The sequence below is a fragment of the Streptomyces sp. NPDC102462 genome, assembly GCF_044765425.1.
Lineage (GTDB): Bacteria > Actinomycetota > Actinomycetes > Streptomycetales > Streptomycetaceae > Streptomyces.
The window spans coordinates 1-55,818 of sequence record NZ_JBIWKB010000037.1 but is presented as its reverse complement, the minus strand read 5'-3'; the positions used below and the strand labels follow the sequence as shown (position 1 = coordinate 55,818).

Below are 55,818 nucleotides of genomic sequence, written 5' to 3'. Positions count from 1 at the left end.
GACGGGCCGCCGTACCGGGCGGGTATCTCCGTGTTCGACGTGATGGCCGGCAACCACGCCGCGATCGGCATCCTCGCCGCGCTGCGGCACCGGGACGCGACCGGCGAGGGCCAGCTCGTCGAGGTGAACCTGCTGTCCTCGGCGCTGACCGGCCTGGTCAACCACAGCTCCGCCTACGTCGCCGGCGGCACCGTGCCGTACCGGATGGGCAACGCCCACCCCAGCGTGTTCCCCTACGAGCCGTTCCCCACCGCCGACCACGACCTCATCGTGACCGCCGCCAACGACGGGCAGTTCCGCAAGCTGTGCGAGGTGCTCGGTGCCCCCGCGCTCGCCGACGATCCGCGCTTCGCCCGCAACGCCGACCGCACCGCACATCGCGACCGGCTCCGGCCGCTGCTCGCCGAGCGACTGCTGACGCGCGGCGCCCACGAGTGGTTCGAACTGCTGGTGGCGGCCGGGGTGCCGAGCGGTCCGATCAACACCGTCGACGGCGGCTTCGCCATGGCCGAACGCTTCGGGCTGGACCCGGTCGTCACCGTGGGGGAGGACGACCGCGCGGTGCCCACCACCCGGCACCCGATCCGGTTCTCCGCCACCCCGGCCGCCTACCGGCTGCCACCCCCCGAACTGGACGAACACGGCGCGCAGTTGCGCGCCTGGCTGGCCGCGCCCGAGGAGAGCGACCATGGCTGACCCGACGACTCCCGCGGGCTACCCCACCGCCCTCGGCGCGTCCGACCCGAGGACCATCACCCTGCTCGGACACGACCTGGCCGAGGACATCATGGGCTCGGTCGGCTTCGGCGAGCTGGCGTTCTGGCTGGCCGCCCAGCGGCGGCCCACCCCCGGCGAGCGACGCGTCTTCGAAGCGGTGCTCGCCGCGCTGGCGGACCACGGATTCACCCCCACCGCCCTCGTCACCCGGCTGACCTATCTGTCCGCGCCGGACTCGATCCAGGGCGCGCTGGCCGCGGGGCTGCTCGGCGGCGGCTCACGCTTCCTCGGCGTCACCGAGGACACCGGCCGCTTTCTGCACGACGTGCTTCAGTCCCTGGCCGGTGCGCTGCCCGCCGACGAGGCGGGCTGGGACGAGGTGGCGCTGCGCGCGGTGCGCGAGCGGCGCGATGCCGGGCAGCTCGTCCCCGGGCTCGGGCACCATGTGCACAAGGAGGGCGATCCCCGCACCGCGCGGCTCATGCGGATCGCCACCGAGGAAGACCGCTTCGGACCGCATCTGCGGCTGTTCGCCGCCATCGGCCGGGTCCATCCCGCCGTACTGGGACGGACGCTCCCGCTCAACGGGGCCGGGGTGTGCGGCGCCGCGCTCGCCGACCTGGACCTGCCCCTGCCGCTGCTGCGCGCCTTCGCGCTGCTGGCGCGCACGGCCGGGCTGATCGGGCAGCTCGCCGAGGAACTGCGCCGACCGGTCGCACGGGAGGTCTTCCTGTCCGTCGACCGCAACAGCACCGCCGCCCCACCGGACCCCTACGCACCGCAACCGCTCACGGAGCGCCGGCGCGGCGGCTGACCGCCGACACCGCGCCGCGGCGCGCACCACCTTCCCGCACCCCGCATCCCGTACCAGGCTCCCGCACCCCATATTCGGCTCCCGCCCCCTCGCACTCGGCGCCCGGCTCTCGCAACCCGCGCCCCCGACCGCAGACCAAGGAGCAGCAACGTGTTCGTCGACGAGGACAACATCACCGAGCTGGCCGTTCAGCGCTGGGCCACCGCGCACTCCCCGCGGCTGGCGGAGCTGATGGGCGCGCTGGTCCGCCATCTGCACGCGTTCGCCCGGGGAGTGCGGCTCACCGAGGACGAGTGGGCGGCCGCGATCCGGTGGCTCACCGCGGCCGGTCAGATCTGCGACGACAAGCGTCAGGAGCTGATCCTCACCTCGGACGTGCTCGGGCTGAGCACGCTCGTGGTCCAGTTGAACAACCGTTTCGGGCCGGGGGCGACGCCCGCCACGGTGCTGGGCCCCTTCCACATCGACGGCTCACCGGCCGCAGCGCGCGGCTTCGACATGTCCGACGGCATCCCGGGAACCCCGCTGTTCGTCACCGGCAAGGTCACCGACACCGGGGGGCAGCCCGTCGCGGGCGCCGTGCTCGACGTCTGGCAGGCCGACGCCGACGGCGCGTACGAGGCGCAGCTCCCCGAGGTCGACGAGGCGCGCCTGCGGGCCAAGTACCGTACCGCGCAGGACGGCAGCTACTGCATCCGCACCATCGCACCGCGCGGGTACGCCATCCCCATGGACGGTCCGGTCGGCGAGCTGATCCGCGCAACCGACATCAGCCGTTTCCGGCCCGCGCACATCCACTTCCTCATCGACGAACCCGGCTACCGGAAGCTGATCACCCATCTGTTCCAGGCGGGCAGCGACTACCTGGACAGCGACGTCGTGTTCGGTACGAAGGACGCCCTGATCGTGCCGTTCACCGCACACCCGGCGGGCGGCGCGCCCGACGGAAGCCGCCTCGACACGCCGTACCTGCACGCCGAGTACGACTTCGTCCTCCAGGCCGGCTGACGACCCGGGCTCAGTCGAGGACCGCGACGGCCTCCACCTCGACCAGGTGCTCGGGTACGTCGAGCGCCGCCACGCCGAGCAGGGTGGCGGGCGGTGCGGGGGTGACGCCGAGGCGCGCCGCCGCCCGTTCGATGCCCGCCAGCAGCTGCGGCATCCTGTCGGCGGTCCAGTCCACGACGTGCACATTCAGCTTGGCCACGTCCTGGAAGGAGGCGCCGACCGCGGCCAGGGCGGTGCCGACGTTGAGATAGCACTGCTCGACCTGGGCGGCGAGGTCGTCCCTGCCGACGGTGACGCCGTCCGCGTCCCAGGCGACCTGACCGGCGATGAAGACCAGCTTCGAGCCGGACGCCACCGACACCTGCCGGTAGACGTCGATCTCGGGCAGTCCGCCGGGGTTGACGAGGGTGATGGCCATGCGTGCGGTCTCCTTGCGTCCTTCGAACCCGAGGCCCGCCGGCCCGGGGCCACAGCGGCTCGTGCTCTCTTGTGGTTACTCGGAAACCGTAGGAGAGTGGTCGCCGACATGGAAGAACGCACTTTTCGGTGACTGGGGAACCTCATGGTGACCAAACAACTCAAGGGCACGCCCGATGACGCGGACCTCACCCGCGCCGACTCCCTGGCGCGCGAGATCTTCTCGGACGTCGCGAACAAGTGGGCGTTCCTGATCATCGAGTCCCTTGGCGAACGCACCCTGCGTTTCAGCGAGTTGCGGGACGAGATCGAGGGCATCAGCCACAAGATGCTCACCCAGAACCTGCGCATGCTGGAGCGCAACGGCCTGGTCGAGCGGACCGTGTACCCCACCGTGCCCCCGCGGGTCGAGTACACCCTCACCGAGCCGGGCCAGGGCCTCAGGGCGACCGTCGACGGCATGTGCGCCTGGACCCACCGCTACTTCCACCACATCGAGACATCCCGAAGCCGCTTCGACTCCTGAGGCCCGAGCATGGATCGCCACGGTACGACCCCCACGACCGTCCCCGCCGGTGCCCCTGACGTGCCGGCCTTCTCCGTTCTGTGCGCACGGGCCCGGGCCCTCGCCGGGTCCGGACGGCGCGCGATGCTGGGCATCGTCGGCGCACCGGGTTCCGGAAAGTCCACGCTGGCCTCGCACCTGGCCGCCGCGCTCGGCCCGGACACGGCCGTCGTGGTGCCCATGGACGGGTTCCACCTGGCCAACGGCGAACTGGAACGGCTCGGCCGCCGGCAGCGCAAGGGCGCACCGGACACCTTCGACGCCGCGGGGTACGTGGCGCTGCTGCGCCGACTGCGCGAACCGACGGGGGAGTGTGTCTACGCCCCGCGGTTCCACCGCGAGTTCGAGGAGGCCGTCGCCGGCGCCGTCCCGGTCCCGGCCGTGACGCCGCTGGTCATCACCGAGGGCAACTATCTGCTGCTCGACGACGGCCCCTGGGCGGGTGTCAAGGCGCTCCTCGACGAGACGTGGTACGTCGCCACCGACGAGGAGACACGGCTGGACCGGCTCATCCAGCGGCATGTCGCCTACGGCAAACCCCTCGCACAGGCCCGGGCGTGGTCGCTGGGCACCGACCAGCGAAACGCCGACCTCATCGCGGCCACGCTGGACCGGGCCGACCTGGTGTTCGCCCCACCGCCCCTCGCACCGGTGCCGCACGGCACGGGTCAGGACGTCCCGTCCGGAGGGTGACCGTCGGGTGGCGGCGGATGCGGTCTTGGCCGCGCACGCGGCACGCGGTACGGTCGCTGCGACATCGACGACGGTACGACGGAAGCCGGTGGGAATCCGGCACGGTCGCGCCACTGTGTGCGAGCGCCCCCAGGCGCTCGTGAGTCAGACCCGTGGCCGTCGTCCTGTGCACCACCGAGAGGGGACGCGAACTCCCCAAGGAGGTCCGCCATGGCGCAGCATGTCGCCCGGCCGTCAGTCACCACCCCCTCCGTTCCCGCCGCACTGCCGCTGAAGGCGATAGCTCCCTGGGCGGTCTTCTTCGGCATCCTGATGCTGATCCTGCTCTACTTCGTCGGCGCCGAGCAGGGCGCCACCTCCGTGTTCAGCGGCACGGGCGTCCATGAATGGGTGCACGACGCCCGCCATCTGCTCGGCTTCCCCTGCCACTGACGCGAGGGGACGAAGCCCGCATGAACTCCGCAACCGTACGCGGCCTTCTCCTGCGGGGCATGCTCGCCGGCCTCGCGGCCGGTGTGCTCGCCCTGATCGTGGCCTACTTCCTCGGCGAGCCGAGCGTCGACAAGGCGATCGGCTTCGAGGACGCCCACGCCCACGAGCACGGCACGGAGGTCGTCTCCCGCTCCGTGCAGTCCACCGCCGGCCTCGCCACCGGTGTCCTCGTCCACGGGGTCGCCTTCGGCGGCATCGCCGCGCTCGCCTTCTGCTTCACCCTCGGGCGCGTCGGCCGGTTCGGGCCGCGGGCGACGGCGCTGCTGCTGTCCGGCGGCGCGCTGCTCGTCGTGTACGTCGTGCCGTTCCTGAAGTACCCGGCCAACCCGCCGTCGGTGGGCGACGCCGGCACCATCGGCAGACGGACCGCCCTGTACTTCCTGATGCTGCTGCTCAGCGTGCTCCTCGCGATCGCCGCCACCCTCCTGGGCAGACGGCTCGCGTCCCGGCTCGGCCCGTGGTACGCCACCGTCGTGGCGGTGACCGCCTTCGTCGTGGTGATCGGCCTGGCGTATGCGTTCCTGCCGGTCGTCGACGAGGTGCCGGCGGGCTTCCCGGCCACCTTGTTGTGGCGGTTCCGGCTGTCCACGCTGGCCGTCCAGGCCGTCCTGTGGGGCGGATTCGGCCTGCTCTTCGCGGAGTCGGCCGAGCGGCTGCTGCACCCGAAGCCCGCAACGGCCGCTACCGCGAAGGCGGTTCCGGCCGCGCACTGAGGCCGCGCCCGAGCCGTGCGCCCGGCCCGCCGACGGCCCCGGAACCGTCCGGGGCCCTCCGGCGGCGGTACCCGGCAACGGCGTCAGGCCGAGGCGCGCAGGTGCCGCCGTGCCCACTCCTCGAAGCCGGTGAGCGGGATGCCGAGGGCACGTGCGTATTCCGGGCGGGCCGGCTGGCCGGTCTCGTTCATCATGTCGTGCCCGGTGCCCATGGCGGGCATCCCGGCGGCGACGGCCTCCTCCAGGGTCATGTCGGGGGCGGTCAACTCCGTTCCGAGGACACGGGAGAGCGTCTTGGCGATGTCGCGCATCGTCAGATAGTCGCTCGCCAGTTCCAGTTCCACGCCGTCGAACCGCTCGGGTGCGGCGACGGCGGCGGCCGCCGCCCTGCCGATGTCGTCGACCGCCACCAGCGACAGCCAGGTGTCCGGCTTCACCAGGCTCACCAGACCGCCCTCGACGCCACGGGGGAACAGGAACGCCTCGGAGAGCAGGAAGTTCTCCATGAAGAAGCCCGGCTTGATGAGCGTCCAGTGCTCGAAGCCCGCCGCACGGACGCGGTCCTGGATCCCGGTCTTCGTGGAGTAGTAGGGCTCCATCGCGGCCCAGCGGCCCTGAGCCCAGCCAGGGCTCTGCGTGTGCTGTCCGGCGCCCGACACCGACGTGTGCACGAACTGCGGCACGCCGGCGGCAAGCGCGCCCTCGATCAGATGGACGGCCTGCGCGAACTCCCCTTCGAAACCACGTCCGTTCAGGTCGGGCATCTGCACCGAGAAGACGGCGCGGGCGCCTTCGGCGGCCCGGATCACGGAGTCGCGGTCGTCCAGGTCGCCGGTGACCAGCTCGGCACCGAGCGCTTCGACGGCCTTCGCCCGGTCGGTCGCCGGGTCGCGGACGAGTGCGCGGACGGGAACGCCCGCCGCGAGCAGGGCACGGGCGGTGGCGCCGCCCTGCCTGCCGGTGGCGCCGGTGACCAGGACGGGTGCGGGATCGGTCGGCACGATGCTTCTCCAATGCTGCCCATGGATTAAACGGCGGGGCCCGCCGCTTCTCCTCCGGTAAGATACGGAGGGCCCCGCCATTTAGCAACCTCCGAGGTGACACCATGCCCGTCCAGCGTGCGGACGCCCGGCGCAACTACGCGCGCATCCTCGCGGTGGCCGAGGAGGAGGTCGCCGCGCACGGCGCCGACGCGTCCCTGGAACAGATCGCCCGCACGGCGGGGGTCGGCTCGGCCACCGTCCGCCGGCACTTCCCCAGCCGCGGCGCCCTCCTGCAAGCGGTGTTCCACGAACGGATCGAGCACCTGTGCGCCCGCGCCCGTGACCTGGCCGGTGCCGCCGACAGCCGGGCCGCGCTGCTGGAGTGGCTGGCCGCCCTCACGGCGTACGCCGCATCCGCCCGGGGGATGGCGGCCGTGCTCACCCAGGAGCCGGCGGGCGACCCGGACGAGGGGCACGTCGACGCCTGCGCGGCCAGGCTCGCCGAGGCCGTCGACCCGCTGCTGCGCCGCGCCGCCCAAGACGGTGCCGTGACACCGGACGTGACGGTCGCCGACCTGGTCACACTGGTCACCGGGATCGCCCTGGCCACGGAGCACCATCCCGATCCCGCAGGCGAGGCGGACCGGCTGCTGGCCCTGACCGTGGCGGGAATCAGCCCACAACGGTGACGAGGGGAGGCGGAGGTCACGACCGACGACACATAGCAGCGCATACCGCGGAGCGCTCAGGTGTCCGGGGCGGCCGGTGAGTGGCCGAGCCGCAGGTTCCAGCGGCCGGACCGGCCGCTCAGTTCGGTCGCCGTCAGCGGGGGAACGTCAAGGCGCCAGAACGCCGTGACGGGCATGTCCAGCGCATGGACGACCGCCGCCCGCACCACCTCAGGCTCGACCACGGCGAGGGTACGGCCGGTGTCCGCGACGCCGGCCAGCCAGCGCGCGATCCGTCCGCACAGGTCCCGCACCGACTCGCCGCCGTGCGGCGCGGCGTCCGGGTCGCCGAGCCAGCGGGCGACCGCCTCCGGATCGGCGGCGCCCACCTCGTCCAGGGTGCGGCCCCGCCAGCGCCCCACGTCGAGACCGGCCAGCTCCGGCGCCGCAAGGGCGTTCAGGCCGAGCGCCGCGGCCGTCTCCCGGCAGCGCAGGCTCGGCGAGGTCAGAACACGGCCCGCAGGGGGCAGCGAACCGGCCGCCGCGCGGGCCCGGCGCGCGCCGCCCTCCTCGATCGGGGCGCCGTCGTCGAAGGCGGCCCGCCGCAGCGACCCGCTCATGGCGGGGGAGACGAGGAACACTCGGCTGGTCACGGCATTCCTCCTGCCGCCGGGAACACCGCGCCCCTGTGGGACGCCGTCGGACTGTGACGCCGGTCAGCCGGCGGCGAGGAGTTCGAGGGTGTCGATCACCCGGTTCGAGAAGCCCCACTCGTTGTCGTACCAGGCGACCACCTTGATGTGCCGGCCGTCGACGCGGGTGAGAGCCGAGTCGAAGACGGACGAGGCCGGGTTGCCCGTGATGTCGGACGAGACGAGCGCGTCGTCCGAGTATTCGAGGATGCCGGCGAGCGGCCCCCGCGCCGCGGCCAGGTACGCCGCGAGCACGTCCTCACGGGTCACCTCGCGGGCGACGGTCGTGTTGAGTTCGACGATCGAGCCCACCGGCACCGGCACCCGGATCGAGTCGCCCGACAGCTTGCCGTCGAGGTTCGGCAGCACGAGACCGATCGCCTTCGCGGCACCCGTCGTGGTCGGCACGATGTTCACGGCCGCGGCGCGGGCACGGCGGGCGTCGCGGTGCGGGCCGTCCTGCAGGTTCTGCTCCTGCGTATAGGCGTGCACCGTCGTCATGAAGCCGTGCTCGATGCCGGCGAGTCCGTCGAGCACCGCGGCGAGCGGAGCGAGCGCGTTGGTCGTGCAGGAGGCGTTCGAGACGATGGTGTGCGCGGCCGGGTCGTACGCGTCGTTGTTCACGCCGAACGCGAGCGTCACGTCGGCGCCGTCCGACGGCGCGCTGACGAGCACCTTCCTCGCGCCCGCGGCGAGGTGGGCGCCGGCGGCCTTGGCCGATGTGAAGCGGCCGGTCGCCTCCAGCACGATGTCCACGCCGAGTTCGGCCCAGGGCAGGCGCTCCGGCTCGCGTTCCGCGAGCACCCTGATGCGCCGCCCGTCGACGACGAGGACGTCCCCGTCGACGGTCACGGGCCGGCCGAGCCGGCCGGCCGTGGTGTCGTAGGCGAGCAGCCGCGCGAGGACCGTGGGTTCCGTGAGGTCGTTGACGGCGACGACATCGAGGTCGCTGTCGCGCTCCAGCAGTGCGCGCAGCACATTGCGTCCGATGCGGCCGAATCCGTTGACGGCGATGCGAGTCATGAATGGTGTCCCTTCCGTTCACCCTCAGCCTCCCGGGCGGCGTCCGCCGCCAAAAGCGGCGCGAGTGCCATGGTTCGAAAGGATCACGCCACGCGGCTTCGGGGACCTATTCGCCCTGGGTGAAGGTGCGCCGGTATTCACTCGGCGTGGTGCCGAGGATGCGCTGGAAGTGCAGCCGCAGATTGGTGCCCGTGCCCAGACCGACGTCGGCGGCGATCTGCTCCACGCTCCGCTGCGAACGTTCGAGCAGTTCACGGGCGAGGTCGATGCGGGCGCGCAGGACCCACTGCATCGGCGTGTACCCGGTGTCCTCCACGAAGCGCCGCGAGAAGGTGCGCGGCGAGACCGCCGCGTGCCGGGCGAGCACTTCGAGGGTGAGGGGATCGCCGAGGCGGTGCAGTGCCCATTCGCGGGTCGCGGCGAACCGCTCGCCGAGCGGCTCGGGCACACTGCGCGGCACGTACTGTGCCTGACCGCCGCTGCGATAGGGCGCCGCGACCAGCCGCCGGGCCGCGTGATGGGACGCGGCCACCCCGAGGTCGCGGCGCAGGATGTGCAGGCACAGGTCGATGCCGGAGGCCGCGCCCGCCGACGTCAGCATGTCACCCTCGTCGACGAACAGCACGTTCTCGTCGACCCGGACCAGCGGATGCCGGGCGGCCAGCGCCCGGGTGTAGTGCCAGTGCGTGGTGGCGCGTTTGCCGTCGAGCAGACCGGTGGCGGCGAGCGCGAAGGCGCCGGTGGAGATCGCGGCGAGCCGCGCCCCCCGGTCGTGGGCGGCGATCAGCGCGTCGACCACGGCCCGCGGCGGGTCGTCCCGGTCCGGGAACCGGTAGCCGGGGACGAACGCGATGTCCGCCCAGGCGAGCGCTTCGAGGCCGTGCGCCACGTGGTACGACAGGCCGTCACCGCCGGTCACGAGCCCGGGCTCGGCGCCGCACACCCGCACCTCGTACGGCATGCTCGCGCGGGTGGTGAACACCTGCGCCGGAATGCCGACATCGAGGGGTTTCGCGCCGTCGAGCACGAGGACGGCGACGCGCTGCGGACGAGAGGGCGGCACACGCACAGGGTACGCGGGCGGCGGCGGCCCCGGCGTGACGGCCGGGCCGCCCGTGCCCGGCCAGGCGCCGGATATTCGGTGGACAGCACGGCGGCCGATCGCGAAGGGTGGCGCCATGCGGGAGACGCAGGAGGAGACCAGCACGGTACAGCAGCGCAAGGTCTGGGACGCCGACGCCGCTCGGCGGTACGACACACCCGGCACCGGCATGTTCACGCCCGAGGTGCTGACACCGGCCGTGGAACGGCTCGCGGAGCTGGCCGGCGGCGGTGCGGCCCTGGAGTTCGCCGTCGGCACCGCCCGGGTGGCGATCCCGCTCGCGGCGCGCGGAGTCCGTGTCACCGGCATCGAACTGTCACCGCCGATGGTGGAGCAACTGCGGACCAAGGCGGACGAAGCGAGCCTCCCGGTGGTCATCGGTGACATGGCGAGCACCGCGGCCCCCGGCGACTACACCCTCGTCTACCTCGTCTTCAACACGATCTCCAATCTGCTCACGCAGGCCGAGCAGGTCGAGTGCTTCCGCAACGCGGCCCGCCATCTCGGGCCCGGTGGCCGGTTCGTGATCGAACTGTGGGTGCCGGAGCTGCGCAAGCTGCCGCCGGGCCAGTCGGCCACCGTGTGGCAGGTGGGGGCCGAATACATCGGTCTGGACACCTACGACGTCCTGCGCCAGCGGGTCGTGTCCCATCACCTCGACTTCGACCAGGCCGGTCAGGCGCGGGTGTTCCGCAGCCCGCACCGGTACATCTGGCCGGCCGAACTGGACCTCATGGCCCAACTTGCCGGGTTCGAGCTGGAGTCCAGGCACGCGGACTGGACCGGCGCCGAGTTCACCGAGGACTCGCGCTCACACGTGTCCGTCTACCGGCTGCCGCCGACGTAGACCACAGCGGAGGCCACGGCGGCGGACATGGCCGGCGCACCCGGTCCGCGAGCCGGGTCGGATCCGTTCGCGAACCGCGACGAACCGGCCCGGCACCACCCGAGTCGACGACCGGCGCGGCCCCGGCCGGTGCACCGATGTGTGACCTCGTCGGGGCCTGCGCCAAAGAGGGATCGAGCAGACGAGGGCGTGGCCTCGGCGGGTCAGGTGGTGGAGCGCAGGCGGCGGACCCGGTGCTGGGTGCGTCCGGACTGGCGGGGCAGCCAGACCCGGTCGGCCGGACCGCCGTCGCCGGGCGGGCGCTCGTCGCGGTACGCGACGTACAGGCGTACCGCGTCGTACAACCGGTAGCGGCTGTGCCCGTTCCTGCCGAACTCGCTGACGTAGGTGATCTGACGGCTCAGCAACTCGTCGAGCAGGTCCACCGCGTGCTGCCGGGACGGCGCCGCGCGCCCCACCACGTCATCGACGCCGAAGTCGCCGCGCACCGCGCCGAGCCGGCGCAGCGACGCCGCGATCGGGGCCGGTAAGACCCGGTGGCAGGCCGCCACGCTCGCCTGCAACGACAGATCCCCGACCCGCAGGAACGGCAGGCGCTCCCGCTCGTCCGCCAGACGGTCGGCCAGGTCGCGCAGCGACCGGTGCGGGCGCGCCGACAGCCACAGCCCGGCGATGTGCAGGGCCAGCGGCAGCCGCCCGCAGGAGCGCACGATGCTCAGCGCGGCCGACGGCTCCGCGCCGGTGCGTGCGGCGCCCGCGAGGTCCGCCAGCATCCGGTGCGCGTCCCGTGGGTCGAGGGTGCCGATCTGGTGTGTCAACTGCCCCGGCAGCGCGGAGAGTTCACGTCGCGCTGCGACCAGGACGGCGCTGCGCGCGTCGTCCACGAGCAGCGGCCGTACCTGCGCCTCGCTGTCCACGTTGTCGAGGACCACGAGGACGTGCCGGCGGCTGAGCGCGTCCCGCAGCCGGGCGCCGGCCTCCTCCGGGCTGCGCACGGCGGGCGCCTCGCCGAGCGAGCGGAGGATGCGGCGCACGAGCATGTCGGGCGTGAACGGGTCGCCGGAGGCCGGATGCAGATCGACGAACACCTGCCCGTCCGGGAACCGGTCGCGCACGCCGTGTGCGACCCGCAGCACCAGGGACGTCTTGCCCGCGCCCGGCGGGCCTACGACGACCGCGGGCCGTGCACGGTCGCGGGCCTGCCGCGACGAGAGGTGGGCGCGCAGGGAGGCGACGATCCGCTCCCGCCCGACGAGGCGGTTGCGGGGCGCCGCGGGCAGTTCCGCGGGCAGCGGCTGCGGGGTCCTTTCGGGGCGTGGCCCGGCGGGGTGCTCGGCGCGGGAGCCGCGCAGCAGCCGCGCCACCTCGGCGGGTGACAGGCCGAGGGCCCCCGCGAGCAGGAGCAGTGACTGCTTCCGGGGCCGTGCGGTGTGACCGGTTTCGAGGTTGCGGATCGCCCGCACGCTGAGCCCCGACTTCTCCGCAAGGTCCTCCTGGGTGAGGCAGGCCGCCTCGCGCGCGTGGACCAGCGCCGCCGCAAGCGCGTCCACCGTGGATGTTTCGCTCACTTCACGCCCATTTCGTGGTTCGGTGCTGCCCCGGCGTCCGGGCGCCGGGGCGGTGGTGAGCCCGCGGGGAGCCGACAGCCGTGGCGCTCGCCGCGCGGGGAGATGCGTCGGGATCTGGGGCCGGGCCGCAGGCGGCCGTCGCCAGAGCGAGGTCGGTGAAAGGGAGGGGACGTCGGCGGCGTCCGCGCGGGGTGCGGGGCCGGGGGAGCCGGGCGCCGCGCGGTGCGGCGGCCGTTGCGGTGGGCGGTGACGGGCCGTTGCCCGGGCGGGGGTTCAGTCCGCCGGGCGCGTCAGCGTCACCGTGAACTTGTAGCGGGAGCCGCGGTACACCGAGCGGACCCACTCGACCGGTGTGCCGTGCGCGTCGCGGGAATGACGGGACAGGAGCAGCATCGGCAGGCCCACCTCGGTGGCGAGCAGCGCGGCCTCGCGGGGAGTGGCCAGCGAGGTCTCGATGGCCTCCTCGGCCTCCGCGAGGCGCACCCCGTACGCCTCGGCGAGCGCCGTGTACAGCGACCGGTGGGCGGCCAGGGACCGGTGCAGTCCGGGAAAGCGCCGGGCGGACAGGTGTGTCGTCTCGATGGCCATGGGCTCGCCGCTGGCCAGCCGCAGCCGCTCGATGCGCAGCACGCCGTCGCCGACGGCGACGCCGAGCAGCGCCGACAGCTTCTCGTCCGCTTCGACCTGACTGATGTCCAGTACCCGTGAGGCGGGTTCGAGGCCCTGGGCATGCATGTCCTCGGTGTGGGAGGTGAGCAGGAGGGTGCGGTAGAGCTTGGGCCGGGCGACGAAGGTCCCCTTGCCCTGGACGCGGTCCAGCCGGCCCTCGCCCACGAGTTCCTGCAACGCCTGCCGGACCGTGGTGCGCGAGGTGGCGAGCCGGACGGCGAGTAATCGCTCGGCCGGCATCCGGGAGCCGGGCGTCAGCGCCTGCGTCATCGCGAGGACCTGCTGCTTGACCTCGTAGTACTTCGGGACGCGTGGCGCGCGGCCGGGCGCGGCCCGGTGCTGCGGGGTGCTGCTGACGTGGGTGGTCATGGCCTGCCTTCCCGGCTCGGTCGCCGGACCCCGTTATAACCCTCAACCGTGCTGTGGTCTAGTCCAGATGAGGAATGCGGTCCGCGGCCGTGTCCGGTGCGACGTTCTTCGCCAATGGGTCGAGATCGACCGTCCGGCGACCTTGACGCTGCACAAAAGTCTAGGCCAAGCTCCCTCGTGCAGGTCTACACCATTAGCGCGTCGGCTCCCGTCGGCGTGCGGTGGCGGCGTGCGCGGAAAGCCGCCGGGCGAGGTCCGGCGGCGGCCTGTTCTCCTTCCCCGTCCCTCCTCTCCTTCTCTTTCCACCTCTGCATCACGCGGCGGCGCGCGGCCTGGCCGACGGTGCCGTGAAGGGATGACGCCTTCGATGACCACTACTGCCACCGGCAACGACACCCTCACCCGCGACGCGCTCGCGGTCCTGCAGCCGGGGTTCGCCGGCACCGTCGCACCGGACTGGGTGCGCCGCCGGGTCGGTGAAGGTCTCGCCTCCGTAGCCCTGTTCGGCCGCAATGTGGTCAGCCAGGAGCAGGTCGCCGCCCTCACCGGCCAGCTGCGGGCCGAACGGGACGATCTTCTGGTGGCCATCGACGAGGAGAGCGGCGACGTCACCCGCCTCGACGTGCACACCGGTTCCGCGTTCCCCGGCAATCACGCGCTCGGCGCCGTCGACGACCCGGACCTGACCCGGCGCGTCGCCCGCGAACTGGGGCGGCGGCTCGCCGACTGCGGCGTCAACCTCAACTGGGCGCCGTCCGCCGACGTCAACGCCGACCCGGACAACCCGGTCATCGGCGTGCGCGCCTTCGGCGCCGACACCGACCTGGTGGCGCGGCACACGGCGGCGTACGTGCGGGGCATGCAGTCCAGCGGCGTCGCCGCGTGCACCAAGCACTTCCCGGGGCACGGTGACACCAACGTGGACTCCCATCACGCCGTGCCGCGCATCGACGTCGACGAGGACACGCTGCGCCGGCGCGAACTCGTCCCGTTCCGCGCCGCCATCGAGGCCGGCACCCAGGCCGTCATGAGCGCGCACATCCTCGTCCCGGCGCTGGATGCGGAACGCCCCGGGACCCTGTCCCGCCGCATCCTCACGGAACTGCTGCGGGGCGAACTCGGCTACGACGGGCTGATCGTCACCGACGGCATGGAGATGCAGGCAATCGCCGGGGCCTACGGCCTGGAACACGGGGTGGTCATGGCGATCACGGCGGGCGCGGACGCGATCTGCGTGGGCGGCGGGCTGTGCGACGAGGACACGGTGCTGAAGCTGCGGGACGCGCTGGTCGCGGCCGTGCACCGCGGTGAACTCCCCGAGGAACGGCTCGCCGACGCCGCGGCCCGGGTGCGGCGGCTTGCCCGCTGGACCGCCACGACGCGGCGTACCGCGCGGGCCGAGGCGACACCGGACGAGGAGGTCGGACTCGTGGCCGCCCGCCGCGCGCTGCGTGTGCGCCGCGAGGCGCAGGCGGCACCGGTCGACGGACCGGTGTACGTGGCGACCTTCAACCCGGTTCCGAACATCGCCGTCGGCGACGTGACCCCGTGGGGGGTCGCCGGCGAACTGGAGCGGCTGCTGCCGGGCACCACGGGCGGCTCCTTCACCGGGGCGGACGCGGGCGCCGATGCCTTGGCGGCGGCGGGGGATCGTCGGATCGTCGCCGTGGTTCGGGATGAGCATCGGCATGGGTGGATGCGGTCGGGGCTGGATGTGTTGCTTGCCGCGCGGCCGGAGACGGTTGTGGTCGAGATGGGGATACCGCAGTCGCCGCCGCGGGGTGCCGTGCACATCGCCACTCACGGAGCGGCCCGCGTCTGCGGCCAGGCCGCGGCAGAAGCCATCGCCGCGCTCTGACCCGAGCATCGCTACATACCTGGGCCGAGGGCCCCGCAGCGCGACCGCGCCGCGGGGCCCTCGGCGTGTCCGCGCCCGGCCCACGGCGCCTCCATCGTGGGCCTCAACCACCGGCAGTTCGCAGGCACTTGGCGGGCAGCTTCGACCGGAGCGCGTTGACACCACAACTGGTCTAGTCCAAGTTGTAGGAACCTCAGTTCGATCATCGTGGCGATCTGGGACTCAGCCACTCGGCCGCTGAAGAACTCGATCCCTGGAGTGATTGCATGCCGACGCATGACCCCTATCTGTACCGCGCCGCCTCGCAGCGCCCCTACTTCAGTGCGGACGGCGAGAGCTACCTCGCACAGACACCGCTGCGCGACCTCGACAAGTCCCGCCCGCTGCGCGTGCTGTCCGAGGACGACTTCGCCTTCTGGCAGACGTACGGCTACGTCGTCGTCCGCAACGCCATCTCGCCCGGCGCCGCGAAGAGCCTGCTCGAATTCGCCTGGGAGTTCCAGGGCCTGGACCCCGACCGGCCCGAAACCTGGTACGAGGAGCGCGAGTTCCGCTCGGACCTGGACCGCGACCTGCATGTCTACGGATTCGTCGAGGCGTACCACCACCAGCTCATCTGGGACAGCCGGCAGACCCAGCGCGTCTACGACGCCTTCGTGGACGTATGGGACTGCGAGGAGCTGTGGGTCACGCTCGACCGGCTCAACCTCAACCCGCCCAACCGGGGCTCCCGTTCACGCTCCCTCATCGCGCCCACCGACGAGGGCTTCGACATCGAGCTGCACTGGGACGTCGACACCACCCTCGGCGTGCTGCCGCAGCGGGTGCAGGGCATCATCGCGCTCAACGACACCCAGCCCGAGCTGGGCGGCTTCCAGTGCGCGCCCGAGCTGTTCCGCCAGTTCGAGCCGTGGCGCATCGAGCAGCCCACAGGCCGCGACCCGATCAGGCCCGCGATCGACCGCTCCGAGTTCCCGGTGGTGCGGCCCGATCTCCAGGCCGGCGACCTGCTGATCTTCAACGGCCTGCTGGCACACGGAGTTGCCCCCAACGTCTCCGACAACGGTGTCCGCGCCGTCCAGTACCTGTCGATGATGCCGGCGATGGAAGAACACGAGGCACTGCGGCACTCCCGCGTCGAGTCGTGGCGGACGCTGAGCACCCCGGACTGGAACGCCACGCTGCTCGGCGACGCGCGACGGCCCGAGGCGCTGCGGTACGGGCCGGCCGCCCTCAGCGACCTGGGCCGCAGGCTGCTGGGACAGGAATCCTGGAGCGGACGGGCGTGCGCCGAGTGAACCACGTCGGACGCCCCGACCGGATCTGCCTGGCCCTGCCCACGAACCGGGCGTGCGCCGCCACCATCGCCGCCATCGGCGAGGAGGCGGCGTACGCGGCCCGCCACTTCGACGTCGAGGTGCGCCTGCTGATCCTGGACTCCTGCGACGACGCCACCCGGGCCGTGCACGCCCGCGCCGTGGCACAGCTCGCGCCCGAGCCCCATGTGGTCGTGCACCACCTCGGCGAGGCGGAGCAGCGGGACTTCCTGCGCGGCGTGATCCAGCGCTCCGGCATCGCCGCACCCGGCGCGATGCTCCGGCTCCTGCTGCCCGCCGACGTCTCCTACGGCGCCTGCACGAACCGTGCCTTCCTCTTCGCCGCCGCGCTCGGCTGCCGCTCCGTGCACCGCAGGGACTCCGACAGCACCTACCAGGCCCTGGACGGCACCCCGGTCTTCCCCATCCACCACGAACTGCGGTCCCTGGGCAGGCCCGCGGCCGAGGCGTCCGCGGACGTGACCGAAACGCTCCTCGACCCGGCCCACGCCGCGCGGACGGTGTCCATGGTGGGTTCCTCGTTCATCGGCGAACTCTCCGTGGACATCGGCGAGATCGCCCGCCTCGACCCGGGCGTCTACCACGACGTCGTGAGCCTGTGGGCGCCCGTCGACTGGCCGGAGAAGGACAAACGGCAGCTGGTCGAGGAGTCGTTCACCGGCGCCGGCTCCGCCCCCTTCACCGAGGACCACTCGACGCTCACCGTCGTCGACCCCATGCGGGTGGACATGTGCAACATCAGCTTCGACCACGCGGTCTACGAGCGCGTACCGCTGCCCCCGGCGACCAGCACCATCGGCAGCGACTACTTCCTCATCCACCTGGTCCACGACGCCGCGCTCCCCGGCGTGCTGCACAACCGCACCATCGAGAACTTCTACACTCCGGAACGCCGGACCGACGCCGGGTTCGTCGCCTACCAGACGCGGTTCGTGAAGTTCCTGCTGTCCATGCTCTACTTCAACCACGTCTACGCACGGATGGCCGAGGCGGGCGACGCGCTGCTCGACCCCCGCGGGCACGTCCGGGCCGACACCGTCGTCGAGTTCCTGCGCGAGAGCACCGGCCTCGACCGCTCCGAGAACGTATGGCGGCTGGACCGCGTCGACACCTCGTACCGCAAACTCGGCGGCCGGTACGAGGCGTTCGCCGAGCTGCTGGCCACACGCCGGCAACGACTCCTCGACGAGGCCGAACGGGACATCGAGGACTTCGCCCTGCTGACCGGCGCCTGGGCGCGGCTCGTCGACGCGGCCCGGGACCAGGGACTCGGGAGCACGGGCGGGTGAGCATGGACCTGTCCCCGCGGCTGTCGGCCGCCCTCGCCCGCGCCACGTCGGACCGCATCGTCTACGACCTCACCGGGATCGAGCACCACTACGATCAGCTGCTGCGTGAACTGCCGCAGGTCGCCGTGCGCTTCGCGCTGAAGGCGTGCCCCGTCGACGAGGTGCTGGCCTGCCTCGCGGACCGGGGCGCCGGCTTCGACGCGGCGAGCCCCGCCGAGATCGCCCAGGCGCTGCGCACCGGCGTGCCCGCCGACCGGATCCACTACGGCAACACCGTGAAGTCCGACGCGGACATCGCCGAGGCACACCGGCTCGGGGTGCGCACCTTCGCCACCGACAGCGTGCAGGACGTCGCGGCGATCGCCGCCCACGCCCCGGGCTCCCGGGTGTTCTGCCGGCTGGCCACCAGCGGCGACGGCGCGCTGTGGGGCCTGAGCCGCAAGTTCGGCTGCACACGGGACGACGCGGTGCGGGTGCTGTCCGCGGCGGCGGCGGCCGGCCTGACACCGGCGGGACTGTCGGTGCACGTCGGCTCGCAGCAGATGACCGCCGACGCCTGGCGGCAGGCGTTCGACTCGCTCGGCGACGCGATCACCGCACTGGACGGGCGGGGCATCGCCCTCGACCTCGTCAACCTCGGCGGCGGCCTGCCCGCGCTCGGCTACCTCGACCGGCAGGGACGCCCGCTCGAACCGCCGCTGGACAAGATGTTCGCCGTCATCCGCGACGGCATGGAACAGCTGCGGCACCTCAGCCCCGCACCCCTCGACTTCGTCATGGAGCCGGGCCGCCACCTGGTGGCCGACCACGGCGCCGTCCGGGCGCACGTGTACCGGCTGACCAGCCGTGAGCAGCCCGGCGGTGAGACGGCGCACTGGCTGTACCTGAGCTGCGGCAAGTTCAACGGACTGTACGAGATGGACCAGCTGCGCCACCGGCTCGTCTTCCCCGGCCACCGCGGCGGGGACCGGGTGCCCGCGGTGATCGCCGGACCGACCTGCGACAGCGACGACGCCTACGCGAGCGGCCCCCGCGCCACGCGCGTGCCGGCCGCCGCCGCCTCGGGCGACCCCGTCTGGATCCTGTCCGCCGGCGCCTACGCCACCAGCTACACGACCCGGGGATTCAACGGATTCAGTCCGCTGCCGTACACCTGCGTACGCGACGGACACACCGGTCCCGTCCCGACCGCGGAGAGGACGCACTGATGGGCCACCCGCCGCGCGTCCGTGCCATCGCCGACGCCGACTGGCCGCACGTCGCCACCCTGGAGGCCGACACCTACGCGGGCAGTGCGCTCATCGAGGGCCTGGACGCCCTGGAGTCCCGGGGGCGGGCCTCGCCCGGCACCTGCTTCGTCCTCGACCTGGACGGCCGGATCGCGGGCTATGCGCTCGCCCTGCCCTACCCGATGTTCCGCTATCCCGACCTGACCCGGCCGGAGCGGCTGACCCACCACTCACGCAACCTCCATCTGCACGACCTCGTCGTCGCCGAGCCGCTGCGCGGCAGGGGCCTGGGGCGCCGGCTGCTGCGCCGTCTCACCTCCGTCGCCGCCGCCCGCAGATACGAACGGATCTCGCTCGTCGCGATCGACGGGATGGAGGGCTTCTGGCGGGCCCAGGGCTACCGGACCCATCACGAGGTCCGCGTCCCGCCCGGCTACGGCGAAGACGCCGTCTACATGTCGACAGGGGTGCCCGCGAGCCGGCCCCTCGAAGAGGAGGAAGCGGGTTGACGAACACTGTCCACGTCCACGACGCGTCGCGCCGCGCCAAGTGGGCCATCGCCGCGCTGTTCTGCTTCCTCGGATTCCAGTACGCCACCTGGGCCGCGCGGCTGCCCACGCTCAGAAGCGAACTCGGTCTGTCCGAGACGGAACTGGGGCTGCTGCTGATGGCCTGCGGTGCCGGGGCCGCCGCCTCCTTCCCGCTGGTCGCGTTCCTCATGCGGCGGCTCGGCTCCCGGCGCCTCGCCCTCGCGTCGGCACTCCTCCTCGCGGCGCTGCTCCCGCTGCTGTCCGTGGCGCCGAACTACCCGGTCGCCCTCCTGATCATCTGCTGTGACGGCGTCGGCGTCGGCGCGCTGAACGTCGCCATGAACGCGCAGGGCGCCGAGCTGGAGACGAGGTTCCGGCGCACCGCCATGTCCCAGCTGCACGCCACGTTCAGCGCCGGGCTGCTCGGCGCCGCGCTCCTGGCCTCCGCGGTGAACCTGGTGACCTCGAACGTCACCGCGCACTTCGCCGTGGCCGTCGTCCTGCTGATGCTGCTGCTCGGCTACGCCCGGCCCGGGCTGCTCACCGAGGCGGCGCGGCAGCCGGCCGAGACCGCCCCGAACGACACCGGCGCGCAGGCACCCGAGGGAGCGAGGAAACGCCGTCGGGCGCTGACCGTGCCCTCGCGCACGACGCTGTGGATGGGCTGCGCCATGGCGTTCGGCACCGTGACCGAGGGCGCCATGAACGACTGGTCCGCGCTCTACATGAAGGACGTCGCCAAGGCGTCGGAGACGGTGGCGCCGATGGGCATCGCCGTTGTCTCGGTGATGATGCTGGTGGCCCGGGTCTTCGCCGACCGCTGGCGCACCCGCTGGGGCGACGGACGCGTGGTGCGCGTCGGCAGCGCGGTGGCCGGCATCGGTCTTGCGCTCGCCCTCCTGGCCGGCGGGGTGGTGCCCACGCTGGCCGGCTTCGCCTGCGTGGGTCTCGGCGCGGCGGCCATCACACCGTGCGTGTACGTGGCCGCGGCGGCGAAGGGGTCCGACGCCCTGGCGCTGGTGGCCGCGATGGGCACCACCGGGCTGCTGGTGGGTCCCGCCCTGATCGGCTTCATCGCGGGCGCGGCCGGCCTGGTCCCGGGCATGGCCGCGGTGGCGGCCTCGGCGCTGATCGTCTGCCTGTCCGCGCCGCGGATCCGCTGGGGCTCCCTCGTCCCGGCGGCCGCCGAGTGACCGCCGGCGGGGCGCACCGGGACACGGCGGTCCCGCGCCCGGCGGTGTCCGATTCGTTCAAGGCGGGGTTTGACGACAGGGCCTAGGGTTGCCGCCATGGACACCCTCCGCGCGTCACGTCACCTCAGCATCCACATCGACCGCTCCGTGGCGGACGTCTACGCCTATGCCTCCGACCCGGCCAACCTGCCGGCGTGGGCGCTCGGGCTTGGCGGCTCCATCGAGCGGATCGACGGTCAGTGGGTCGCCGAGTCCGCACCGATGGGCCGGGTCGTGGTGACGTTCGTGGCCGCGAATGACCTGGGCGTCCTCGACCACGACGTCACGCTGCCCTCGGGAGAGACGGTCCACAACCCGCTCCGTGTGATCGCGGACGGCACGGGCAGCGAAGTGGTGTTCACCCTGCGCCGCAGTCCGGGAATGACCGACACCGAGTTCCAGCGGGACGCCGACATGGTCGCCGCCGACCTGCGCCGCCTCAAGCAACTCCTGGAATCCACGACCACGGACTGACCGACCGGCCGGGGCACGGCGCGCAGCCGGGAAGCCGTCCTCGGCTCCGGCGATGTCGAAGCCGACGACGCGCGTCGCGGTGGGCCATGGACGGGCGGCGTTCTTCCGGGTGCGGGCGAGCGTCCGCATGCCGCACAGCAGGGCGCCGACCCGGGCCGGGTTCCGGCGGCCGCCCGGACCATCGGCTCGGGGCCCCGCAGCCGCGGCCCGGTGCGGCACCCGGGCGGGCGGGGCGCGGCGCCGGGCTATGCGGCCAGTAGGCGTCCGACGGTCTTCTCCAGGCGGGGCAGGGCGCGCTGTCCCATCAGGGCCAGCGCGATCGACGCCGCCACACCGAGCCAGGCGACGGGGCCGAGCGGGGTGCAGCCGAAGAAGCGGCTGACGCCCGGGGTCTGCACCAGCGCCGCGAGCACCACGGCCGAGCCGAGCGAGGTGAACCGGACCAGGCGGCTGTCGCGGCGGTCCAGCAGGGTCTGGGCGAGCTGCGCGCCGACGACGCCGCACAGGGCCATCGTGCTGGAGCGGCGGGCCGTGCCGGGCGTCCAGCGGCCGATCAGCCAGGCCGTGACGGCGCCCAGACACGTGGTGAGCGCCCGGTGGCGGATCTGCGTGAGCAGCGGGGCGCCGAGCACGGCCGACGCCGCTTCCGGGGAGTCCACGGCCCGCGCCTGCGACGGCTCTTCGGGCTCCTTGCGCGTGACCGCGACCGCCATCGCCGGGAACAGGTCGGTGAACAGGTTCACCAGCAGCATCTGGCGGGTGGACAGCGGCGCCCTGCCCGACAGCAGCGTGCCGACCAGCCCGAATCCGATCTCCCCCGCGTTGCCGCCGATCAGGATGGCGATCGCGTCGGCGACGCTGCGCCACAGGGCGCGGCCCTCGCGCACCGCGTCGATCAGGACCGTCAGGTCGTCGTCCGTGAGGACCAGGTCGGCGGCGTTGCGCGCCGCCGACGACCCCCGGGCGTTGATGCCGACACCGACGTCGGCCGCGCGGATCGCCGCCGCGTCGTTCGCGCCGTCCCCGACCATGCCCACCACGCGGCCGGCGTCCCGCAGCGCCTCGACGACCTTGAGTTTCTGCTCCGGGGCCACCCGCGCCACCACGGTGGTGTCGCGCAGCATGCGGGCCCTGGCCGAACGGTCGGCCGCCGCCAGCTCGCTGCCGGTGATGACGGCGGTGTCCTCGGGCCAGCCCAGCGCGAGCGCGATCGACTGCGCGGTCTGCGGATGGTCGCCGGTGAGCATCACCGGTCGTACGCCGGCCTCGCGCAGGCCGCGCACGAGCGTCTGGGACGTGTCGCGCGGGGTGTCCGCAAGCCCCAGCAGACCGGTGAACTCCAGGTCGCCGAGGTCCTGTTCCAGCACGTCCTCGGGGTCCTCGTCCGCGCTCAGCCGGCGCCTGGCCACCGCCAGGATCCGCAGTCCGTCCCCGGCGAGGGTCCGCGCCGCCTCGGAGATGCGCTCGGGCAGCCCGGCGCAGGCGGGCAGGACGGTCTCCGGGGCGCCCTTGACCACCAGCAGGAGCGGGCCCTGACCGGCCCGGCCGACCGCGGCGGCGTATCCGCGGGCGGCCTCGAACTGCCTCCCCTCCGACTGCGTCCAGTGCGGGTCGGGTCCGGTGGCGTCGAGCACCGCCTCGTCCGTGGCGTGCACCGGCCGGTCCGAGCCGCCGTTGAGGCGGGGACAGGCCCGGGCGGCGACGCGCAGCGTGTCGGCCGCGGCCGGGTCGCCCACCGGGTGCACCGTGCCGTCGTGGTCGGTCGCCTTCGCCAGCCGCAGCCGGTTCTCGGTGAGGGTGCCGGTCTTGTCGAAGCAGATGGTGTCCATGCGGCCGAGCGCTTCCAGGGCCCGTGTCGTGCGTACCAGCACACCGCCGCGGCTCAGCCGCCGGGCCGCCGCCAACTGTGCCACCGTGGCCACCAGCGGCAGACCCTCGGGCACGGCCGCCACCGCGACGGCGACCCCGCCGCTGACCGCCTCCCGGATGGACGTGCCCCTCAGCAGCGCGAGGCCGGTGATCGCGGCTCCGCCCGCGAACGTCAACGGCAGCGCCCCGGCGGTCAGCTCGCGCAGCCTGCCCTGTACACCGGCGGCCGGCGGGGTGCGGGCGGCGAGCCGCACCGCACGGGATGCCTCGGTGCGTTCGCCGGTGTCCACCACCACGGCACGGGCGTGCCCGACCGTCACGGTCGTGCCCTCGAACACCATGGAGCGCCGGTCGGCGACCGCGGCGTGCGGGGTCGGCTCGGTCTGCTTCTCCACCGGCAGTGACTCCCCGGTCAGCGCCGACTCGTCGACCTCCAGGCCGTCCTCCCACAGCAGCCGGGCGTCGGCGGGCACGACGTCGTCGGTCTGCAACTCGATGACGTCTCCCGGTTCCAGGTCGGCGGCGTCCACGGTGTGCGGCTTGGCCCGCACGCTCGGGGCGAGCCGCGCGGTCCGCTTCTGCTGGGCGAGCAGCCCGGACACGGCGCGTTCGGCGCGCAGCCGCTCGATGCCGCCGACGAGCGCGTTCAGGTCCAGGGCGCCGAGGACGAGCAGGGCGTCCACGACCGAACCGAGGATCGCGGAGGCGGCCGAACCGACGGCCAGCACGGGGGTGAGGGGGTCGTTCAGTTCGTCGCGTACGGCCTTGGCGAGACGCACCGTCCACCAGGCGGGGGTGAGAAGGGCGGTGTGCGACGCGGCCTGTGCCGCCCGGTGGGCCTGGGCGGACGCCTGGTCCAACGGGCCGTGTTCCGCGGCCGGCCGGTGCTCCAGCCGGTCCAGGGCCTCGTCCGCCTCCATCTCGTGCCAGTGCACCCGCGGTCGTGGGACGGGCGGGCGGGCCGCGGCGACGCCGAGCGCCGCGCGGGCGGCGGTCAGCAGGGCGGTGGCCGCCGCGAGGTCGACGGGGGCGTGCCGCAGTCCCGGCAGCGCGGACCGCCGTCCCCGGCCGCCCTTCGACCCGCCGACGGCCACCAGCAGTCCGGACAGCGCGGCGCCCGAGCGGGCCAGGGTCTGCGCCCGGCCGCCGACGCGCCGGGCCGCCGGTATCGCGGTCAACACCCGCCACACGTCGGACAGTCCGTGCAGGGCGAGCAGGTCCGCACCCCATACGACGGCGCCGCCCGCGTCGGTGAGGGCGCAGGCGATGTCCCCGGCGAGCAGTCCGTCCAGCACGACGTGGCTGTCGCGGGAGCGGATCCGGGCGACGGTGATGACGGCGCCCGCGTCGTCGCCGAGCCCGTGCACCACGTCGTCCAGCGGTCGCCGTGCGTCCACGACCTGGTCGGCGAGGCCGGTGAAGTCCTCCAGCGCGGGGTCGTCCACGAGGACGACATGCAGTTTGGCCCGGCGTGCCGCGTCCAGCACGGGTTCCGCCCACGGGTCGGCCTCTCCCCGTTCGGTGCGCAGCGCGCTCGGATGCAGCACGAGCGTGCCCGCCATCTCCAGCTCCCGCAGCCGCTCCGGCTCGCGGGCGAGGATTCCCGACCGGGCGAGCGCGGCGCCGAGCAGGGCGTGGAAGGCGGCGGGACCGTAGCGTGCGGCCTTCGGCGATCCCGAGAGCACCGCCTCGGCCGCCTCGGCGACATCATGCTTGACCAGCAGGGTCGCCGCCGCTCCGAGCACGCTGCCGAGCGAGGCGTGGGTGGCGTAGTGCTGGGCCGGGGAGCCGCGCAGGGCGGGGCGCGGGGAGCCGCGGTCGGCGATGCTGATGCGGTCGGGTCCGCTGAGCTTGTCGTGGTGCGTGTCGAAGAAGGCCGCCCGGGAGACGGTGTCCGCGAGCTGGCAGGCGCGCAGCGCTCCGTCGAGCAGCAGCGAGGCGGGGGTCTGCCCGGCCCCGTGCGCGATGGCGTTCGCACAGGTCAGCGTCATGTCCATGCCGAAGTGGCCGATCCGGGACCGCAGCAGGGCGCGAAAGCGCGGATTCTCCCGCAGCAGCGTCACGACGGCGGTGACCACGCGGGGCGACGGCGGCAGCCGCAGGAAGTACGCCGTGATCGCCGCGCTCGTACCCAGTGCGTCGGCCGCGAGCAGGGCCGCCGCCGCGCGCACCCCGGCCGGGTCGGCCGGATGCGTGGTGTCCTCGGGGCCGCCGTCGGCCGGGACGAGCCCGCAGCGGTCCGCCAGCCGCAGCGCGTGCTCGACGACGTCGTCGCCGACCGCCTCCTCGGTGCCCGCCACCACCAGGCGGCCCAGACCGTCGTCCCAGTAGGCGACGAGCACATCCGGGTGCCGGCTCACCTCCTCGGCCAGCCGGCGGGCGAGCCGGCGGGTCCGCTCGGCCGACTGGCGCGGGTCCGCGGGCCGCAGCGCGAGATGGGCCCGCGCGCCGGCGCGCCACTGGGCAGCCGACCCGGGCAGGGCGCTGCGCGCGACCCGGGCGACCCGCACCGCGCCGTCCATGCCCCGCACCCCGGCCCGGGCCGTGCCGGCGATCGCCCCGGCGGCGATTCCGGCCGCGGGCACGGCAGCCCGTGCCAGCAGCCGCGGCGCCGTGGGCAGTGCCCGGACGGCGGCCGACGGGACGGTCAGCAACCCCAGAACCATCGCGCATCACTCCCTGGGTGCGGCTCAGCGGGTGGTGCGTCCTCGCTTCGCCGTCGTCGTACGGCCGCTCGAACCGCTCGTCGTCGTACGCGTGCTCGTGCCGCTCTTGGCGGTCGTGCCCCGCGGGGCCGCGGGCGCGGTCTTCTTCTGTGCCGGTGCCGACTTCTTCGGTGCCGGTGTCGGTGCCGGTGCCCGGCGGCCGGTGCTCGCTCGCTGCGGAGCGGCGGCGGCCGTCGTCGGCGCCGCCGAGCCCGTGACGGCGCCGGTCGTCGCCCTGCCCGCGGCTTCCTTGGGGCGCGCCTGGGTGAGCCAGACGACCGCCGCGCCGGTGAGGGCGACGGGCCACTCGACCGCGCCGACCGCCCCGAGCACCCCGGCGCCGGTGTAGACGACCAGCCGCCGTCCACGGGGCGAGACGGATTCGACCTTGTCCAGTATGCCTTCGCCGGCCCTGGTCAGCGCCTCGGCGCCGGGCACCTTGCGCACCGCCGAGGCCGCTGAGCGCAGGGGCGCCACCGCGCCCGAAGGCGACTTCTGCTCGGCCATGACCGCTCCTTGCCTGCGCTGGTATCACTTGCGTCTGTCCGAGTGCCCCGAAACACGCACCCCTCCCACCTCGCGCGAAGGTCGTTTCCACCGGGTGCCGCCGTGGATACTGGCCGAGTGATCCCTCAGCTCGAACAGTCGCCGGCCGTCCCCGCCGAGGTGCACGACTACCTGGAGGAACTGGTCCGCCGCACCAGCGCGGTGTGCGGGCCCGCCCTGGTGAGCGTCGTCGGCGTCGGCTCCCTGGCGCTCGGCGACTACCGGCACGGGCGCAGCGACATCGACGTCACCGTCGTGGTCGACCCGGCGCCGCCGCGGCCCGTGCTGCGCGACCTGGCCCGCACCCTGTCCCACCCGGGACTGCGCTGCCCCGCGGCCGGGCTCGAACTGGTCGTCTACGCGGCGGACTTCGCCGCCCGGCCGTCCGGCGCGGCCGGGTATCTGCTGGACCTCAACACCGGCGCGCTGCTGCCGGACCGGGCAGGCTTCGACGCCCGCTCCCCGTCGTTCTGGTACGTCATCGACCGTTCCGTCGCCCACCAGTGCGGTGTCCCGCTGTACGGCCGGCCCCCGCGGGAGGCGATCGCCGCGCCGCGCCCTCGCGAACTGCTCACCGCGATCCGCGCCTCCCTGCGCGAGCACAGCGACGGCGAGGGACACCTCGCGGACAACCGCGTCCTCAACGGCTGCCGCTCGGTGGTGTTCTGCCGCACCGGCCGCTGGCGGGCCAAGCGTGCCGCGGCACGCGAGATCGCCGCGGCCGAGCCGGACTTCCGGCCGCTCGTCGAGGCCGCGGTACGCAGTTTCGAGCGCCCGCGCGCAGCCGCCGAGCCCCTTCACGGCGCAGCGGTGCGGGCCTTCTTGGCCTGGGCGCGCGACCGCGTCGACGAGAGCGCACGGGCGGCCGGGAGCTGAGGGACCCCGCGTCAGCGGGCCGGCGGGCGTTCCCGGTCGCCCGCCGGCCACGGGGTGCGGCGCCGGGCCCAGTCGGGCGTCCAGACGTCGACTCCCGTGTACTCAGGGCGCAGCGCGGCGAAGTGGTCGCGCAGCGTGCCGAGTGCGGGGTGCGGGTTGCCGGTGTGCCACAGCAGGGAGTGCGGGTAGACCGGCGTGGGCCGGTGCAGCGGGATGCGCCGCAGGTCGTGGCCGACGGGCCAGACCAGCGGGGTCCGCTCGCTGAGGAAGGTCGCCAGCGTCGAGGACGCGGCGATGGTGTCGAGCAGGGCCTCGACGCCGAAGTTGGGTCCGACCGTGTCGATGGTGCAGCCGAAGGCGGCGGCCAGTTCGTCGTAGTAGGCGGTCCACTCGGTTCCCGGGGCGTTGCCGGGCATCCACACACGCTGCCCCGCCAGTTGCGCGGGGGTCACGGCGCCGGCGGTCGCGAACACGTGGTCGGGGCCGGTGAACAGCTGGAGCGGTTCGTCGTAGACGGGTACGGCCTCGATGCCGTCGGGCAGTTTGAGCCCCGGCATGGCGACGGCGCGGAAGGTGGCGTCCACGGCGCCGGAGCGCAGGGCCGCGACGGCGGTGTCCGCGTCGAAGAGGGTCACCACGTCGAGGGCGATCTCGGGGTGCGCCCGGTGGAAGTCGCGCAGATGGCCCGCGAGCGAGAGCCGGCGCCCGATGACGTCGACGCGCAGCGCCCGCCGGCCGGGACACACGGCGGCGACGGCCCGGTCCCGGGCCGTCAGGAGATCGCGGGCGTGCGGCAGGAAGACCTGCCCGTCGATGGTCAGCCGGGCACCCTGCGCCGTGCGGGTGAACAGCCGCACACCGAGGTCCTTCTCCAGCGCGGCGACACGCTTGGAGACGGCCTGTTGCGTCAGGGACAGGTCGACGGCCGCCCGCTGGAACTGCCCTGACTCCGCGACCGCGACAAAGGTGCGTACGGCGTTGAGATCCACGCGGCCACCCTAACCGCACAACATCCGGTTGTGCGGCGCCGGTCCGATGGTCCACGACTCTCGACGGAGCCGACGGATCACCGCGCGATCACACAACTCCTCGTTGTCACCCGTCAGGGGCGGCGCGGCACAACCTGCCCTACTGGTCGCGGAGTTCGGGCGGCAGGGCGGGGGCGGGCACGTTCTGGTAGGCCACAGGGCGCCGGAACCGGTCGATCGCCGCCGTACCGACGGACGTCGTGGTCGGCGCGGTCGAGGCCGGCCAAGGGCCGCCGTGCTGCTGGGCGTCGCTGACGGTGACCCCGGTCGGCCACTCGTTCCAGATGACGCGTCCGGCGTGCTCGGCGAGCAGGTCCAGCATCCGCCGCCCGTCGTCGTCCAGGGCGGCGCCGCCCTGGACCGTGCCGGTCAGGGTGCCCTCGAAGCCGGCGAGCGCGGCCTCGACGTCGGCCAGGGCGCCGTACTCGACGAGGAGCGAGGCGGGCCCGAACACCTCCGTGGCGATGAGCGAGGGGTCGGCCAGGACGGCGTCGGTGGTGGTGCGCAGCAAGGCGACGTCCGGGTTCCCGTCGGCTCCGGGCGCGCGCAGCGCCACGGTGACCCCCTCGCGTGCGGCGAGGCCGTCGAGCGCGGCCGTGTAGCCGGCGCCGATGTGCTCGTTCAGCATCGGTCCCGCGCCGAGCGACGGCAGCGCCGCGACGAAGGCGTCGGCGTCGGGGACGAACACGACACCCGGCTGTGTGCAGAACTGGCCGGAGCCGAGGGTGCAGGACGCGGCGAACCCGGCGGCGATGTCCGCGGGCCGTTCGGCCCAGCCCGCCGGGGTGACGACGACCGGGTTGGTGGAGCCGAGTTCGCCGTAGAAGGGGATCGGGTCGGGCCGGCCGGCCGCCAGGTCGAACAGGTGCCGTCCGCCGCGCGTGGAACCGGTGAAGCCGACCGCCTTGATCCGGCGGTCCCGTACGGCGTCGGCGCCCGTCCGTTCGCCCTCGACGAGCTGGAGCAGGTGGTCCGGGGCGCCCGCGGACCCGAGCGCGTCGGCGGCGACGGCCGCGGTGAGCCGGGACAGCTCCGGATGTCCGGGATGCGCCTTGACGACGACGGGGCAGCCCGCCGCGAGGGCGCTGACGGTGTCCCCGCCCATGACGCTGAAGGCGAAGGGGAAGTTGCTCGAGGCGAAGACCAGGACGGGGCCCAGCGGGACCATGGTGCGCCGCAGGTCGGGGCGGGCGCCCATCGGCCAGTCGGCGTCCGCGTGGTCGACGCGTACGTCGTCCAGGGCGCCGGCGGTCAGCCGCTCGGCGAACAGGCGGCACTGGAAGGTGGTGCGGCGCAGCTCTCCCGACAGCCGGGCCTCGGGCAGGTGCGACTCGCGGCGCGCGACGGGGACCAGACGTTCCGCGGCGGCGTCGAGCGCGTCGGCGGCGGCGGTCAGCCAGCGCGCGCGGTCGGCGGGCCGGGACCTGCGGGCCGCCTTCGCGGCGGACGCGGCCCCGGCCAGCACGGCATCGAGCGGTTCGGCGGGGGACAGGGCGGGGGTGGTACGGGGTGCGGTGGTGCTCACGATGGGCCTCGGAAGGGTCAGGTGACGATGTCGTGGGAGGCCATGTCGGCCAGCGTCCACTCCTCGACTTCGGTCAGGTGGATCGCGGCGGCCTCCTGGGCGGCGGCGATGTCACGGGCGGCCATGGCGTCCAGGATCTCCAGGTGCCGCCGGGTCGATCCGGCGAGGCGGTGCGGGCCGGTGGCACCGAGGACGCGCAGCCAGTACACGAAGGGTTCGACCGACTCGCGGGCCGCGATCAGCCGGCTGTTGCCGGTGCTGGCGATGATCTCGCGGTGGATGCGGGTGTCGCTGGCGAAGAACGGCTCGTAGTCGCCCCGCTCGGCCGCCCGGATGGCGGCGACGGCCTCGTCGCGCAGGTCGGCGATCTGCTCCAGCGGCATGGCCTCGGCGGCCACTCCGGTGGCCAGCCACTCGAGACCCTTGCGCAGTTGGCACACCTCGTGCACGTCGTTGCGGGTCGGCCGGGTGACGAAGGTGCCCGAGCGCGGCCGGGTCTCGACGAGCCGGTCGTGCTCCAGGCGTTGCAGGGTGTCGCGCACCGGGGTGCGGGAGACGCCGAACTCGGTCGCGACGGCCTGCGGGTCGAGCCGGGAGCCCGGGGCGTAGACGCCGGTGGTGATCCGCTCGCACAGGATCGAGTAGAGCTGCTCGGAGATCGACTCCACGACGAGCGGGGTGGTGCCGCGGCGGCTGTGGACGGACGGGGTGGCCATGATCGCCCTTCTTCTCCGACGGTCGCTGCGGCGCCGGTTTCCCGGTGGGGTCCCGGCGCCGTGGATACAGCATCTAATCGATCAGGTTAGCCGCTTGCAGGGCGGTCCTGATGCGCTCGCGTTCGGCCTCGGTGGCGGGCCGGAACGGGCGGCGCGGCAGACCGGGGTTGCGGCCCTGCAGTTCGAGCGCGGCCTTGAGCGTGGCGGGCAGGTTGGGCGCGTCGATGGCCCGCCAGACGGTGAGGATGCGCTCGTGCAGTTCGAGGGCCCTGGCGTGGTCGCCCGCCTGCACCGCGTCCCACAGTTCGACGCTCAGCCGGGGGGTGACGGTGGGGATCGCGGCGAGGGCACCGTGGGCGCCCATGACGAACGCGGGGTAGTGCAGGTCGTCCAGCGCGGCGAGCACGGTGAACCGGTCGCGCAAGCGGTGCAGGAGATCGGCGAGCAGATGGATGTCGCCGCCCGACTGCTTGACGGCCACGACCTGCGGGACGTCGCGCAGCATCTCGATGGTGTCCACGGGCACCAGCGCCCACGGCACGACGTTGTAGAGGACGATCGGCAGGTCGGTGGCCTCGCCGATCTCGCGGTAGTGCGCGACCGTCTCCTCGGGGGACGGGGCGAACACATAGTGCACGGGGGTGACCTGGAGGGCGTCGACCCCGGCCGCCTTCAGCGCGAGCGAGTAGCGCTTGGCCTGTGCCGTGCTGTTCTGGATGACGCCGCCGATGACCGGAACACGCCCTGCGACCTCGTCGACGACGGTGGCGCAGATCGCCGCGCTCTCCTCCAGGGACAGCGTCTGGCCCTCGCCGGTGCTGCCGCAGGCGCAGATCGCGGTGACGCCCTGGTCCAGGAGGTACTTCACCTCGCCGCGCAGCAGGTCGAGGTCGACCTCGTCGTTCGCGTCGAACGGCGTGACGACGGTCGAGATCATGCCGCCGAGCCGGATGTCCTTCACGTTGGTCTCCCGGGTATTGCCGCGCCCTCAGCGCGGATGTAATGTCTGATGCATCAGATGTTAACACGCGGTCCCTCGTCAGGAGAACCGTCGCTTTCAGGACACGGCCGGTGCCCGTGCAGCATGAAGGGACCGAACCGACCGTGTCGTCCGAGCCGCCATCGCAATGGAGCGAGCATGCCCCAACCGCCCGCCACGCCCGACGCCCGGGCGTCCCTGCGTAAAGTCGTCACCGCCAGCGCCCTCGGCACCACCGTCGAGTACTACGACTTCACCCTCTACGCGACCACCGCGGCACTGGTCTTCGACAAGGTGTTCTTCCCCGACGCCTCGCCCCTGGTGGGCACCCTCGCCGCCTTCGCCACCTACTTCGTCGGCTACGCCGCCCGCCCGCTCGGCGGCATCCTCTTCGGCCACTTCGGCGACCGCCTCGGACGCAAGAACGTCCTCATCATCACCATGCTCATGATGGGGCTGGGCACCTTCGCGATCGGCCTGCTGCCCTCCTACGACAGCATCGGCATCGCCGCCCCGATCCTGCTCGTCGCCATCCGGCTGCTCCAGGGCCTCGGCATGGGCGGCGAGTACGGCGGCGGAGTGCTCATGGCGCTGGAGTACAGCCCGCGCTCCCGCCAGGGCTTCTTCACCTCACTGGTGCACATCGGCACCCCCGCGGGCGTGCTCATACCGGTGGGCCTGGTCACCGTCCTCGACAACGCGTTGCCGTCCGGCTCGTACGACTCCTGGGCCTGGCGGCTGCCCTTCCTCGCCAGCATCCTGCTGGTCGGCGTCGGCATCTGGATGCGCCTGAACGTCACCGAGAGCCCCGAGTTCGTCAAGATGCGCGAGGACCGCGAGGTGCAGAGCCTGCCCGTGCGCCAGGTGCTGACCCGGCGGCCCGCGACGGTCCTGTTCTCCGTCCTCGCCAAGGTCGCCGAAAGCGGCCTGTTCAACATCTACTACGTGGTGGCCATCACCTACGTCACCACGGAACTCGACCTGCCGAAGAGCCCCGTGCTGCTCGCCGTGCTGATCGCCTGCGCCGTCGAGTGCTGCACCCTGCCGTACTTCGGCGCGCTCTCGGACCGCATCGGCCGGCGCAAGGTGTACATCGCCGGTGCCCTCTTCCAGGCGATCCTGGCCGTGCCGTTCTTCCTGCTGCTGCAGACCGGCCAGTTCTGGGCCTACGTGTTGGGTATGACCCTCGGACTCGGCTTCGGGCACGGCGCCATGTACGGCGCTCAAGGTGCCCTCTTCTCCAACCTCTATCCGGTCAACGTCCGCTACACGGGGCTGTCGGTCACCCAGCAGATCGGCGCCACCCTCGGCGGCGGGCTCTCCCCGCTCATCGGCACCGCCCTGCTGTCCGCGGCCGGCGGACACTGGGCCTGGCTGATCGTCTACTGCGTGGGCGTCGCCGTCGTCTCCGCGCTGGCCACCACCCGGCTGGGGGCCGGCGAGGCGCCCGCCCCCACGTCCGGCGCACCGGCCCCGCACCTCCCCGAAAGGACCCAGGTCTCGTGAACAGCCTGTTCCTGCCCGAGCAGCACCCCGTGGAGCAGGCCCTGCGCGGCCTGACCCTGGCCCACCCCGACCTGCTGCACCTCACCGAGGACCCGCTGTACGTCACCACCCGCGACCGCCATCCCGGGCGGCGCGTGGGCATCGTCTCCGGCGGCGGCTCCGGCCACGAGCCCCTGCACACCGGATTCGTCGGCCGCGGCATGCTGGACGCCGCCGCCCCCGGCCGGATCTTCGCCTCGCCGCACAACCGGCAGGTGTACGAGGCGTCCCGGGCCGTCGCCGGCCCGGACGGTGTGCTGCACGTCGTGAAGAACTACACCGGCGACCGCATCAACTTCGGCATCGCCGCCGAACGGCTGCGCGCCGACGGCATCCCCGTGCGCCGCGTCCTCGTCGACGACGACCTCGCCACCGACAGCGCCGAGACCGCCACCGGCCGCCGCGGCACCGGCGCCACCGTCATCGTGGAAAAGCTCCTCGGCGGTGCCGCCGACCGCGGCCTCGGCCTCGACGAACTCGCCGGTCTCGGCGCCGAGTTCGCCGCGGCCTCGCGCAGCCTCGCGGTCGCCGCGCGCGCCCAGACCTCCCCGTCCCGCGGCGGCGAGGCGTTCGCACTGCCCGACGGCACGCTGGAATACGGCGTCGGCATCCACGGCGAACGCGCCGCCGCCACCCTGGAACACCCCGGCTTCGAAGAACTCGTCGACCGCATGACCCAGCAGGTACTCGACGCGCTGCCGACGGCCACCGGCCGGGTCCTGCTGCTGGTCAACGGGCTCGGCGCGACCACGCTGCTGGAGTTGCACGCCGTCCACGCACGGGTGGCCGAACTGCTGGACAAACGCGGCCTGAGCGTGGCCGGCCGGCTCGTCGGGACCTTCGTCCCGGCCCTGGACATGAGCGGCTTCTCCGTCACGGTGACCGCCCTGCGCGAGGACTGGACCGCCTTCTGGCACGCACCGGCCCGCACGCCCGCCTTCCCCGCACTGGAGACGATCCGTTGACCATCGACCGGCATCTCGTCCTGCGCACCTACGCGCAGGCGGCCCACACCGCGCACGACACCCTCACCGCCCTCGACCAGCTCTCCGGCGACGGCGACTTCGGCGACAACCTCCGCGAAGGGCTCGACCGGGTCGTCTCGGCCCTGGCGGCCCGGCCCGCCGAACCGCCGTTCGCGGTGGCCGCCGAGGTCTTCCTGAACGAGGTCGGCGGCACCAGCGGCCCCCTGCTCGGGCTGCTGTTCCAGGAGATCGCGGGCGCCCTCGCCGCCGGGGACGACCGCGCGGCCTGGGCCCGCGGGGTACGCGAGGGACTCGCCGCGATCCAGCGGGTCGGGGAGGCGGAGCCCGGGGACCGCACCATGGTGGACGCCCTGGTCCCGGCGCGGGACGCCCTGGAGGCGGGCAAGGACCTGCGGGACGTCGCCCTCGCCGCGCTCGCGGGCGCCCGGGCCACGGCCGCGCTGCGGGCCCGGCGCGGACGCGCCTCCTACGTCGGTGAACGCGCCGTCGGCTCGGCCGACCCCGGCGCCATGGGGGTCGCCCTGCTGTTCTGGTCCCTGGCCCGGGCACAGGACCGGTCACCGGGCGAACTGACGGACTTCCTCGGGACCACGCACGAGCCGGGCCAGGACCCGGCGCCCGACCGTAAGACCCCCGCACACCAGGGCTGACCCCGGGCGCCGGGGCTGCCCCGCGCCAAGGCGCGGGGCGGCCCCGGCCCCCACTCCACGAGCAACACCCTGAGCGCCGACTCCGAGTGACGTCCGATCACGGCAGACGTGGCCCGGGCGTCCCCCGCGACGAGCACGTCCACGACGCCGCGGCGCTTGGCGCCGGTGCCGGCATCGAGCGCAAGGGCCGGCCGACCGCGCACCGCACCCACCCAGGGGCGCGGGGAACTGCGCGCTCAACCCCTACGTACCCGCACATACCCACCCTCCGCACCCACCCAGGGGCGCGGGGAACCGCGCGCCCAGCCGCAACGCACCAGCACATACCCATGAACTCCCCGCCTCCGCCGCCCTGTTGCCCTCCAGGCTGATCATCCTGGTACCGCCGGGCGTGCCACCGGCCCCCGCGCGGCCCGCGTAACGGCTTGGTTTCCGAGGTTAATTTTCCCGCCCGACGGGTTGGCCGGGCGGCCCCCCGCTCATTATCGTTCGGCAACCTCACTCAATCGTTCCGCTGAACGAATAGTCGAAAAGGGGCGGTCGGTCCATGCCCGACATCCATGACCCACGACGGCGCTCCGTCCTCGCCGGCGCCGCCGCGCTCGGCACGTCGTGGCTGCTGTCCGGCTGCACGGGAGCCTCGGCCGCCCCGGTGCCGCCCGCCGGCGACCGGCAGGACGCCCCCGACAGCGGCGGCACCCTGCGCATCGCACGGCCCCCCGCCTCCGACGCCGAGACGCTGGACCCGGCCGGCGCCCTGTCGGCGTACGAATACCTGGGCGCGCTGTACAACCGGCTGATCAGGGTCGGCGCCGACGGGGCGCTCGCCGCCGACCTCGCCGAGTCGTGGGAGCCCGACGCCAAGGCCCGCACCTGGACGTTCCGGCTGCGCAAGGGCGTCACCTTCCACGACGGGCGCGCCTTCACCTCGGCCGACGCCGCCTACACCCTGCGGCACATCCTGGACGAGGCGACCGCGTCCCCGCAGGCGGCCGTCCTCGCCCCGCTCATCGACCCGGCCGCGCTGCGCACGCCCGACGCGCACACCCTCGTGGCACCGCTGAAGACCCCCAACGCCGAGTTCCCGAGCCTGCTCACGCACTACAACTGCTACGTCATCCCGGACGGCGGCGCCCGCGCCGCCGGGCGCACCGGCATCGGCACCGGCCCGTTCAAGCTGGAGTCGTTCACCCCCGCGGGACCCGGGCGCGTCGTCGCCTTCGAGGACCACTGGGCGGGCCGCCCCGTCCTCGACGCCATCGCCTTCTACTCCGTCGCCGACATGTCGGCCCGCTCCAACGCGCTGCTGGCCGGCCAGGTCGACCTGCTGTCCCAGACCAACCTGGACTTCGCCACGGCGCGCGTCGTCGCCGCCTCCGACCGGGCCACCGTCGCCCGCGTCAAGGACGCCCAGTGGTACGTGCTGCCGATGCTCACCACCGAGAAACCGTTCACCGACGTCCGTGTCCGGCAGGCGATGAAACTGGCCTACGACCCCGACCACGTCGTCAAGGTGGCGCTGCAGGGCGCGGGCACGGCGGGCTGGGACAACCCGGTGCCGCCCAGCGACCCCGCCCACCGTGCCGAGCACCCCGCGCACGACCCGGAACAGGCCCGCCACCTGCTGAAGAAGGCCGGGCACGAAGGGCTCGCCGTCGAGCTGTACACCTCCGCGTACGACCCGCTCTTCACCCCCATGGCCCTCGCCTACCAGGACTCGGCCAGACGAGCCGGCATCCGGGTCAAGGTGAAGACGGCGGCGGCGGACTCGTACTACACGCAGATCTGGATGAAGAAGCCGCTGATGGCCACCTACTGGTTCACCGGCCGGCCCGTCGACCAGCTCTTCACCCAGATCTTCCGCGGCGGCTCCGCCTACAACGAGACCGCGTGGTCCGACGCCGCCTTCGACGCCCTGCTCGACCGGGCCCGCGCCGAGACCGACGACGCCAGGCGCCGCGACCTGTACGGCGAGGCGCAGACCATGGTGATCGACCGGGGCGGGGCGATCACCCCGATGTTCGCCGACCGGCTCGTCGGCATCTCCCGCGCGGTGCGCGGCTACGCCGAACACGGCTTCGAGTTCGACTACCTGGGCATCGGCCTGAAGGGAGCCTGAACATGCTCGCGTTCCTCGCCCGGCGCGTCTTCGCCGCCGTGGGCACCCTGTTCCTCTCCTCCGTGCTCGTCTTCCTCGCCGTGCAGGCCCTGCCCGGCGATGTCGCCGGGCAGATCCTCGGCAAGGACGCCACCCCCGACGCGGTGGCCGCCCTGCGCACCGGACTCGGCCTGGACCGGCCCGCCTGGGAACGCTACCTCGACTGGATGGGGGGCGCCCTGCACGGCGACTTCGGCACCTCGCTCGTCTCCCAGCGGCCCGTCGGCGGCGAGGTCGCCGCCCACCTCGGCAACTCCGCGCTGATCGCGGGCGTCACCGTCCTCTTCGCGGTGACCGGCTCCCTCGTGCTCGGCGTCGTCGCGGGCCTGTACCGGGACCGCTGGCCCGACCACCTCATCTCCACCGTCAGCCTGGTCGGCATGAGCGTGCCCGAATTCGTCGTCGCCACCGTGCTGGTGCTGTGCTTCTCCATCGCCCTGCCCTGGTTCCCGGCCGTGGTGCTCTACGGCCCCGACGCGAGCGTCGGCCAACTCCTGCCCGCGGTGTGGCTGCCCGCCCTCGCGCTCGCCGTGGTGATGGCCGCGTACATCGTCCGGATGGCCCGCACCTCCGTGATCGACGTGATGGCGAGCGAGTACGTGACCACGGCCCGCCTCAAGGGCCTGTCCTCCTGGCGGGTGGTCACCCGGCACGCGCTGCCCAGCGCCCTGCTGCCCACCCTGCACGTCATCGCGCTCAACGTGGCCTGGCTGGTCGGCGGCGTCGCCGTCGTCGAGAACGTCTTCAACTACCCCGGCATCGGCAAGCTGATGCTGTCCTCCGTGCAGAACCGCGACCTGCCCGTCATCCAGGCCGTCGCCCTCGTCAGCGCCGTCGTCTACACCCTGTGCAACCTCGCCGCCGACCTCGGCGCCATGGCCCTCGACCCCAAGCTGCGCACCCGTGGGAGGACCCGATGACCACCCTCGACACACCGGCGCCCGCCGCACCCGCGACCGCCGCCGCCCGCGCGGTCCGCGCCTGGCACACCCTGCGCTCCTCACGCACCGCCGTCATCGGCCTCGCCGTCGTCGCCGTCCACGTCCTGATCGCCCTGCTCGCCCCGCTCCTGACCTCCTACGACCCGGTAGCGAGCGACGCGGGGCAGGCGCTGCTCGGCCCGGGCGGGCACCACTGGGCGGGCACCGACCAGTACGGGCGCGACGTGCTGACCCGGGTGCTGCACGGCGGCCGCTACGCGCTCGGCGTGTCGGCCGCCGCGACCGTGCTCACCGTCGCCCTCGGCACGGTCATCGGCTGTGCGGCGGCCCTGCGCGGCGGCTGGTTCGACGACCTGCTCGGCCGGGTGCTGGACGCCGTCCTGTCGGTGCCGTCGATCCTCGCCCTGCTCGTCGTCGTCACCGCGCTGGGCACCGGCCCCGCGGTCATCGTCCTCGCCGTCGCCGTCGTCTACGTCCCCCAGGTCGTCCGCGTGATCCGCGGCGCCGCGCTCGCCGTCGTACCCGCCGACTACGTCACCGCGGCCCGCGCCCGCGGCGAGGGAACCTGGTCGATCCTGCGCCGCGAGGTCCTGCCGAACATCGTCGACGTGGTCTGCGTGGAGTTCGCCATGCGGGCCTCCTGGGTGGTGCTGCTGATCTCCTCGCTGTCCTTCCTCGGCTTCGGCGCCGCGCCGCCGACCCCCGACTGGGGGCTCATGGTCGCCGAGAACCGCACCGCCATCACCGTCGTCCCGCTGGCGAGCCTGGCGCCGATCATCGCCCTGGCCACCCTCGTCGTCGGGCTCAACCTCGCCGCCGACGGCCTGTCCAAGGCATGGGGCGTCGACCGGATCAGAAAGGGCACCCGATGACCTCGACCGTCTCCGCCGCGCCGCCCGCCGACCGGGCCACCGCCCCCGTCGTCCGCGTCCGCGCCCTCTCGGTCGCCTACCGCGCGGACGGCCGGGACATACCCGTCGCCCACGAGGTGTCCTTCGAGGTCGCCCCCGGGCGTACCCTCGCCCTGGTCGGCGAGTCCGGCAGCGGCAAGTCGACCGTGGCCGCCACCCTGCTGGGGCATCTGCGGCACGGCTCACGGATCACCGGCGGCTCGGTGACCGTGGCCGGATCGGACGTCTTCGCCCTGCCCGCCCGGCAGTTGCGGCGGCTGCGCGCCGGCACCGTCGCCCTGGTCGCACAGAACGCCGGCCACGCCCTGACCCCGACCATGCGCATCGGCCGGCAGATCGCCGAGGCCGGCGGCGACGTGCCCGTGACCGAACTGCTCGACCAGGTGCGGCTGCCCCGCCCCGCCGAACTCGCCCGCCGCTACCCGCACGAACTCTCCGGCGGCCAGCAGCAACGCGTCGCCATCGCCATGGCCATCGCCGCCCGCCCCAAGGTCCTCGTCCTGGACGAACCCACCACCGGCCTGGACGTCGTCACCCAGCGCGGCGTCCTCGACCTGATCGGCGCCCTGCGCGACGAACTCGGCCTGGCCGCCGTACTGGTCAGCCACGACCTCGGCGTCGTCGCCCACACCGCCGACGAGGTGACCGTGCTGCGCTCCGGCCGCGTCGTCGAGTCGGCACCCACCCGCCGGCTGTTCGCCGCGCCCCGCGATCCCTACACCCGCCGTCTGCTGGCCAGCGTGCCGCGCCTCGACGACACCGGGCTCGCGCGGGCCGGCGAGGACGGCGAACGGGAGGTGCGGCAGAGGAGCGCCGTGCCCGCCGACGCCCCGGTCGCCGTCACCGCACGGGACGTCACCATCGACTACGGCACGACCCGCGCCGTGCACGGCGTCTCCTTCGACGTGCGGCGCGGCGAAGTCCTCGCCCTGGTCGGCGAGTCCGGCAGCGGCAAGTCCACCCTCGCCTGGGCGCTCGCCGGACTGCGCACCCCGTCCGGCGGCACCATGACCCACCCGGCCGGCGACCTCGCCCGCCCCGCCCGCGACCGACCGCGCGAACTGCGCCGCCGGGTCCAGCTCGTCTTCCAGAACGCCGACACCTCCCTCAACCCGCGCCGCTCGGTCGGCGACGCGATCCGCCACCCGCTGCGCCTGTTCGGCACGGCCGCCCACCGCGCCGAGGCCGCGGACCGCGCCAGGACCCTCATCGCCGACGTACGCCTCGACCCGGCCCTGGCCGACCGGCTGCCCGCCCAGCTCTCCGGCGGCCAGCGCCAGCGCATCGGCATCGCCCGCGCCCTCGCCGGCCGCCCCGACGTGCTGATCGCCGACGAGATCACCACCGCCCTCGACGTCTCCGTACAGGCCGACGTGCTGCGCCTGCTGGACGACCTGCGCCGAGAACACGAGCTGGCCTGCCTGTTCATCAGCCACGACCTGGCCGTCGTACGGGGCATCGCCGACCGGGTCCTCGTACTGCGGCACGGCGTGGTGGTCGAGGAAGGGCCCACCGAGGCCGTGTTCGCCGCCCCCGGCCACCCCTACACGCGTCAGCTGATGGCCGCAGCCCTCGAACCCGACCCGGACGCCCGGCCGCGCGCCGGCCGCACACCGGACGCGGCCCCGGACTGGAAGGACGCCGCCGCACCGGACGACGCGTGGACGGACCTGGGCGACTGGCACCGGGTGCGCCCCTGGCACCCGGTGACCCCAGAACCCCACGAAGCGGCCGCCGCCGCGGCCGAGGAAACGGAAGGAGCCGCGTGAAGTACCGCGCACACTTCGAGCGCCGGGTCGTGAGCGAGGACCTGTGGATCCCCACCCGGGAAGGCACCCGGCTGCACGCCCGCGTCTGGCGGCCCGCCGACGCCGAACGCGACCCCGTGCCCGCGCTCCTGGAATACCTGCCCTACCGCAAGAGCGACTGGACCGCGCCCCGCGACGCCCAGCGCCACCCCTGGTACGCGGGTCACGGCTACGCCTCCGTACGCGTCGACATCCGCGGCCACGGCGACAGCGAGGGCACGCCGGGCGACGAGTACGACGCCCGGGAACTCGCCGACGGCGTGGACGTCGTGGAATGGCTGGCCGCCCAGCCCTGGTGCACCGGCCGCGTCGGCATGTTCGGCATCTCCTGGGGCGGCTTCAACGCCCTGCAGATCGCGGCCCTGGCCCCCGAGCCGCTGAAGGCGATCGTCACCGTCTGCTCCACCGACGACCGCTACGACAACGACGTGCACTACACCGGCGGCGCCGTCCTCGGCATCGACATGGCCGCCTGGGCCGGCACCATGCTCGCCTTCGCGTCCCGGCCGCCGGACCCGGCCGTGGTCGGCGCCGAGAGGTGGCTGCCGATGTGGCGCGAACGCCTCGACGCCCTCGAACCGCTGCTGCACACCTGGCTCGCCCACCAGGAACGCGACGCCTACTGGCGGCACGGCAGCGTCTGCGAGGACTACGGCGCCATCGACGCCGCGGTCCTCGCCGTCGGCGGCTGGCACGACCCCTACCGGGACACGGTGCTGCGGCTGGTGGAGCACCTGCCGCACGACCGGGTCCGCGGCCTGATCGGCCCCTGGTCGCACCAGTACCCGGACCGGGAACTGCCGCCCGGCCCCGCCATCGGCTTCCTCCAGGAGACCCTGCGCTGGTGGGACCAGCACCTGAAGGACCGGGACACCGGGGTGATGGCCGAACCGCTGCTGCGGACCTGGATCAACGACCCGGTACCGCCCGCCACGACCTACGACGTGATGCCGGGCCGCTGGGTCGGCGACGACGCCTGGCCGTCGCCGAGGGTCACCTGGCACGCCCGCCCGCTCGGAGCGGACACCGCGCCCGTCACCGTCCGCTCCCCGCTGCACACCGGCGTGGACGCCGGCCGGTTCTTCCCGTTCGGCAACGCGGGCGATCTGCCGCCCGACCAGCGCGAGGAGGACGGGCGTTCGGTCTGCTTCGACACGGCGCCGCTGGACGAACGCGTGGAGATCCTGGGCCGCCCGCGGGTCCGGCTCCGCCTCGACAGCGCCATGCCGCGCGCCCATGTCGTCGTCCGGCTGTGCGACGTCGCCCCCGACGGCTCCTCCACCCTCGTCACCCGCGGCGTGCTCAACCTGCTCAGCCGCAACGGCCGGGACCGCGCCGACGACTGGAATCCGGGAACGCACGAGGACGTCGAGATCGAACTCACCGGCATCGGCTACGCGTTCCCGCCCGGCCACTGTATCCGGGTCGCCGTCAGCGACGCGTACTGGCCCTGGGTATGGCCGCACGGCGAACGCGGCGAGCTGACCGTGCTCCCCGCCCGCAGCAGCCTGCTGCTGCCGGTGCGCGCCGTGGGGCAGGAGCCGCCGATCCGGTTCGAGGAACCCGAGCAGGCACCGCCGCTGCCCGTGACCCACGACCGGCCGGCCGTACGGCGCCCCGAACGCCTCGTCACCCGGGACGTGGCGGCGGGGGAGTGGACCCTCCAGGTCGATCCGGACTACGGCGGCTCGCGGACCTATCCGGACGGCCTGAAGTACGAGGAGAGCGCCCGCGAGACCTACCGGATCCGCGAGACGGACCCGCTGTCCGCCCGTGCCGTCTCCGAGTGGACGATCCGGCTCACCCGCGGCGAGGATTGGCGGGCCGAGGTGGTCGCCCGGACCGGACTGCGGGCCACGGCCACCGAGTTCATCATGGACAGCCACATCGAGGCACGGGCGAACGGAGAGACAGTGGCCAAGCGCGCCTGGCACCACACCACCTTGCGGACGTCCGGATGACGGCGGCCAGGACCCCGCGCCGTGCCGTGGCCGCCGCCGACCGCACCCGGCAGCCCACCGAGGTGCGCCGCCGCCTCATCGTCGAGGCGGCCGTCCCGCTGATCGCCGAACGCGGCTACGGGTCGGTGGGTGTCCGGGACGTGGCGGCCGCGGCCGGGGTGTCCGTCGGCACCGTCACCTACCACTTCGGCAGCGTCCAGGAAATCCTCTCCGAGGCGATGGTCCTGCACATCGAGGGCTACTACGCGGCTCTCAGCCGGGCCGCCGAGGCCGCGACCAGCGGAGCGGAGGCGCTGCGGCTGCTGGTGGACGCCCTGTTCACCGAGGACACCGACCGCCACTGGCGGATGTGGTTCGAGTACTGGAACGCCGGCGAGCAGGACCGCGACCAGCCGTTCGCCCGCGGGCAGGCGGACCGCTACCGGGACTGGCACGAGCAGATCCGGGCCCTGGCCGCACGCGCCGTCGCCGACGGCGACGCGGACTGCGCCGACATCGACGGTTTCACGGTTCGCTTCGCCGCCCTCGCCGACGGGCTCGCCCTCCAACGGCTGCGGCAGGCACCGCCGTTGACCACTCAGGACGCCCGCCGCCATCTGAACCGGCTGATCGAGACGGAGCTGGCACCGCGCCACCCGCGCCCGGCCGTGCCCGGCGACTGACCGCGCCCACGCCGGAGTAGGCGGAGCCGGATCCCGGTGGCGGGCGCGCGTCCGCCACCGGGATCCGGCTCCTTCGGGATGCCGTGGCGGGGGTCCGGCGAGTACACTATTCACTGCGTGATGAATTACTGGTGGCCAACCGCTGCTCTCCGGAAAGGCAGGGCCGTGATGGAACGGACCACATGTTGTGTCGTCGGCGGCGGTCCCGCGGGCATGGTGCTCGCCCTGCTGCTGGCCCGGGCCGGCGTCGAGGTGACGGTCCTGGAGAAGCACGACGACTTCCTGCGTGACTTCCGCGGCGACACCGTGCACCCCTCGACGCTCGCCCTGCTGGACGACCTGGGCCTGGCCGAGAGGTTCGCCCGGCTCCCGCAGCGCCGGGTGCACACCGTCCAGATGCCCGTCGGGGCCGGCCGGTCCCAGGTCACGGTCGCCGACCTCGCGGTGCTGCGCGGCCCGTACAACTACGTGGCCATGGTGCCCCAGTGGGACCTCCTGGACCTGCTCGCCGACGAGGCCCGGCGCGAACCCGCCTTCCGGCTGCGGATGGGCACCGAGGCCGAGTCCTTCCTGGTCGAGCGCGGCCGGGTGACCGGCGTCCGCTACCGCACCCGGGACGGCCGCCACGGAGAGCTGCGCGCCCTGCTCACCGTCGCCTGCGACGGCCGCGGCTCCCTGGCCCGCTCCCGGCCGGAGCTAGGGCTGCGCCGCTACCGCTGCCCGATGGACGCCTGGTGGTTCCGGCTGCCCCGGCATGAGGGCGATCCGCGCGGACTCGTCGGTGCCGCGGGCGACCGCTTCCTGACCGCGATGATCGACCGCGGGGACTACTGGCAGTGCGCCGCCCTCATCCCCAAGGGCTCCGACGCCCGCCGCCGCGCCGCCGGACTCGACCGCTTCCGCGCCGAGTACGCCGCCGCCGCCCCCTGGATGACGGACCGCGTCGGCCGGCTGCGCTCCTGGGACGAGGTCAGGCTCCTCGACGTCCGCCTGGACCGGCTGCGCCGCTGGCACCGGCCCGGTCTGCTGTGCATCGGCGATGCCGCCCACGCGATGTCCCCGGTCTTCGGCATCGGCATCAACCTCGCCGTCGAGGACGCCGTGGCCGCCGCGCGTCATCTGGTCGGGCCGCTGCGCCGCGGCACCGTGGGCCTGCACGACGTGCGCGCCGTCCAGCGCCGCCGCCGTCCCACCACCGTCGCCACCCAGGGGCTGCAACGCCTGGCCCACGCACGCCTCATCGCCCCCGTCCTGGAGGGCCGCCCGCCCCTCGGCGATGTGCGCAGGGCCCGGCGTGTGGCCGGTCTGCTCGCCGACTCCCGGCTGCTGCGCCGGCTGCCCGCGTACTTCATCGGATACGGCGCACTGCGCGAGCGCCCCCCGAAAAGCACCGTCCGATAGCCGAGCGATCCTCGCGAGAGGGGTGTCCTCGCGGGCCCGGCTGTGCTGCGGCGCCCCCAAAGGGGCGCGGGGAACTGCGCGCCCAGCCACAACGCTCGGGCAGCCGAACGACCGTCGCACCACGGTGAGTAGAGTGCCGGTATGCGGCGGATTCTGGTGGTGGGTGTCACCGGTGCGGGAAAATCCACGCTCGCCCGGGCGGTGAGCGACCGACTGGGGCTGCCCTACCACGAGATGGACGCGCTGTACTTCGACGGCCCCGGCTGGTCCGTGAACGCCGCACTGGCCGAGGACGTGGCGGCGCTCACCGCCGAGCCCCGCTGGGTCTTCGACTCGCTCGGCTACCCGGAGGTCCGCGACCTGATGTGGGAGCGGGCGGACACCGTCCTCTGGCTGGACTACCCGAGAAGGATCGTGATGCCCCGCATCCTGCGCCGGTCCCTGCGGCGCACGGTGATGCGCGAGGTGGTCTACGCCGGCAACAGGGAGACCTGGCGGGACTGGCTGACGCGGCAGCACCCCGCCTGGTGGGCCTGGTCCCAGCACCGGGCCCGTCACCGTGAGATCGAACGACGGGTCCATGACCCGAGGTTCGCCCCGCTCAAGACTCACCGGTTCGGCCGGCCCGCCGCTGCGGCGCGCTGGCTGGCGGCCCTGTGAACCGGCGGTAGCCGAACACCCCGGCCACCCCGCCGGCGAGACCGCTGCCCGAACGCTCCCTTCTTCCACGGCGGTTGACCGGCGACCGGGAACAGCTCCGCTCACGGCCCGGCGAGCACCGGGGTGCGGGGCAGCCGGTGCCCCGCACGCCGGTGCTCACATGACGCGGCGAGTCGCCGGTCAGGCGGTCACCCGCTGCGGCTGCCGTACGGTCAGCCGCCCGGTACGGGCGAGCGCGGCGATCGAGGCGGCGCACCCGAGGCCCGTCGCGGCCAGGGCGCCCCAGGTGAGCCAGAGGGCGTCGTGCCGTACGGCGAAGTCCCACAGCGCCCCCGTGGCGAGGTTGCCGAGGGTGATGCCCAGGCCGGAGACGGTGTTGTAGAGGCCGTAGTGGGTGGCGACCAGCCGGTCGCCGGCGAGCGAGACGACGGTGTCCATCTCGAAGGGGTAGACGACCGCGCCGCCCGCCGCCAGCAGCACGACCGCGGTCAGCAGGGCGGCGACCACCGCCGCCGCGGCGCGGTGCGGCACGAGCGCCAGCGGCACGAACGCCAGCCCCATCGCCGTGAGCCCGCGCACCAGTGCCTCATGGCCGCTCCAGCGTTTCCTCGCCCAGCCGGTGAGCCGGAGCTGGCCCAGCACGGCGACGGCCGCCGACACCACGAACAGGCCGCTGGTGACGGCCGTGCCGTCCGCGCCCAGGGCGTCGGCGGCGGCCAGCGGGAGGGCCAGATAGACCTGGAACGTCAGGACGTACGAGCCGATCATGGCGGTGGCGAAGAGCAGGAACGGCCGGTTGGCCACCACGCCGCGCCACTGCGCCAGCACCCCCTCGCGCCCCGCGCCGGTGCCGGCCGCCGCGTCGCGCCGGGCCGGCAACGCGCGCCACTGCAGCAGGGTCAGCGCGCCGAAGACGCCCGCCGCCGCCGTGCCGACCAGCCTGAAGTCGGTGGCCAGCAGGCCGAGTCCGACCAGCGGACCGAGCAACATGCCCGCCTGGTAGTGCACGTTGAACACGGCGAACGCGTCCACCCGGCGCTCACCCGCCTCCACGGCGAGATAGGCGCGCACGGCCGGATTGAACAGCGCGCCCGCGAACCCCGTCGCCGCGGAGGCGACGACCAGTGCGGGCAGGTTGTCGACCCAGCCGAGCAGTCCGAAACCGACCGTGCGCAGCAGACAGCCCGCCATGATCGGGGCCTTGTAGCCGTAGCGGTCCGCGAGGGTGCCGCCGATGAGGAACATGCCCTGCTGGGAGAAGTTCCGCACGCCCAGCACCAGTCCCACCGCCCAGGCGGCGAGACCGAGCGCACCGGAGAGATGGACGGCCAGATAGGGCATGAGCATGTAGAAGGCGAGGTTGATGGCGAACTGATTGGCCATCAGCAGCCTCACGGCGGGCGGGAAGGAGCGGGTCTGCCGCCACAGGTTCCTCATCGCGCGGCCCCCGAGAGCCGGGGGAGGCCGCCGCCCGCGAGCGGGTCGGTGACATGGGTGCAGCGCGTCCAGCGGGTGACGGCCCGCTCGCCCGCCTCGCCGATCTCGTCCGGTTCGTCGGCGGGCGGGTGCCCGAGCAGACCGTGCCGCCGGCAGTAGGCGTCGTCGAAGACGGTGCCGACGTAGCGCTGCGGTCCGTCGGGGAAGACGGCGGCGATGCGGTCCTCGGCGGGCAGGGTGCGGGCCAGCCAGCGGGCGACCAGGGCCACCGCACCCACGCTCCAGCCGCCGGTGGCGTAGTGGTGCCGGGCCAGCCGGCGCGCGGCCCACACCGCCTCGGGCGCGGCCACCCAGTGCACCTCGTCGAAGAGGCCGTAGGCGACGTTGCGCGGGTAGATGCTGCTGCCCAGGCCGCGCATCAGACGCGGCGCCGCGGGCTGGCCGAAGATGGTGGAGCCGGTGGTGTCCACGCCGACCACGCGCAGCCCAGGGAAGAAGCCGCGCAGCACGGAGGCGATGCCCGCGGAGTGGCCACCGGTGCCCACGGACACCACCAGGGCGTCGATACGGCCGAGTTGGGCGACGAGTTCGTGGGCGAGCGGGGCGTAGGCGGCCACGTTGTCCGGGTTGTGGTACTGGTCCGGGCACCAGGCGTCGGGGTCGGCGGCGAGCAGTTCGGTGACGCGGTCGCGGCGGGCCTGCTGCCAGCCGCCTTCCGGATGCGGGTCGCCGACCAGGTCGACCTCGGCGCCGTAGGCGGTGAGCAGGCCCGTCATCAGGGGCTCCATGCCAGGGTCGGAGACCACGGTGACCGGGTGGCCGTACGCCGCGCCGGCCAGGGCCAGACCGAGGCCGAGGGTGCCGGACGTCGACTCGACGATGCGGGCGCCCGGCAGCAGCCGGCCGCGCTCACGGGCGGCGCGGACCATGTACAGGGCGGTGCGGTCCTTGATGCCACCGGGGTTGTGCCCTTCGAGCTTGGCCCAGAAGCCGCGCCCTGCGGCCGTGAAGGGGTCCCCGATCCACAGGACGGGGGTGTCGCCGACGAGACCTGCGGGGGTGTGCAGCGGATGCTTGGCGTCGGCGAGCAGCCCCGCGGGGCAATGCGGCGCGGACGCGTACGGGACGGGTGAGTGCTGGACGGGGCGGTGCTGGACGGGTGAGTGCTGGGCGGGGGACTGCGGCACCGGTGTGCCGTCGTGCTGCTGCATGGCGTGCTTCTCCCGCGGCCGGTGAACACGCTCAGGTGCCGGCCGCCTGGTTCGAAGGAGCGGGGGTCCGGTCGGTCGGAGCGCGGCGCGGCGGCAGGCACGGGGCCATGGCACGTCGCGCGGCTCGCGGTCCGGTCAGGACCTCCACACGCCCAGGCGGGCTCTCGACCGGCCGGCCGTGGCCGGTCCGGGCGCCGGACCGGCGGGCGGGCCCGTCCTCGCGGCGGGGAGTGCTTCGTCACCGCCGGTGGTCGCCTCGGCCTCGTCCACGGCGGGGACGGGCGAGGCGATGTCCCGGGGCGGCTGGACCGTGGGCTCGTCGGTGTCCCAGCACTGCGCCAGGTCGTCCCCCGAGGGCGGCGCGGGACGCGTGACCGGTACGGCGAAGGGCGGCGACGCCTGGCCGCAGGCGGCCCCGGCCGGCAGGGGGGTGTCGGCCCGTACGGATCCCGCCGGGACCGGGCCGTGGGCGCAGCCGAGCACGTGGACCAGCGCGGCGAGCAGCACCACCAGTGCCGCTCCGGCCCGTGTCACGGGCCGGTGCTCGCGACGTACCGACCAAGCCACCATGGGCACACAACGTAGTCGATCATGTGCATAAAGTTCCGGTGAGGCATGCCGGGCGCGGCCCCCGCGCCGTCCGGGACACCGCGCCGGCGCCGGTGACCGGCCCGGAAGCCCGCCGGGGCGGCGGGCCCGCGGCGCGGGGACGGCGACATGTGTGCGATCACCGCATCGGGTGAACGCAGAGCGGTGTGCGCCCGTATCTCCCCTCGACAGTCCGTCCGCCGCGCGGACGACGCCGGCCCCCAACGGAGCGAGCGACGTGCCCCAGCAGCAGCGATCACACCCCGGCCGCACCCCTTCCCTCGCCCGTCTGGTCCGCGCAGCCGCCTACGCCGCAGGCGTGGCCCTGCTGCCCCTGTCCGCGGCCTGCGGCGGGGGCGAGGACGACGCGGCGCGTCCGCCAGGGGCGTCGGGTACCCCCGCGATCTCCGCGGTGCAGGCCCAGGTCGTGGCGCCGGCGAAGGTCGAGGTCATCGCGCGCCTGACCGACTGCACGGCCAAGATCCGGATCGAGGCGGACGAGCTGCGGCAGGGCGTCTGCCACACCGAGCGCGCCGACTACCTCATCACCACCTTCCCCGAGGAGCGGTTCCAGCGGACCTGGCTGGACACCGCGGCCATGTACCAGGGGGACTTCCTGGTGGGATCCCGCTGGGTGATCAGTGCCGAGCGGGAGTCGCTGGAACGGTTCCGGACCAGGACCGGCGGCACGATCGTCCACATGTCCGGGACGGGCCCGAGCCCGGCGCCGACGCCCTCCTGACACCTGGCGTCCTGCCGATACGGCCGCCTCCTGGGACCGCCGTCCTCTGTGGTGCGGTCAAGGACGGCCGGGACGGAAGTCGCCGATGACGTACAGGGCCTCGTCGTCGACCGCGTTCTTCTCCCGGTCCAGCGCGATACGCGTCGGGTGTCCGTCGGCCGCGAAGTCCGCCTCGGCCGTCGCGGCCCCCTCGCGCCGTGCCCCGTCGAGTTCGGCGAGCAGGTCCTGAAGGGTGGGTACGACGGCGGGTGACCGCTTCACCACGCGGCGGGCGCTCTCGTCGAGTCCGACCGCGTCCACCACCTCGCCGTCGCGGACGGTCACCCGGAAGGTGCCGATCAGCGCCCGTTCCCCCGCGGTCGACGTCAGCGTGTACGTGTACGCGGAGGGCTCCTTCCAGCCGGTCACGGGTGCGACGGCGGGCTTTGTCCCCACCGGGACGGTCTGCCCGCCGCACGCGGTCGCCGCCCCCAGCACCGCCGCGGTGAGCACGAGCCGGGACAGTGGGCAACGGGTGGCACGGGGTACGGCGTACATGGGGGTGCTCCCTTCGGAGGACGGCCGGTCGTCCCTGTGACGCCCCGGCCCCCATGACGGTTCGACCGCCGCGGCGGCCTCCTGGAGCGCCCCGGGCCAGGCCGGGTGTTTGCGCAGGTCAGCGGGCCATTAACGGAGATGACAACGGTCACCGGTGCAGTCTTTGGCGTTTGTCCCGCGCATGCGTTTCACTGCGAGTCGGGCATCCGTCGCGAACGGGGAGGCACACGAGATGAGCGAGCACGACCACGGCGTGGGGCTCGACCACGGCGCGGGCGGCCACGCGGGGCATGCGCACGGGGTGGCCGCGGACGCCGACCGCCGCTGGCTGGCCATCGCGCTCACGCTGATCACGGTGTTCATGGCCGCCGAGGTCGCCGTCGGCATCGTCGCGCGTTCCCTGGCGCTGATCTCGGACGCGGCGCACATGCTCACCGACGCCGTCTCCATCGTGCTCGCACTCGTCGCGATGCGGCTCGCCGCCCGCCCGGCGCGCGGCGGCTACACCTACGGCCTGAAGCGGGCCGAGATCCTGTCCGCCCAGGCCAACGGGCTGACCCTGCTGCTGCTCGGTGCCTGGCTCGCCTACGAGGCGGTGCGCCGGCTGATCGCGCCACCGCAGGTGCAGGGCGGTGCGATGCTGGTCACCGCGCTCGCCGGGATCGCCGTGAACATCGCCGCGACCTGGTGCATCTCCAAGGCCAACCGGGCCTCCCTCAATGTCGAGGGCGCCTACCAGCACATCCTCAACGACCTGTTCGCCTTCATCGGCACGGCGGTCGCCGCCCTGATCGTGGTGCTCACCGGCTTCGCGCGGGCCGACGCGCTTGCCACGCTCGTCGTCGTCGCCCTGATGGCGAGGGCCGGGTACGGGCTGCTGCGCGATTCCGGCCGGATCTTCCTGGAGGCCGCCCCCGCCGACGTCGACCCGGACCTGCTGGGCGACACCCTCGCCGGCCGGCCGTCCGTCACCGAGGTCCACGACCTGCACGTCTGGCAGATCACCTCGGGCCAGCCGGCCCTGTCCGCGCACGTCCTGGTCGACCCGGACGGCGACTGCCACGCCGTCCGCCGGGACCTGGAGGCACTGCTGCGGTGCGACTACGGCATCACCCACACCACCCTCCAGGTCGACCATGCCGCCGCATCCGTCCTGCACGTCACCCGCCCCGGCGAACGGACCGACGGCCCCGGCCACTGCGAGGCACCCCACGGCCCCGCCCACCGCGACGAACCCCACCCGCACTGAGACCGCACCGCCCGGCCGGGCGGTGCGGCCCGGGGCGTCCGTCAGGCCGCTGTGCCTCCGGTGCAGGCGGCACCCGGTTCCGGGGTCTGCTCGCCCTGCACGTACTTCGTGAAGAACCGCTCCACCCGCGGATCCGACGCGGAGTCCACGGACAGCTGCCGCCCCCAGGCCGACAGCATGATCGGAGCGGACTGGCCGGCGTACGGGCTCATCAGCGTGTACGGGGTCCGCCGCACCTTCTCGGCCAGGTCGCCGACGTCGCCGTCCGCCGCCTTGTCGTTGTACGTGACCCAGACCGCGCCGTGTTCGAGCGAGTGGACGGCGTTGGTCTCGTCGATCTCCCGGTCGTAGACGTCGCCGTTGCAGTTCATCCAGACCTGGTCGTGGTCCCCGCCGACGGCCGGCGACATCTTGTAGTCGACCGGCGTGCTGACGTGGTTCCGGCTCAGGTCATCGAAGGTCTTCTCGCCGTCGACCGGCGCGGCGGCGGCGGCCTTCGCCGCCTCGTTCCGCGCCTGGTCGCGGTCCACGAGGTACCAGCCGCCGGCCGCCACGCCGACGACGACGGCTGCGCCGCAGGCCCAGGCGACGATGCGGTTGCGGCGCTCCCGCGCCGCCTGGGCACGGCGTATCTCCGCTATCTTCGCGCGGCGTTCGGCGCGCTGTGCTTTGGCTCGGGACGATCCCATGGCATGTCCTTGTCCCCGCCGTGCCATGGGGGCACGGCGGTGCGGTTCGAGTGGCGGGCGGCCGCGCGAGCTGCGGGGCCGCGGCAGGCATGGCGGGCGCGCACGCGCGCCGGACCGGGGGTCCGGCGGGGTGCGGTGCGCCGCTGCTACGTCCGCTGAACCTGGAGTTGGTGGATGCCGGGTGTGTGCGTGAGGCCGGCCGCGGGGACGGGGCCCGGCGGCGCGTCGGGCGCCCGCGCGGCGCACACGTCCACCGTCCGCGGGCGCGGCACCGGCACGGGGGAAGCGGAGTTCGGGACGGCCCCGGTCGCCAGCCGGCAGTGCGCGACGCCAGGCCGGTGCCGCGCGTCCGGGCAGACGTGGCCCGCCTCCTCGGCCGCTGCCGCCGCGCCGGCGACCGCCGTGACGGCCTGACCGGAGGCGGCGGCCACCGCGTGGGACCCGCCGGGCGAGGCGTCGGTGCACACCGGGAGCACCCACATCAGCACGGCGAGCAGCGCCGCACAGCGCAGCGCCCACAACGGGACCGCGTGTCCCGCCGTGCCCCGCAATCCCTCGTGCCGGCTGTTCATCGGGGCTGATCGTAGCCAAGCCGTGCCACGGCCGGGCAGGGAGGACGGCGGTGTGCCCGTGCGGGCCAACTGCCGCAGGTGCCGGCGCGGCCGTCGCCGCCGGTGTCAGGGGTCCGTCAGCGTTGGACCGCCGCCCGTCAGCGTCGCGTCATGGGATGCAGCAGGCCGCGACGGCCGGGCATAACGTCGACGCAGAACCCCGGCCTCCCCACGGCCGGGGCGGCCGAGCAGACCCACACGAACACGGATCCCGTCGGAGGCATCCCATGACAGAACTCCTGGACGACGACCCCGAGCCCGCCGATCGGCACCCGGCCGGACGCCTGTACGTCCCGGTCCGGCCGGGACCACGGGGAGACACGCTCTGTGTCTTCCGGATCTTCCGCACTCCCTTGGGCAGCCGCACGGCTGTGGGCTTCACCTCGCCGCGGCGCCTGACCGCGACCCTCGGCCGTGAGCAGGCGTGGATCGAACTGGCCGAACCCGCGCTGCGTGCGCTGCTCGCCCCGCTCGGCATCACCCTCGTCACGGTGGACCCGCAGCTCTCCGCGCCGGCCCCCGCGCCCGCCTTGCTCGCCCCCGCGACGCCGGCGCCCCTGACCGCGGCGCTGACGGCCGGCGCACAGGCGGTGCCCCGATGAGCGTCGTCGACGAGCCCGTACCCACCGCCCCGGCGGCCGCCGGCCTTGCGGTGTGGCCCGCGTCGAGCACCGAGCCGCACCGCGGAGACATCGCCGTGTGCGGGGTGCCGCTGGCCGAGATGGCCGAACGCTTCGGCACGCCCGTCTACGTGCTCGACGAGAGCGAGGTGCGCGAACGCTGCCGCACGTACCGGAACGTCTTCCCCGACGCCGAAGTCCTCTACGCGGCCAAGGCGTTCCTGTGCCGCGCCATGATCCACTGGGTGGACGAGGAGGACCTGGGCCTCGACGTGTGCTCGGCGGGCGAGCTGGAACTCGCGGTCACCACGGGCTTCCCGCCCGAACGCATCGTGCTGCACGGCAACGCCAAGTCCCCGGCGGACCTGCGGGCCGCGCTGCGCCTCGGGGTCGGCCGCGTCGTCATCGACGGCCCCTCGGAGATCGCCCGGCTGGCCGCCGCCGTCGGACCCGGCGGCCGGCAGCGGGTGATGGTGCGGGTCGTGCCCGGCATCAGCGCCGGCGGCCACGAGAAGATCCGTACCGGGACCGACGACCAGAAGTTCGGGCTGTCCATGGCGGACGGCGGCGCCGAACGGGCGATCGCCCGGATCCTCGACCAGCCGCAGCTCGAACTGACCGGCCTGCACTGCCACCTCGGATCGCAGATCACCGACGTCGAACCCTACGCGCGGGCGGTGCGCCGCCTGGTGGCGCTGATGGCGCGGCTCAACGAGCGGCACGGTCTGGTGCTGCCCGAACTCGACCTGGGCGGCGGGCACGGCATCGCCTACCGGCCCGGGGACCGGGCCCTCGACCTGACCGCGCTGGCCCGCACGATCCGTACCGAACTGGCGGCGGCGTGCGAGGCCGCGGGGCTGGCCGTGCCCCGCCTGATCATCGAGCCGGGCCGGGCGGTCGTGGGCCCGGCGGGCGTCGCCGTGTACCGGGTGCTGTCCGTCAAACACACGGCCGGGCACACGTTCGCCGCCGTCGACGGCGGCATGGGGGACAACCCACGACCCGCTCTGTACGGTGCCCGGTACGCGCCCCGGCTGATCGGCCGGCGCACGACGCGGGCGACGGCCCGGGTGACCGTGGTGGGCCGGCACTGCGAGGCCGGTGACGTCCTGGCCGCCGACGTCCCGCTGCCCGACGACCTGCGGGCCGGGGACCTGCTCGCCGTCCCGGTGGCGGGCGCCTACCACCTGTCCATGGCCTCCGGCTACAACATGGTCGGCCGCCCGCCGGTGGTCGCCGTGCGCGCGGGCCGCGCACGGCTCCTGGTCCGGCGCGAGAACCTGGACGACCTCCGCGGGCGTGACGTGGGCCTGTGACGCCCGCTCCCGTGGCGGGGGTGACGCGGGGGACGGCCATGTGGTGTGGTGGAGTGGCACTAAGCAGGTCGAGTGAAGTCCGCTGCGGTTCGGCAGCGCCCCGAAGGGGCGCGGGGAACTGCGCGACCGGCCACGACGGCGCCGCAGATGAACCGACGGCATATCGTGGCATTCCCAGCGGAGCGCTTACGCAGGGGAGTACGCCCATGAGCGCCGAGACCATCTGCACGACGGCGGACGGGGCCCTTCGGTCCCAGGACCGGACGGCGGTGGTCTCCTGGTGGCTGCTCGGCCCCGCGCTGGTGATCCTGGCCATCCCGGTGGCCGACGCGTTCCTGCCGCCCGACGTCCACATCGCGCATCTGCTGGTCGTCGCCTGCGCGGTCACCGCCATCGGCGCGGGTCCGCTCGCCACGGCCCTGATCTGCGGGCTGGCCGTGCTGGCCCTCGTCGTCGCCGGTCTGGAACGGCACACCCTGGCCACCGAAAGCGTCCTCGTCGAACTCGCGGCCCTCGCCGGACTCTGCGTCCTCCTCATCGTCCTCACCCGGCTGCGGGCGCGGCGCGAGCGGGAACTGCTCCGGGTGCGCTCGGTGTCGGAGGCGGCACAGCGCGTCGTGCTGCGCCCGCTCCCCAAGCGGGCAGGACCCGTCTCGCTGGCCTCGGAGTACCGCAGCGCCGAGGCCGACGCCCGCGTCGGCGGCGACCTGTACGCCGCGGCCCGCCGCGCCGGTTCCACCCGGCTGCTGATCGGGGACGTCCGCGGCAAGGGACTGGCCTCGATCAGCGACACGGCGATCGTGCTGGGAGCCTTCCGGGCCGCGGCCCACCGCGCGACCTCACTGCCGGACCTGGTCTCCTACATGGAAGACGCGGTCTCCTGGGGGCTCGCCGAGTTCTCCCAGGCCGAGGAGGACGTCGTCGAGCGCTTCGTGACCGCCGTGATCGTGGAGATCCCGGACGACGAACCGGTCGTCCGGCTGATCAGCTGCGGGCATCCGCCGCCGGTCCTGCTGCACGGCGCCACCGCGCGGCATCTGACGGTGCCCGAGCCCGCTCCGCCGCTCGGCCTCGGCGACCTGTCCGCGGCGGCGTACGTTGCGGTCACCCATCCCTTCCAGCACGGCGACCGGCTGGTGCTGTACACGGACGGAGTCAGCGAGGCCCGTGACGAGCACGGGGTCTTCTACCCGCTCTGCGCCCGCCTCGCCGCCTGGGCGGACGAGGCGCCCGTGCCGCTGGTCCGGCGCATCTCCGCGGATCTCAGGGAACACGCGGGAGGCCGGCTCGACGACGACATGGCCCTGATCGTCGCGCACCGGGACGGCACCCGCCTGTGAGCACCCGAAGAAGCCCGGTCCACAGGCCGCACCCCGGCGCCCTTCGCTCGTCGGACCGCGGGCCGCCGCGGGCGGTGGTCTTCGGAACAACGGGAGCTGCGCGCTGACTTGGTGCTTTACCGGGTTCCTTGCAGAAAGCCCCGGCGTTCACGCCGGGGATGAATGCGTCTCAAGACTGCTCTGACGTGCACTTTTAGAGCGGACGTTTTTGCTGCTCGATGTACCGGCGGACGATCGCCAACGGTGCTCCGCCGCACGATGC

At 73.7% G+C, this 55,818-nt stretch carries 52 protein-coding genes and 1 riboswitch (1 of these 53 only partly in view); of the genes, 33 read left to right on the top strand and 19 right to left on the bottom strand.

Annotation, left to right across the window (positions count from 1 at the left end):
* The 3 genes from ACIRFL_RS28045 to ACIRFL_RS28035 all read left to right on the top strand — a co-directional run.
* Window positions 1-696, top strand: the 3' portion of a protein-coding gene (locus ACIRFL_RS28045; protein WP_404033760.1) for a CaiB/BaiF CoA transferase family protein. Its footprint begins 531 nt before the window's first position; the window shows 696 of its 1,227 coding nt (coding positions 532-1,227); its start codon lies off the left edge, out of view; it ends in the stop codon at window positions 694-696.
* Window positions 689-1,531, top strand: coding sequence for a citryl-CoA lyase (locus ACIRFL_RS28040; protein ID WP_404033758.1), 843 nt, complete (start codon window positions 689-691; stop codon window positions 1,529-1,531). The genes ACIRFL_RS28045 and ACIRFL_RS28040 overlap by 8 nt, the downstream gene beginning before the upstream one ends.
* 150 nt (window positions 1,532-1,681) lie before the next feature.
* Entirely contained in the window at window positions 1,682-2,539 is an 858-nt protein-coding gene (locus ACIRFL_RS28035; protein WP_404033756.1) for a dioxygenase, read from the top strand.
* Window positions 2,540-2,549: 10 nt separating this feature from the next.
* Here ACIRFL_RS28035 and ACIRFL_RS28030 read toward each other — a convergent pair whose 3' ends face one another.
* Entirely contained in the window at window positions 2,550-2,957 is a 408-nt protein-coding gene (locus ACIRFL_RS28030) for a RidA family protein (RefSeq protein ID WP_404033754.1), read from the bottom strand.
* 144 nt (window positions 2,958-3,101) lie between these two features.
* On the opposite strand from ACIRFL_RS28030, the gene ACIRFL_RS28025 reads away from it, so the two are divergent.
* The 4 genes from ACIRFL_RS28025 (at window position 3,102) to ACIRFL_RS28010 (ending at window position 5,419) form a co-directional block, all read left to right on the top strand.
* The gene (locus ACIRFL_RS28025; RefSeq protein ID WP_404033752.1) at window positions 3,102-3,482 is read left to right on the top strand and encodes a winged helix-turn-helix transcriptional regulator; all 381 of its coding nucleotides are present in this window, start codon (window positions 3,102-3,104) and stop codon (window positions 3,480-3,482) included.
* Window positions 3,483-3,491: 9 nt separating this feature from the next.
* Window positions 3,492-4,214: a nucleoside/nucleotide kinase family protein gene (locus ACIRFL_RS28020; protein WP_404033750.1), complete on the top strand. Its 723-nt coding sequence runs from the start codon at window positions 3,492-3,494 to the stop codon at window positions 4,212-4,214.
* A gap of 34 nt (window positions 4,215-4,248) precedes the next feature.
* Window positions 4,249-4,389: riboswitch (cobalamin riboswitch) on the top strand.
* A 35-nt stretch (window positions 4,390-4,424) separates the two neighbouring features.
* The gene (locus tag ACIRFL_RS28015; RefSeq protein ID WP_404033748.1) at window positions 4,425-4,646 is read left to right on the top strand and encodes a CbtB-domain containing protein; all 222 of its coding nucleotides are present in this window, start codon (window positions 4,425-4,427) and stop codon (window positions 4,644-4,646) included.
* A gap of 20 nt (window positions 4,647-4,666) precedes the next feature.
* Complete coding sequence (locus ACIRFL_RS28010) at window positions 4,667-5,419, top strand: CbtA family protein (protein ID WP_404033747.1); 753 nt, start codon at window positions 4,667-4,669, stop codon at window positions 5,417-5,419.
* Window positions 5,420-5,502: 83 nt separating this feature from the next.
* Here ACIRFL_RS28010 and ACIRFL_RS28005 read toward each other — a convergent pair whose 3' ends face one another.
* The gene (locus ACIRFL_RS28005; RefSeq protein WP_404033746.1) at window positions 5,503-6,420 is read right to left on the bottom strand and encodes an NmrA/HSCARG family protein; all 918 of its coding nucleotides are present in this window, start codon (window positions 6,418-6,420) and stop codon (window positions 5,503-5,505) included.
* 104 nt (window positions 6,421-6,524) lie between these two features.
* Between ACIRFL_RS28005 and ACIRFL_RS28000 the strand changes: the two genes are divergently transcribed.
* Window positions 6,525-7,091 (top strand): TetR/AcrR family transcriptional regulator, encoded by a 567-nt coding sequence (locus tag ACIRFL_RS28000; RefSeq protein ID WP_404033745.1) that lies wholly within the window; start codon window positions 6,525-6,527, stop codon window positions 7,089-7,091.
* Window positions 7,092-7,147: 56 nt separating this feature from the next.
* Here the strand turns inward: ACIRFL_RS28000 and ACIRFL_RS27995 are convergent, their stop codons facing one another.
* From ACIRFL_RS27995 to ACIRFL_RS27985, 3 genes are all read right to left on the bottom strand, one after another.
* Entirely contained in the window at window positions 7,148-7,723 is a 576-nt protein-coding gene (locus ACIRFL_RS27995; protein ID WP_404033744.1) for a histidine phosphatase family protein, read from the bottom strand.
* Window positions 7,724-7,786: 63 nt separating this feature from the next.
* Window positions 7,787-8,785 carry a type I glyceraldehyde-3-phosphate dehydrogenase gene (gap, locus tag ACIRFL_RS27990; protein ID WP_404033743.1) on the bottom strand — a complete coding sequence of 333 codons (999 nt, stop codon included), beginning with the start codon at window positions 8,783-8,785 and terminating at the stop codon, window positions 7,787-7,789.
* A 106-nt stretch (window positions 8,786-8,891) separates the two neighbouring features.
* A complete protein-coding gene (locus ACIRFL_RS27985) occupies window positions 8,892-9,848 on the bottom strand; it encodes a GlxA family transcriptional regulator (protein WP_404033742.1) in 957 nt (318 codons plus the stop codon).
* Between the two features lie 115 nt (window positions 9,849-9,963).
* On the opposite strand from ACIRFL_RS27985, the gene ACIRFL_RS27980 reads away from it, so the two are divergent.
* Entirely contained in the window at window positions 9,964-10,734 is a 771-nt protein-coding gene (locus tag ACIRFL_RS27980) for a class I SAM-dependent DNA methyltransferase (RefSeq protein ID WP_404033741.1), read from the top strand.
* A 203-nt stretch (window positions 10,735-10,937) separates the two neighbouring features.
* On the opposite strand, the gene ACIRFL_RS27975 is transcribed toward ACIRFL_RS27980, so the two are convergent.
* Both ACIRFL_RS27975 and ACIRFL_RS27970 read right to left on the bottom strand, forming a co-directional pair.
* Window positions 10,938-12,302, bottom strand: coding sequence for an NB-ARC domain-containing protein (locus ACIRFL_RS27975; protein ID WP_404033740.1), 1,365 nt, complete (start codon window positions 12,300-12,302; stop codon window positions 10,938-10,940).
* Window positions 12,303-12,575: 273 nt separating this feature from the next.
* Window positions 12,576-13,340, bottom strand: coding sequence for a GntR family transcriptional regulator (locus ACIRFL_RS27970; protein WP_404033739.1), 765 nt, complete (start codon window positions 13,338-13,340; stop codon window positions 12,576-12,578).
* A 367-nt stretch (window positions 13,341-13,707) separates the two neighbouring features.
* Between ACIRFL_RS27970 and ACIRFL_RS27965 the strand changes: the two genes are divergently transcribed.
* The 7 genes from ACIRFL_RS27965 (at window position 13,708) to ACIRFL_RS27935 (ending at window position 21,289) form a co-directional block, all read left to right on the top strand.
* A complete protein-coding gene (locus ACIRFL_RS27965; RefSeq protein ID WP_404033738.1) occupies window positions 13,708-15,198 on the top strand; it encodes a glycoside hydrolase family 3 protein in 1,491 nt (496 codons plus the stop codon).
* A gap of 266 nt (window positions 15,199-15,464) precedes the next feature.
* On the top strand, window positions 15,465-16,496 hold the full coding sequence (locus ACIRFL_RS27960) for a phytanoyl-CoA dioxygenase family protein (protein WP_404033736.1): 1,032 nt from the start codon (window positions 15,465-15,467) through the stop codon (window positions 16,494-16,496).
* Complete coding sequence (locus ACIRFL_RS27955) at window positions 16,493-17,824, top strand: DUF6271 family protein (RefSeq protein ID WP_404033820.1); 1,332 nt, start codon at window positions 16,493-16,495, stop codon at window positions 17,822-17,824. Before ACIRFL_RS27960 ends, ACIRFL_RS27955 begins: the two co-directional genes overlap by 4 nt.
* Window positions 17,825-17,826: 2 nt before the next feature.
* Window positions 17,827-19,032: a type III PLP-dependent enzyme gene (locus tag ACIRFL_RS27950; RefSeq protein WP_404033818.1), complete on the top strand. Its 1,206-nt coding sequence runs from the start codon at window positions 17,827-17,829 to the stop codon at window positions 19,030-19,032.
* Window positions 19,032-19,562 (top strand): GNAT family N-acetyltransferase, encoded by a 531-nt coding sequence (locus ACIRFL_RS27945; RefSeq protein WP_404033734.1) that lies wholly within the window; start codon window positions 19,032-19,034, stop codon window positions 19,560-19,562. Before ACIRFL_RS27950 ends, ACIRFL_RS27945 begins: the two co-directional genes overlap by 1 nt.
* Entirely contained in the window at window positions 19,559-20,776 is a 1,218-nt protein-coding gene (locus ACIRFL_RS27940) for an MFS transporter (RefSeq protein WP_404033732.1), read from the top strand. Before ACIRFL_RS27945 ends, ACIRFL_RS27940 begins: the two co-directional genes overlap by 4 nt.
* Window positions 20,777-20,872: 96 nt before the next feature.
* Entirely contained in the window at window positions 20,873-21,289 is a 417-nt protein-coding gene (locus ACIRFL_RS27935) for an SRPBCC family protein (RefSeq protein WP_404033730.1), read from the top strand.
* 245 nt (window positions 21,290-21,534) lie between these two features.
* On the opposite strand, the gene ACIRFL_RS27930 is transcribed toward ACIRFL_RS27935, so the two are convergent.
* Together ACIRFL_RS27930 and ACIRFL_RS27925 are read right to left on the bottom strand one after the other, a co-directional pair.
* Window positions 21,535-25,824, bottom strand: a complete 4,290-nt coding sequence (locus ACIRFL_RS27930; RefSeq protein WP_404033728.1) for an HAD-IC family P-type ATPase — start codon at window positions 25,822-25,824, stop codon at window positions 21,535-21,537.
* 24 nt (window positions 25,825-25,848) lie between these two features.
* Window positions 25,849-26,370, bottom strand: a complete 522-nt coding sequence (locus ACIRFL_RS27925; RefSeq protein WP_404033726.1) for a hypothetical protein — start codon at window positions 26,368-26,370, stop codon at window positions 25,849-25,851.
* Between the two features lie 117 nt (window positions 26,371-26,487).
* On the opposite strand from ACIRFL_RS27925, the gene ACIRFL_RS27920 reads away from it, so the two are divergent.
* Complete coding sequence (locus ACIRFL_RS27920) at window positions 26,488-27,285, top strand: nucleotidyltransferase domain-containing protein (protein ID WP_404033724.1); 798 nt, start codon at window positions 26,488-26,490, stop codon at window positions 27,283-27,285.
* A gap of 11 nt (window positions 27,286-27,296) precedes the next feature.
* Here the strand turns inward: ACIRFL_RS27920 and ACIRFL_RS27915 are convergent, their stop codons facing one another.
* The 4 genes from ACIRFL_RS27915 to ACIRFL_RS27900 all read right to left on the bottom strand — a co-directional run bounded on the left by ACIRFL_RS27915 (window position 27,297) and on the right by ACIRFL_RS27900 (window position 31,515).
* A complete protein-coding gene (locus ACIRFL_RS27915; RefSeq protein WP_404033722.1) occupies window positions 27,297-28,274 on the bottom strand; it encodes a LysR family transcriptional regulator in 978 nt (325 codons plus the stop codon).
* A 139-nt stretch (window positions 28,275-28,413) separates the two neighbouring features.
* Window positions 28,414-29,838 carry an aldehyde dehydrogenase (NADP(+)) gene (locus ACIRFL_RS27910; protein ID WP_404033720.1) on the bottom strand — a complete coding sequence of 475 codons (1,425 nt, stop codon included), beginning with the start codon at window positions 29,836-29,838 and terminating at the stop codon, window positions 28,414-28,416.
* Window positions 29,839-29,855: 17 nt separating this feature from the next.
* The gene (locus tag ACIRFL_RS27905; RefSeq protein ID WP_404033718.1) at window positions 29,856-30,554 is read right to left on the bottom strand and encodes a GntR family transcriptional regulator; all 699 of its coding nucleotides are present in this window, start codon (window positions 30,552-30,554) and stop codon (window positions 29,856-29,858) included.
* A gap of 73 nt (window positions 30,555-30,627) precedes the next feature.
* Window positions 30,628-31,515: a dihydrodipicolinate synthase family protein gene (locus tag ACIRFL_RS27900; protein WP_404033716.1), complete on the bottom strand. Its 888-nt coding sequence runs from the start codon at window positions 31,513-31,515 to the stop codon at window positions 30,628-30,630.
* A gap of 177 nt (window positions 31,516-31,692) precedes the next feature.
* Between ACIRFL_RS27900 and ACIRFL_RS27895 the strand changes: the two genes are divergently transcribed.
* The 11 genes from ACIRFL_RS27895 (at window position 31,693) to ACIRFL_RS27845 (ending at window position 45,216) form a co-directional block, all read left to right on the top strand.
* A complete protein-coding gene (locus ACIRFL_RS27895; protein ID WP_404033714.1) occupies window positions 31,693-33,039 on the top strand; it encodes an MFS transporter in 1,347 nt (448 codons plus the stop codon).
* Window positions 33,036-34,043 carry a dihydroxyacetone kinase subunit DhaK gene (locus tag ACIRFL_RS27890; RefSeq protein ID WP_404033712.1) on the top strand — a complete coding sequence of 336 codons (1,008 nt, stop codon included), beginning with the start codon at window positions 33,036-33,038 and terminating at the stop codon, window positions 34,041-34,043. Before ACIRFL_RS27895 ends, ACIRFL_RS27890 begins: the two co-directional genes overlap by 4 nt.
* On the top strand, window positions 34,040-34,714 hold the full coding sequence (gene dhaL, locus ACIRFL_RS27885) for a dihydroxyacetone kinase subunit DhaL (RefSeq protein WP_404033710.1): 675 nt from the start codon (window positions 34,040-34,042) through the stop codon (window positions 34,712-34,714). Before ACIRFL_RS27890 ends, dhaL begins: the two co-directional genes overlap by 4 nt.
* Before the next feature lie 547 nt (window positions 34,715-35,261).
* On the top strand, window positions 35,262-36,833 hold the full coding sequence (locus ACIRFL_RS27880) for an ABC transporter substrate-binding protein (RefSeq protein WP_404033708.1): 1,572 nt from the start codon (window positions 35,262-35,264) through the stop codon (window positions 36,831-36,833).
* A gap of 2 nt (window positions 36,834-36,835) precedes the next feature.
* Complete coding sequence (locus tag ACIRFL_RS27875) at window positions 36,836-37,792, top strand: ABC transporter permease (protein WP_404033706.1); 957 nt, start codon at window positions 36,836-36,838, stop codon at window positions 37,790-37,792.
* The gene (locus ACIRFL_RS27870) at window positions 37,789-38,685 is read left to right on the top strand and encodes an ABC transporter permease (RefSeq protein ID WP_404033704.1); all 897 of its coding nucleotides are present in this window, start codon (window positions 37,789-37,791) and stop codon (window positions 38,683-38,685) included. Before ACIRFL_RS27875 ends, ACIRFL_RS27870 begins: the two co-directional genes overlap by 4 nt.
* Window positions 38,682-40,493, top strand: a complete 1,812-nt coding sequence (locus tag ACIRFL_RS27865) for a dipeptide ABC transporter ATP-binding protein (RefSeq protein ID WP_404033702.1) — start codon at window positions 38,682-38,684, stop codon at window positions 40,491-40,493. Before ACIRFL_RS27870 ends, ACIRFL_RS27865 begins: the two co-directional genes overlap by 4 nt.
* The gene (locus tag ACIRFL_RS27860; RefSeq protein WP_404033700.1) at window positions 40,490-42,493 is read left to right on the top strand and encodes a CocE/NonD family hydrolase; all 2,004 of its coding nucleotides are present in this window, start codon (window positions 40,490-40,492) and stop codon (window positions 42,491-42,493) included. The genes ACIRFL_RS27865 and ACIRFL_RS27860 overlap by 4 nt, the downstream gene beginning before the upstream one ends.
* Window positions 42,490-43,155 (top strand): TetR/AcrR family transcriptional regulator, encoded by a 666-nt coding sequence (locus ACIRFL_RS27855; RefSeq protein WP_404033698.1) that lies wholly within the window; start codon window positions 42,490-42,492, stop codon window positions 43,153-43,155. Before ACIRFL_RS27860 ends, ACIRFL_RS27855 begins: the two co-directional genes overlap by 4 nt.
* 168 nt (window positions 43,156-43,323) lie before the next feature.
* The gene (locus tag ACIRFL_RS27850) at window positions 43,324-44,556 is read left to right on the top strand and encodes an FAD-dependent oxidoreductase (protein ID WP_404033696.1); all 1,233 of its coding nucleotides are present in this window, start codon (window positions 43,324-43,326) and stop codon (window positions 44,554-44,556) included.
* A gap of 141 nt (window positions 44,557-44,697) precedes the next feature.
* A complete protein-coding gene (locus ACIRFL_RS27845) occupies window positions 44,698-45,216 on the top strand; it encodes an adenylate kinase (RefSeq protein WP_404033694.1) in 519 nt (172 codons plus the stop codon).
* Between the two features lie 180 nt (window positions 45,217-45,396).
* Here ACIRFL_RS27845 and ACIRFL_RS27840 read toward each other — a convergent pair whose 3' ends face one another.
* The 3 genes from ACIRFL_RS27840 to ACIRFL_RS27830 all read right to left on the bottom strand — a co-directional run bounded on the left by ACIRFL_RS27840 (window position 45,397) and on the right by ACIRFL_RS27830 (window position 48,434).
* Complete coding sequence (locus tag ACIRFL_RS27840; protein WP_404033692.1) at window positions 45,397-46,653, bottom strand: MFS transporter; 1,257 nt, start codon at window positions 46,651-46,653, stop codon at window positions 45,397-45,399.
* Window positions 46,650-47,864, bottom strand: coding sequence for a PLP-dependent cysteine synthase family protein (locus ACIRFL_RS27835; RefSeq protein ID WP_404033690.1), 1,215 nt, complete (start codon window positions 47,862-47,864; stop codon window positions 46,650-46,652). The genes ACIRFL_RS27840 and ACIRFL_RS27835 overlap by 4 nt, the downstream gene beginning before the upstream one ends.
* A 135-nt stretch (window positions 47,865-47,999) precedes the next feature.
* The gene (locus tag ACIRFL_RS27830; protein WP_404033688.1) at window positions 48,000-48,434 is read right to left on the bottom strand and encodes a hypothetical protein; all 435 of its coding nucleotides are present in this window, start codon (window positions 48,432-48,434) and stop codon (window positions 48,000-48,002) included.
* 256 nt (window positions 48,435-48,690) lie between these two features.
* On the opposite strand from ACIRFL_RS27830, the gene ACIRFL_RS27825 reads away from it, so the two are divergent.
* Window positions 48,691-49,194 (top strand): hypothetical protein, encoded by a 504-nt coding sequence (locus ACIRFL_RS27825; RefSeq protein WP_404033686.1) that lies wholly within the window; start codon window positions 48,691-48,693, stop codon window positions 49,192-49,194.
* Window positions 49,195-49,251: 57 nt separating this feature from the next.
* Here the strand turns inward: ACIRFL_RS27825 and ACIRFL_RS27820 are convergent, their stop codons facing one another.
* Window positions 49,252-49,731 (bottom strand): DUF6174 domain-containing protein, encoded by a 480-nt coding sequence (locus tag ACIRFL_RS27820; protein WP_404033684.1) that lies wholly within the window; start codon window positions 49,729-49,731, stop codon window positions 49,252-49,254.
* Window positions 49,732-49,963: 232 nt separating this feature from the next.
* On the opposite strand from ACIRFL_RS27820, the gene ACIRFL_RS27815 reads away from it, so the two are divergent.
* Window positions 49,964-50,980, top strand: a complete 1,017-nt coding sequence (locus ACIRFL_RS27815) for a cation diffusion facilitator family transporter (protein ID WP_404033682.1) — start codon at window positions 49,964-49,966, stop codon at window positions 50,978-50,980.
* Window positions 50,981-51,021: 41 nt separating this feature from the next.
* On the opposite strand, the gene ACIRFL_RS27810 is transcribed toward ACIRFL_RS27815, so the two are convergent.
* Window positions 51,022-51,669, bottom strand: a complete 648-nt coding sequence (locus tag ACIRFL_RS27810) for a DUF3105 domain-containing protein (RefSeq protein WP_404033680.1) — start codon at window positions 51,667-51,669, stop codon at window positions 51,022-51,024.
* Between the two features lie 146 nt (window positions 51,670-51,815).
* Complete coding sequence (locus ACIRFL_RS27805; protein ID WP_404033678.1) at window positions 51,816-52,241, bottom strand: hypothetical protein; 426 nt, start codon at window positions 52,239-52,241, stop codon at window positions 51,816-51,818.
* Between the two features lie 266 nt (window positions 52,242-52,507).
* Here ACIRFL_RS27805 and ACIRFL_RS27800 point away from each other — a divergent pair, with 266 nt between their 5' ends.
* The 3 genes from ACIRFL_RS27800 to ACIRFL_RS27790 all read left to right on the top strand — a co-directional run bounded on the left by ACIRFL_RS27800 (window position 52,508) and on the right by ACIRFL_RS27790 (window position 55,556).
* On the top strand, window positions 52,508-52,882 hold the full coding sequence (locus ACIRFL_RS27800) for an SAV_915 family protein (RefSeq protein ID WP_404033676.1): 375 nt from the start codon (window positions 52,508-52,510) through the stop codon (window positions 52,880-52,882).
* A complete protein-coding gene (gene lysA / locus ACIRFL_RS27795) occupies window positions 52,879-54,216 on the top strand; it encodes a diaminopimelate decarboxylase (RefSeq protein ID WP_404033674.1) in 1,338 nt (445 codons plus the stop codon). Before ACIRFL_RS27800 ends, lysA begins: the two co-directional genes overlap by 4 nt.
* Window positions 54,217-54,422: 206 nt before the next feature.
* Window positions 54,423-55,556, top strand: coding sequence for a PP2C family protein-serine/threonine phosphatase (locus ACIRFL_RS27790; RefSeq protein WP_404033672.1), 1,134 nt, complete (start codon window positions 54,423-54,425; stop codon window positions 55,554-55,556).
* Window positions 55,557-55,818 lie beyond the last annotated feature (262 nt).

What these genes read in the sequence shown, in the direction of transcription:
- ACIRFL_RS28040 (WP_404033758.1), top strand. Translation starts at nt 689, where the DNA reads ATGGCTGACCCGACGACTCCCGCGGGCTACCCCACCGCCCTCGGCGCG.
- ACIRFL_RS28030 (WP_404033754.1), bottom strand. Translation starts at nt 2,957, where the DNA reads ATGGCCATCACCCTCGTCAACCCCGGCGGACTGCCCGAGATCGACGTC.
- ACIRFL_RS28025 (WP_404033752.1), top strand. Translation starts at nt 3,102, where the DNA reads ATGGTGACCAAACAACTCAAGGGCACGCCCGATGACGCGGACCTCACC.
- ACIRFL_RS28020 (WP_404033750.1), top strand. Translation starts at nt 3,492, where the DNA reads ATGGATCGCCACGGTACGACCCCCACGACCGTCCCCGCCGGTGCCCCT.
- ACIRFL_RS28015 (WP_404033748.1), top strand. Translation starts at nt 4,425, where the DNA reads ATGGCGCAGCATGTCGCCCGGCCGTCAGTCACCACCCCCTCCGTTCCC.
- ACIRFL_RS28010 (WP_404033747.1), top strand. Translation starts at nt 4,667, where the DNA reads ATGAACTCCGCAACCGTACGCGGCCTTCTCCTGCGGGGCATGCTCGCC.
- ACIRFL_RS28000 (WP_404033745.1), top strand. Translation starts at nt 6,525, where the DNA reads ATGCCCGTCCAGCGTGCGGACGCCCGGCGCAACTACGCGCGCATCCTC.
- gap (WP_404033743.1), bottom strand. Translation starts at nt 8,785, where the DNA reads ATGACTCGCATCGCCGTCAACGGATTCGGCCGCATCGGACGCAATGTG.
- ACIRFL_RS27980 (WP_404033741.1), top strand. Translation starts at nt 9,964, where the DNA reads ATGCGGGAGACGCAGGAGGAGACCAGCACGGTACAGCAGCGCAAGGTC.
- ACIRFL_RS27970 (WP_404033739.1), bottom strand. Translation starts at nt 13,340, where the DNA reads ATGACCACCCACGTCAGCAGCACCCCGCAGCACCGGGCCGCGCCCGGC.
- ACIRFL_RS27965 (WP_404033738.1), top strand. Translation starts at nt 13,708, where the DNA reads ATGACCACTACTGCCACCGGCAACGACACCCTCACCCGCGACGCGCTC.
- ACIRFL_RS27960 (WP_404033736.1), top strand. Translation starts at nt 15,465, where the DNA reads ATGCCGACGCATGACCCCTATCTGTACCGCGCCGCCTCGCAGCGCCCC.
- ACIRFL_RS27950 (WP_404033818.1), top strand. Translation starts at nt 17,827, where the DNA reads ATGGACCTGTCCCCGCGGCTGTCGGCCGCCCTCGCCCGCGCCACGTCG.
- ACIRFL_RS27945 (WP_404033734.1), top strand. Translation starts at nt 19,032, where the DNA reads ATGGGCCACCCGCCGCGCGTCCGTGCCATCGCCGACGCCGACTGGCCG.
- ACIRFL_RS27935 (WP_404033730.1), top strand. Translation starts at nt 20,873, where the DNA reads ATGGACACCCTCCGCGCGTCACGTCACCTCAGCATCCACATCGACCGC.
- ACIRFL_RS27930 (WP_404033728.1), bottom strand. Translation starts at nt 25,824, where the DNA reads ATGGTTCTGGGGTTGCTGACCGTCCCGTCGGCCGCCGTCCGGGCACTG.
- ACIRFL_RS27925 (WP_404033726.1), bottom strand. Translation starts at nt 26,370, where the DNA reads ATGGCCGAGCAGAAGTCGCCTTCGGGCGCGGTGGCGCCCCTGCGCTCA.
- ACIRFL_RS27905 (WP_404033718.1), bottom strand. Translation starts at nt 30,554, where the DNA reads ATGGCCACCCCGTCCGTCCACAGCCGCCGCGGCACCACCCCGCTCGTC.
- ACIRFL_RS27895 (WP_404033714.1), top strand. Translation starts at nt 31,693, where the DNA reads ATGCCCCAACCGCCCGCCACGCCCGACGCCCGGGCGTCCCTGCGTAAA.
- ACIRFL_RS27880 (WP_404033708.1), top strand. Translation starts at nt 35,262, where the DNA reads ATGCCCGACATCCATGACCCACGACGGCGCTCCGTCCTCGCCGGCGCC.
- ACIRFL_RS27875 (WP_404033706.1), top strand. Translation starts at nt 36,836, where the DNA reads ATGCTCGCGTTCCTCGCCCGGCGCGTCTTCGCCGCCGTGGGCACCCTG.
- ACIRFL_RS27870 (WP_404033704.1), top strand. Translation starts at nt 37,789, where the DNA reads ATGACCACCCTCGACACACCGGCGCCCGCCGCACCCGCGACCGCCGCC.
- ACIRFL_RS27865 (WP_404033702.1), top strand. Translation starts at nt 38,682, where the DNA reads ATGACCTCGACCGTCTCCGCCGCGCCGCCCGCCGACCGGGCCACCGCC.
- ACIRFL_RS27855 (WP_404033698.1), top strand. Translation starts at nt 42,490, where the DNA reads ATGACGGCGGCCAGGACCCCGCGCCGTGCCGTGGCCGCCGCCGACCGC.
- ACIRFL_RS27850 (WP_404033696.1), top strand. Translation starts at nt 43,324, where the DNA reads ATGGAACGGACCACATGTTGTGTCGTCGGCGGCGGTCCCGCGGGCATG.
- ACIRFL_RS27845 (WP_404033694.1), top strand. Translation starts at nt 44,698, where the DNA reads ATGCGGCGGATTCTGGTGGTGGGTGTCACCGGTGCGGGAAAATCCACG.
- ACIRFL_RS27840 (WP_404033692.1), bottom strand. Translation starts at nt 46,653, where the DNA reads ATGAGGAACCTGTGGCGGCAGACCCGCTCCTTCCCGCCCGCCGTGAGG.
- ACIRFL_RS27835 (WP_404033690.1), bottom strand. Translation starts at nt 47,864, where the DNA reads ATGCAGCAGCACGACGGCACACCGGTGCCGCAGTCCCCCGCCCAGCAC.
- ACIRFL_RS27830 (WP_404033688.1), bottom strand. Translation starts at nt 48,434, where the DNA reads ATGGTGGCTTGGTCGGTACGTCGCGAGCACCGGCCCGTGACACGGGCC.
- ACIRFL_RS27820 (WP_404033684.1), bottom strand. Translation starts at nt 49,731, where the DNA reads ATGTACGCCGTACCCCGTGCCACCCGTTGCCCACTGTCCCGGCTCGTG.
- ACIRFL_RS27815 (WP_404033682.1), top strand. Translation starts at nt 49,964, where the DNA reads ATGAGCGAGCACGACCACGGCGTGGGGCTCGACCACGGCGCGGGCGGC.
- ACIRFL_RS27810 (WP_404033680.1), bottom strand. Translation starts at nt 51,669, where the DNA reads ATGGGATCGTCCCGAGCCAAAGCACAGCGCGCCGAACGCCGCGCGAAG.
- ACIRFL_RS27805 (WP_404033678.1), bottom strand. Translation starts at nt 52,241, where the DNA reads ATGAACAGCCGGCACGAGGGATTGCGGGGCACGGCGGGACACGCGGTC.
- ACIRFL_RS27800 (WP_404033676.1), top strand. Translation starts at nt 52,508, where the DNA reads ATGACAGAACTCCTGGACGACGACCCCGAGCCCGCCGATCGGCACCCG.
- lysA (WP_404033674.1), top strand. Translation starts at nt 52,879, where the DNA reads ATGAGCGTCGTCGACGAGCCCGTACCCACCGCCCCGGCGGCCGCCGGC.
- ACIRFL_RS27790 (WP_404033672.1), top strand. Translation starts at nt 54,423, where the DNA reads ATGAGCGCCGAGACCATCTGCACGACGGCGGACGGGGCCCTTCGGTCC.